At 64.7% G+C, this 54,757-nt stretch carries 59 protein-coding genes and 1 tRNA gene (1 of these 60 cut by a window edge); 10 read left to right on the top strand and 50 right to left on the bottom strand.

Features of this window, described 5'->3' with window-relative positions:
* The 49 genes from ACYQ6W_RS17975 to ACYQ6W_RS17735 all read right to left on the bottom strand — a co-directional run.
* On the bottom strand, positions 1-27 hold the start of the coding sequence (locus ACYQ6W_RS17975; RefSeq protein ID WP_459677217.1) for a hypothetical protein. The gene continues 222 nt to the left of window position 1, outside the view; only the first 27 of its 249 coding nucleotides appear in the window; its start codon is at positions 25-27; its stop codon lies beyond the left edge, outside the window.
* Positions 28-37: 10 nt separating this feature from the next.
* Positions 38-1,048 (bottom strand): hypothetical protein, encoded by a 1,011-nt coding sequence (locus tag ACYQ6W_RS17970; protein WP_459677216.1) that lies wholly within the window; start codon positions 1,046-1,048, stop codon positions 38-40.
* Positions 1,048-1,647, bottom strand: a complete 600-nt coding sequence (locus ACYQ6W_RS17965) for a YmfQ family protein (protein WP_459677214.1) — start codon at positions 1,645-1,647, stop codon at positions 1,048-1,050. The genes ACYQ6W_RS17970 and ACYQ6W_RS17965 overlap by 1 nt, the downstream gene beginning before the upstream one ends.
* Positions 1,644-2,729 (bottom strand): baseplate J/gp47 family protein, encoded by a 1,086-nt coding sequence (locus ACYQ6W_RS17960; RefSeq protein WP_459677212.1) that lies wholly within the window; start codon positions 2,727-2,729, stop codon positions 1,644-1,646. Before ACYQ6W_RS17960 ends, ACYQ6W_RS17965 begins: the two co-directional genes overlap by 4 nt.
* A complete protein-coding gene (locus tag ACYQ6W_RS17955; protein WP_459677210.1) occupies positions 2,726-3,199 on the bottom strand; it encodes a phage GP46 family protein in 474 nt (157 codons plus the stop codon). The genes ACYQ6W_RS17960 and ACYQ6W_RS17955 overlap by 4 nt, the downstream gene beginning before the upstream one ends.
* A gap of 46 nt (positions 3,200-3,245) precedes the next feature.
* Complete coding sequence (locus tag ACYQ6W_RS17950) at positions 3,246-3,908, bottom strand: phage baseplate assembly protein domain-containing protein (RefSeq protein ID WP_459677208.1); 663 nt, start codon at positions 3,906-3,908, stop codon at positions 3,246-3,248.
* Positions 3,908-5,302: a phage baseplate assembly protein gene (locus ACYQ6W_RS17945; RefSeq protein WP_459677206.1), complete on the bottom strand. Its 1,395-nt coding sequence runs from the start codon at positions 5,300-5,302 to the stop codon at positions 3,908-3,910. The genes ACYQ6W_RS17950 and ACYQ6W_RS17945 overlap by 1 nt, the downstream gene beginning before the upstream one ends.
* Positions 5,299-6,735, bottom strand: a complete 1,437-nt coding sequence (locus ACYQ6W_RS17940) for a DNA circularization N-terminal domain-containing protein (RefSeq protein ID WP_459677204.1) — start codon at positions 6,733-6,735, stop codon at positions 5,299-5,301. Before ACYQ6W_RS17940 ends, ACYQ6W_RS17945 begins: the two co-directional genes overlap by 4 nt.
* Positions 6,735-9,206, bottom strand: a complete 2,472-nt coding sequence (locus ACYQ6W_RS17935; protein WP_459677202.1) for a phage tail tape measure protein — start codon at positions 9,204-9,206, stop codon at positions 6,735-6,737. Before ACYQ6W_RS17935 ends, ACYQ6W_RS17940 begins: the two co-directional genes overlap by 1 nt.
* A gap of 131 nt (positions 9,207-9,337) precedes the next feature.
* Positions 9,338-9,781 carry a phage tail assembly protein gene (locus ACYQ6W_RS17930; RefSeq protein ID WP_459677200.1) on the bottom strand — a complete coding sequence of 148 codons (444 nt, stop codon included), beginning with the start codon at positions 9,779-9,781 and terminating at the stop codon, positions 9,338-9,340.
* A 4-nt stretch (positions 9,782-9,785) separates the two neighbouring features.
* Positions 9,786-10,142: a phage tail tube protein gene (locus ACYQ6W_RS17925; RefSeq protein ID WP_459677199.1), complete on the bottom strand. Its 357-nt coding sequence runs from the start codon at positions 10,140-10,142 to the stop codon at positions 9,786-9,788.
* Positions 10,143-10,145: 3 nt separating this feature from the next.
* Positions 10,146-11,651: a phage tail sheath subtilisin-like domain-containing protein gene (locus ACYQ6W_RS17920; protein WP_459677198.1), complete on the bottom strand. Its 1,506-nt coding sequence runs from the start codon at positions 11,649-11,651 to the stop codon at positions 10,146-10,148.
* Positions 11,648-11,890 (bottom strand): DUF2635 domain-containing protein, encoded by a 243-nt coding sequence (locus tag ACYQ6W_RS17915; protein WP_459677196.1) that lies wholly within the window; start codon positions 11,888-11,890, stop codon positions 11,648-11,650. The genes ACYQ6W_RS17920 and ACYQ6W_RS17915 overlap by 4 nt, the downstream gene beginning before the upstream one ends.
* A complete protein-coding gene (locus tag ACYQ6W_RS17910; RefSeq protein ID WP_459677195.1) occupies positions 11,890-12,468 on the bottom strand; it encodes a hypothetical protein in 579 nt (192 codons plus the stop codon). Before ACYQ6W_RS17910 ends, ACYQ6W_RS17915 begins: the two co-directional genes overlap by 1 nt.
* On the bottom strand, positions 12,465-12,917 hold the full coding sequence (locus tag ACYQ6W_RS17905) for a gp436 family protein (protein WP_459677194.1): 453 nt from the start codon (positions 12,915-12,917) through the stop codon (positions 12,465-12,467). The genes ACYQ6W_RS17910 and ACYQ6W_RS17905 overlap by 4 nt, the downstream gene beginning before the upstream one ends.
* Positions 12,917-13,237 carry an HI1506-related protein gene (locus ACYQ6W_RS17900; RefSeq protein WP_459677192.1) on the bottom strand — a complete coding sequence of 107 codons (321 nt, stop codon included), beginning with the start codon at positions 13,235-13,237 and terminating at the stop codon, positions 12,917-12,919. Before ACYQ6W_RS17900 ends, ACYQ6W_RS17905 begins: the two co-directional genes overlap by 1 nt.
* A 59-nt stretch (positions 13,238-13,296) precedes the next feature.
* Entirely contained in the window at positions 13,297-14,229 is a 933-nt protein-coding gene (locus ACYQ6W_RS17895; protein WP_459677191.1) for a Mu-like prophage major head subunit gpT family protein, read from the bottom strand.
* A gap of 9 nt (positions 14,230-14,238) precedes the next feature.
* Positions 14,239-14,673: a hypothetical protein gene (locus tag ACYQ6W_RS17890; RefSeq protein ID WP_459677190.1), complete on the bottom strand. Its 435-nt coding sequence runs from the start codon at positions 14,671-14,673 to the stop codon at positions 14,239-14,241.
* Positions 14,674-15,663, bottom strand: a complete 990-nt coding sequence (locus ACYQ6W_RS17885; RefSeq protein WP_459677188.1) for a phage protease — start codon at positions 15,661-15,663, stop codon at positions 14,674-14,676.
* 210 nt (positions 15,664-15,873) lie between these two features.
* The gene (locus ACYQ6W_RS17880; RefSeq protein ID WP_459677186.1) at positions 15,874-16,383 is read right to left on the bottom strand and encodes a phage virion morphogenesis protein; all 510 of its coding nucleotides are present in this window, start codon (positions 16,381-16,383) and stop codon (positions 15,874-15,876) included.
* A 147-nt stretch (positions 16,384-16,530) separates the two neighbouring features.
* Positions 16,531-17,904: a phage head morphogenesis protein gene (locus tag ACYQ6W_RS17875; protein ID WP_459677184.1), complete on the bottom strand. Its 1,374-nt coding sequence runs from the start codon at positions 17,902-17,904 to the stop codon at positions 16,531-16,533.
* A gap of 9 nt (positions 17,905-17,913) precedes the next feature.
* Positions 17,914-18,219 carry a hypothetical protein gene (locus ACYQ6W_RS17870; protein WP_459677183.1) on the bottom strand — a complete coding sequence of 102 codons (306 nt, stop codon included), beginning with the start codon at positions 18,217-18,219 and terminating at the stop codon, positions 17,914-17,916.
* A 10-nt stretch (positions 18,220-18,229) separates the two neighbouring features.
* Positions 18,230-18,469 (bottom strand): hypothetical protein, encoded by a 240-nt coding sequence (locus tag ACYQ6W_RS17865; RefSeq protein ID WP_459677181.1) that lies wholly within the window; start codon positions 18,467-18,469, stop codon positions 18,230-18,232.
* 249 nt (positions 18,470-18,718) lie between these two features.
* A complete protein-coding gene (locus ACYQ6W_RS17860; protein ID WP_459677180.1) occupies positions 18,719-19,207 on the bottom strand; it encodes a hypothetical protein in 489 nt (162 codons plus the stop codon).
* Positions 19,194-20,906: a DUF935 domain-containing protein gene (locus ACYQ6W_RS17855; RefSeq protein WP_459677179.1), complete on the bottom strand. Its 1,713-nt coding sequence runs from the start codon at positions 20,904-20,906 to the stop codon at positions 19,194-19,196. Before ACYQ6W_RS17855 ends, ACYQ6W_RS17860 begins: the two co-directional genes overlap by 14 nt.
* 10 nt (positions 20,907-20,916) lie before the next feature.
* Positions 20,917-21,093, bottom strand: a complete 177-nt coding sequence (locus ACYQ6W_RS17850) for a hypothetical protein (protein WP_459677177.1) — start codon at positions 21,091-21,093, stop codon at positions 20,917-20,919.
* 202 nt (positions 21,094-21,295) lie between these two features.
* Positions 21,296-22,798: a hypothetical protein gene (locus ACYQ6W_RS17845; protein WP_459677176.1), complete on the bottom strand. Its 1,503-nt coding sequence runs from the start codon at positions 22,796-22,798 to the stop codon at positions 21,296-21,298.
* 56 nt (positions 22,799-22,854) lie between these two features.
* Positions 22,855-23,436: a phage protein Gp27 family protein gene (locus tag ACYQ6W_RS17840; RefSeq protein WP_459677174.1), complete on the bottom strand. Its 582-nt coding sequence runs from the start codon at positions 23,434-23,436 to the stop codon at positions 22,855-22,857.
* 6 nt (positions 23,437-23,442) lie between these two features.
* Entirely contained in the window at positions 23,443-23,745 is a 303-nt protein-coding gene (locus ACYQ6W_RS17835; RefSeq protein WP_459677172.1) for a VpaChn25_0724 family phage protein, read from the bottom strand.
* On the bottom strand, positions 23,742-24,029 hold the full coding sequence (locus tag ACYQ6W_RS17830) for a hypothetical protein (protein WP_459677171.1): 288 nt from the start codon (positions 24,027-24,029) through the stop codon (positions 23,742-23,744). Before ACYQ6W_RS17830 ends, ACYQ6W_RS17835 begins: the two co-directional genes overlap by 4 nt.
* On the bottom strand, positions 24,026-24,232 hold the full coding sequence (locus ACYQ6W_RS17825) for a TraR/DksA C4-type zinc finger protein (protein WP_459677170.1): 207 nt from the start codon (positions 24,230-24,232) through the stop codon (positions 24,026-24,028). The genes ACYQ6W_RS17830 and ACYQ6W_RS17825 overlap by 4 nt, the downstream gene beginning before the upstream one ends.
* Positions 24,232-24,942 (bottom strand): hypothetical protein, encoded by a 711-nt coding sequence (locus tag ACYQ6W_RS17820; RefSeq protein WP_459677168.1) that lies wholly within the window; start codon positions 24,940-24,942, stop codon positions 24,232-24,234. The genes ACYQ6W_RS17825 and ACYQ6W_RS17820 overlap by 1 nt, the downstream gene beginning before the upstream one ends.
* Positions 24,943-24,992: 50 nt before the next feature.
* Entirely contained in the window at positions 24,993-25,586 is a 594-nt protein-coding gene (locus tag ACYQ6W_RS17815; protein ID WP_459677167.1) for a glycosyl hydrolase 108 family protein, read from the bottom strand.
* 71 nt (positions 25,587-25,657) lie between these two features.
* On the bottom strand, positions 25,658-26,065 hold the full coding sequence (locus ACYQ6W_RS17810) for a sigma factor-like helix-turn-helix DNA-binding protein (RefSeq protein ID WP_459677166.1): 408 nt from the start codon (positions 26,063-26,065) through the stop codon (positions 25,658-25,660).
* A complete protein-coding gene (locus ACYQ6W_RS17805; protein WP_459677165.1) occupies positions 26,058-26,369 on the bottom strand; it encodes a hypothetical protein in 312 nt (103 codons plus the stop codon). Before ACYQ6W_RS17805 ends, ACYQ6W_RS17810 begins: the two co-directional genes overlap by 8 nt.
* Positions 26,369-26,830, bottom strand: coding sequence for a hypothetical protein (locus tag ACYQ6W_RS17800; RefSeq protein ID WP_459677163.1), 462 nt, complete (start codon positions 26,828-26,830; stop codon positions 26,369-26,371). The genes ACYQ6W_RS17805 and ACYQ6W_RS17800 overlap by 1 nt, the downstream gene beginning before the upstream one ends.
* Positions 26,827-27,243: a phage protein GemA/Gp16 family protein gene (locus ACYQ6W_RS17795; RefSeq protein ID WP_459677162.1), complete on the bottom strand. Its 417-nt coding sequence runs from the start codon at positions 27,241-27,243 to the stop codon at positions 26,827-26,829. Before ACYQ6W_RS17795 ends, ACYQ6W_RS17800 begins: the two co-directional genes overlap by 4 nt.
* Positions 27,240-27,569 carry a hypothetical protein gene (locus tag ACYQ6W_RS17790; RefSeq protein ID WP_459677160.1) on the bottom strand — a complete coding sequence of 110 codons (330 nt, stop codon included), beginning with the start codon at positions 27,567-27,569 and terminating at the stop codon, positions 27,240-27,242. The genes ACYQ6W_RS17795 and ACYQ6W_RS17790 overlap by 4 nt, the downstream gene beginning before the upstream one ends.
* Complete coding sequence (locus ACYQ6W_RS17785) at positions 27,566-27,808, bottom strand: hypothetical protein (RefSeq protein WP_459677158.1); 243 nt, start codon at positions 27,806-27,808, stop codon at positions 27,566-27,568. The genes ACYQ6W_RS17790 and ACYQ6W_RS17785 overlap by 4 nt, the downstream gene beginning before the upstream one ends.
* Positions 27,808-28,326: a helix-turn-helix domain-containing protein gene (locus tag ACYQ6W_RS17780; RefSeq protein ID WP_459677156.1), complete on the bottom strand. Its 519-nt coding sequence runs from the start codon at positions 28,324-28,326 to the stop codon at positions 27,808-27,810. Before ACYQ6W_RS17780 ends, ACYQ6W_RS17785 begins: the two co-directional genes overlap by 1 nt.
* Positions 28,326-28,934 (bottom strand): DUF3164 family protein, encoded by a 609-nt coding sequence (locus ACYQ6W_RS17775; protein WP_459677155.1) that lies wholly within the window; start codon positions 28,932-28,934, stop codon positions 28,326-28,328. The genes ACYQ6W_RS17780 and ACYQ6W_RS17775 overlap by 1 nt, the downstream gene beginning before the upstream one ends.
* Complete coding sequence (locus ACYQ6W_RS17770) at positions 28,934-29,359, bottom strand: hypothetical protein (protein ID WP_459677154.1); 426 nt, start codon at positions 29,357-29,359, stop codon at positions 28,934-28,936. Before ACYQ6W_RS17770 ends, ACYQ6W_RS17775 begins: the two co-directional genes overlap by 1 nt.
* Positions 29,356-29,565 (bottom strand): hypothetical protein, encoded by a 210-nt coding sequence (locus tag ACYQ6W_RS17765; RefSeq protein ID WP_459677153.1) that lies wholly within the window; start codon positions 29,563-29,565, stop codon positions 29,356-29,358. The genes ACYQ6W_RS17770 and ACYQ6W_RS17765 overlap by 4 nt, the downstream gene beginning before the upstream one ends.
* On the bottom strand, positions 29,562-30,539 hold the full coding sequence (locus tag ACYQ6W_RS17760; protein WP_459677151.1) for an AAA family ATPase: 978 nt from the start codon (positions 30,537-30,539) through the stop codon (positions 29,562-29,564). Before ACYQ6W_RS17760 ends, ACYQ6W_RS17765 begins: the two co-directional genes overlap by 4 nt.
* Positions 30,540-30,601: 62 nt before the next feature.
* A complete protein-coding gene (locus tag ACYQ6W_RS17755) occupies positions 30,602-32,569 on the bottom strand; it encodes a transposase domain-containing protein (protein ID WP_459677150.1) in 1,968 nt (655 codons plus the stop codon).
* Positions 32,566-32,871: a helix-turn-helix domain-containing protein gene (locus ACYQ6W_RS17750; RefSeq protein ID WP_459677148.1), complete on the bottom strand. Its 306-nt coding sequence runs from the start codon at positions 32,869-32,871 to the stop codon at positions 32,566-32,568. Before ACYQ6W_RS17750 ends, ACYQ6W_RS17755 begins: the two co-directional genes overlap by 4 nt.
* A gap of 41 nt (positions 32,872-32,912) precedes the next feature.
* A complete protein-coding gene (locus ACYQ6W_RS17745) occupies positions 32,913-33,371 on the bottom strand; it encodes a phage regulatory CII family protein (protein ID WP_459677146.1) in 459 nt (152 codons plus the stop codon).
* Entirely contained in the window at positions 33,371-34,288 is a 918-nt protein-coding gene (locus tag ACYQ6W_RS17740) for a ParB N-terminal domain-containing protein (protein WP_459677145.1), read from the bottom strand. The genes ACYQ6W_RS17745 and ACYQ6W_RS17740 overlap by 1 nt, the downstream gene beginning before the upstream one ends.
* A 2-nt stretch (positions 34,289-34,290) precedes the next feature.
* Entirely contained in the window at positions 34,291-34,596 is a 306-nt protein-coding gene (locus tag ACYQ6W_RS17735) for a helix-turn-helix domain-containing protein (RefSeq protein WP_459677143.1), read from the bottom strand.
* A 177-nt stretch (positions 34,597-34,773) separates the two neighbouring features.
* On the opposite strand from ACYQ6W_RS17735, the gene ACYQ6W_RS17730 reads away from it, so the two are divergent.
* The 10 genes from ACYQ6W_RS17730 (at position 34,774) to pbpC (ending at position 54,605) form a co-directional block, all read left to right on the top strand.
* The gene (locus ACYQ6W_RS17730) at positions 34,774-35,550 is read left to right on the top strand and encodes a LexA family transcriptional regulator (protein WP_459677141.1); all 777 of its coding nucleotides are present in this window, start codon (positions 34,774-34,776) and stop codon (positions 35,548-35,550) included.
* A 280-nt stretch (positions 35,551-35,830) separates the two neighbouring features.
* On the top strand, positions 35,831-36,244 hold the full coding sequence (locus tag ACYQ6W_RS17725; RefSeq protein ID WP_459677140.1) for a glycosyltransferase family protein: 414 nt from the start codon (positions 35,831-35,833) through the stop codon (positions 36,242-36,244).
* A 126-nt stretch (positions 36,245-36,370) separates the two neighbouring features.
* Positions 36,371-37,948, top strand: coding sequence for a rhamnosyltransferase WsaF family glycosyltransferase (locus tag ACYQ6W_RS17720; protein WP_459677138.1), 1,578 nt, complete (start codon positions 36,371-36,373; stop codon positions 37,946-37,948).
* 59 nt (positions 37,949-38,007) lie between these two features.
* Positions 38,008-40,791 (top strand): methyltransferase domain-containing protein, encoded by a 2,784-nt coding sequence (locus tag ACYQ6W_RS17715; protein ID WP_459677136.1) that lies wholly within the window; start codon positions 38,008-38,010, stop codon positions 40,789-40,791.
* 11 nt (positions 40,792-40,802) lie between these two features.
* Positions 40,803-41,591, top strand: coding sequence for a glycosyltransferase family 2 protein (locus ACYQ6W_RS17710; protein WP_459677135.1), 789 nt, complete (start codon positions 40,803-40,805; stop codon positions 41,589-41,591).
* The gene (locus ACYQ6W_RS17705) at positions 41,588-43,792 is read left to right on the top strand and encodes a rhamnan synthesis F family protein (RefSeq protein ID WP_459677134.1); all 2,205 of its coding nucleotides are present in this window, start codon (positions 41,588-41,590) and stop codon (positions 43,790-43,792) included. The genes ACYQ6W_RS17710 and ACYQ6W_RS17705 overlap by 4 nt, the downstream gene beginning before the upstream one ends.
* An 85-nt stretch (positions 43,793-43,877) precedes the next feature.
* Positions 43,878-45,032, top strand: coding sequence for a glycosyltransferase family 2 protein (locus ACYQ6W_RS17700; protein WP_459677133.1), 1,155 nt, complete (start codon positions 43,878-43,880; stop codon positions 45,030-45,032).
* 48 nt (positions 45,033-45,080) lie between these two features.
* The gene (locus ACYQ6W_RS17695; RefSeq protein ID WP_459677132.1) at positions 45,081-47,195 is read left to right on the top strand and encodes a hypothetical protein; all 2,115 of its coding nucleotides are present in this window, start codon (positions 45,081-45,083) and stop codon (positions 47,193-47,195) included.
* 220 nt (positions 47,196-47,415) lie between these two features.
* Positions 47,416-52,617, top strand: a complete 5,202-nt coding sequence (locus ACYQ6W_RS17690) for an alpha-2-macroglobulin family protein (protein ID WP_459677131.1) — start codon at positions 47,416-47,418, stop codon at positions 52,615-52,617.
* On the top strand, positions 52,614-54,605 hold the full coding sequence (gene pbpC / locus ACYQ6W_RS17685) for a penicillin-binding protein 1C (protein WP_459677130.1): 1,992 nt from the start codon (positions 52,614-52,616) through the stop codon (positions 54,603-54,605). Before ACYQ6W_RS17690 ends, pbpC begins: the two co-directional genes overlap by 4 nt.
* A gap of 61 nt (positions 54,606-54,666) precedes the next feature.
* Here the strand turns inward: pbpC and ACYQ6W_RS17680 are convergent.
* A tRNA-Met gene (locus ACYQ6W_RS17680) sits at positions 54,667-54,743 on the bottom strand.
* Positions 54,744-54,757: the final 14 nt, after the last annotated feature.

Genomic DNA, 54,757 nt, shown 5'->3' with positions numbered 1-54,757 from the left:
CCATCTATCGATCCTGTAAGTGGGCATTTCGCGCGTCCTAACCGTAGAGACCGTTGTCGACCGATCCCGCGGCGTTGCCGGGGAGGTAATTTGCGCCGGCGCCATGAACGCCGATCGAGCCGAATGAGGCCGCGTAGTAGCGAATGCCAGTAGCGGCTCCGTTGAACGAGACGCTCCACGCGTTGACGATGCCGCTTCCGACTGCTTGAGCAAAAACCTGCGAGAAATTCGGATTGTTCAAGATCGTCATCGAGCAGTCTGCCCATGAGACCGCTCCGCCATTCGTGGCGGTCCAGTGATATTGCGCGCCTCCGGTGACCGTGTAGCCCTGACCCACGACGCTCGGACCAATATAGGCCGCCAGTGATGAAGAGATGTGCGCAACAGCGCATATGGCGAAGACCATGCTCGCACCAATGGCGATGCTAGATCCGATCGCGGCATAGAGGCCGAGGCCGCCAGTGACATAGTCACCGCCGGTGCCGGACGCGGTCACCGTGAAGCCGGAGACGGTCACGATCGCACCGTGCGTCGCGTAAACCGCCGCCGCGTTGACCCCGTTGACAGTTACTGTTCCGGGGGCAGAGAGATTTCCGACGATCGACACGGCGGATCGGACCTGCACCCCATCAACGGTGCATCCGGCATAGGTCCCTGCTGCGAGGTTTATGACGAGCTGGGTGCCAGTCAGATCGTAGTCGGACGCCACCGATCTCAGGGCACCATTGATCGTTTGGAACGGTGCATCTGCCGTGGTGCCTGCATTCGTGTCGTCACCTGCGGGCGACACGTAGACGTTCAGGGTGCCACCGATGATTCGGGTGCGCATCATACGCCTGATCGCGGCCAGCAGCTGAGCATTGTCGTTCGGATCAAGCACGGTGCCGTCAAATTCCACGACCGCAGCCAGCTCTTCCTGGTGCGTGTTCATGATAGCGGCGACGACATCCGTGCCGTCGATGCCGGCAGCCAGGTTCGCATCCTGGTAGCCAGGATGACCGTTGGGGAGCGTGATGACGCCCTGCGTCGTCAAGGGAACGCGTTGCATCAGGCGGCTCCGGAGTAGTTGAAGACGATCTCGGTGTAGGGCGGTTTCAGGGCCTGGAACGCCGTCTCGACCAGCGTGTTGCGGGCAATCCTTCCAAGCGCCTGACCCGCGCGTGAAATGCCGGTGCGGAACGTCGTCACCGAGCTCTCTGGCATGGTCACGCGCCAGATGAATTGGTTGGGATGTGGCCGCAGCGGGCTGCCGCACCGCATGCGACCGCAGACGTTCCGGGTGAATTCCTCGATCGACACGGTGACACCGAGCGCGGCCGCGAGCGCGATGAAATAGGGAACCGACAATCCACCGCGCGAGGTCCAACGCTGATAGGCGAGCAACGCCCGCTGCTCGACGGTCAAGGCGCCGGCATCGCGCCCGAACGGATCAGGCCCAAGGCAGCGCTCGAAGTCTTCGAGCAGGTGCACAGCGCTTCGCGGATCAATCTCCAGGGCCATGCTCTCGGCCGAGGCTTCTAGATCCGCATTACAGGCCGCGAGCCCCGCAAAGAGCTTCAGCAGCTGCGAGCCTCTTCCTGGCCAACCATCCCCCTCGGGAAGGGTGCCGTAGATCTCATCGAGAACCTGGTCCTGGGTGCGGCTCATGACGGCGCCGTCCAGGTGATGGCACTCGTGATGGGGAGCACCGTATTGCCAACCGTGACATCGGCCGCCGGCAGATAGATGCGATGGCTGATCTCGCCGGAGACTGCGCTGATTGCGTCGGAGAGGCGGCTCTTGAAGATCGTGCCGCCGATCTGCCCGGCATAGGCGTCCGACAGATAGAAGAGATCGACCGCGGCCTGGACGGCGATCCGCGCACCCGCAGTGTCCGGATTGAGCGTGATCTGCATCGGTGTCGTCGAGAGCGTGGCACCGATGACGTAGGTCGTGCCGGTTACCGGCCGCACGCCATCGATATAGGCCTGCACGGCCGCGAGCTCATCGGACGTCGGCGGACGCGGCCCCGCCATGGCGATGATCACGCCAACGGTGCCAGGACCCTGCCAGTTCGGGACGCATTTGGCGTATTTCGCGCCGGCCGCCCGCGCCCAAGTCTCGAAGTCATTGGCGTTGCCGCCGGCGGCCGGATTGCGGATGCGGTCGACGATCGCAGCGCGCCAATCGTCGAGCGACTGGATGTCGGCGCCCCCAGTGATGCCGCCGGCGGCGACGGACGCAGCCTGTACTGTCAGGCCTGCGACCGGTGACTGAAGCTGAAGGCTGGAACCGGCCGCAAGATTCCCCGCGGCACCTGACAGTTCCGCGACGACGATGCCCGTCGCGGTGCCGCCAGCAGCCACCGCGAGATCGGCGGTCAGATCCCAGTAGGTGCTGCCCAGATAGAGCCTGGCGCCAGCGTCAACGGTGCAGGCATTCGTCGCCGTGAAAATCACTTGGCCGGAGGCAAACTTCGCGGGAACGCGGGGCACACCCCACAACCGACCATGCCGCGCAAGCTCCTGCACGGCCGTATCAGGGAACTGCTCTTTGGCGACGTTCGCCTGAAACAGATACTCCTCGTATCCGACCTCGCCATGCGTGCGCGCCATGACGCCCAGCAGGGTATCGGAGCTCCGCGCGTCGACATCCTGCGGGTTGCCATCTGGGTCGGTCGAGAGCGCCGCCTCAAGGGCGGCGGAATAGCGATCCGAGATGTCGGACGGGGATGGGATCGGCCAGGTCATGTCGTGCGCACCGGCACGTTGAGCGTGATCTTACCGACCTTGAAGACGAGGCCTAAGACGCCCTTACGCACCCACCGTGCGCTGATGGTCAGATCGTCCGCACCGGCGGCCGCGACCTTCGCCTTGATCCATCCCGTGGCCTGGGTGGCATAGGAGAGCGCAAGCAGCCGCGTGTCCTCGGTCTGCTTCGCCCGAGAGAGAAGCCAGAGCCTGGAGCCGATGCGATCGCCCTTGCGATCGAGCGCATCGCCCACCCATCCGCGCCGTGCGTTGAAGATCGGGCCACCGGGCGGTGGCGAGACAGGCAGCACATCTCCCGGCTCGGCGCGGCGATCGGTCAGTAGGCTGATGAGAAGCGGCGTCGCGGGGGTGCGATCGAGCACGACATCGCCGTTCGCCAAAGCGACGTCGAATTTGCCCGTGATCGGATCAACCTTGAGACCGATGTCGCACCACATGGGCGCGAGCATCGCGCGCGCGCAAGGCGCGCATCATCCCCGCACCCGCGGGGATGGCCTACATCTGCTGCGGAGGGGTTTCCGTGCCGCCGGGTGGGTTGGTGTGATCGTTGTAGATCGCGCGCATGCCGTCCATGCTGGACTTGTGATCCGACACCTCACCCGAGGCCGCGACGTTCTTCGCGGTGACGTTGCCGCCTGACTCGCCATCGCTGACGACGCCGAGATCGCCGTTCACGGTGAGGTTGCCGTTCTGCACCAGGTCGCCGTTGATTACGCCCCCCTGTGGCAGGTTGATGATGGCTTCTTCTTCGGACGTGACCGTCGCCTGCTGTGTATGGATCAGGACCTTGACGGCGATGAGTTCGGCCAACTCACCATTGCGAAAATGTAGCCGATTGCCGGCGAGGTCATACATCACGGACTCGCCGTCGGCCAGGTTGCCGAAGCGCGCGGCGCCGGGGTTCTCGGGCGGAAGCGCTATAGGGTCGCTCTGATCCCCCCCGGCCGCGAGAACCGGCGCCACCGCGCCTGCAGCCGGCACGCGACTGCTGAAGCCGAATGGGAAATAGACCGGCACCGCGCTGAGCACGCGACCGTCGTGGGTCTCGACCTCGATCGTCTGCTTCCCACCGTTGTCGTTCACGGCATGCACCAGGCCACGGACGATTTGCCCGCGTTGCTGCATGGTCGGTTCGAAGGTAGGATCGGGGCCGGCCATTAGCGGTATCTCCCCGCCGTCGCGTCGATCGCGTGGGTGTGGTGCGCCCGGCGGCGGCCGGCACTCCGGTTGCTGGTGTCGATGTCGCCCTTGAGGTCGTAGAGATCCGGCAGCACGACGCGAAGCCGGGTGCGCGCGCCGTCTTCGCCATCGAGATAGGTCACAGCGGCGACCAGGCGATCCGCGTTGATGAGGGTGAAGGAATCATTGACCTGCACCAGCTCATTCGGCCGCCACAGCCGCATGTCGCTGCCCGCGCGCCAGCCGACGACTTCATAGGTCCGCTCCGATCCCAGGGCGATCTGCGTCCGGCGCCGCCACTCGGCCTGGTCCTGCACGGTCCAGGGCGTGGCATCCGTGCGGGGCCTCATCGGCTTGCGCCGCCGGCGGCCGCCGTGGCGGCGCCCGAGCGCGATTACCTCGGCGGCCGTCACGTTGTTGGGGTCGATCACCGGAGGCGTGTTCTGCGCGGCAACGGAGGCGCGCGATTGCGTCTTTCCGAGCCAGACCATCGGCCGGTAGCGGTTGATCTCGGGGTCGATCGCGTGCCCGACGAGCGTGATGGCGGTCGTGGCATTGCTCTGCAGCGTGTCCGCGTCTGGGACCGGCGGCGGCGGGGCGCTTGTGCCGAAGGGCACCACGGTCGCATCGAGGCGCGGCGCGGCCGGCGCCAGGTGGCTCTCGAACTGGGCCTTCACGTAATAGTCGGAGGCACGGCAGCGCCAGCTGTCGATCATCGCCACGTAGTGGACGTTTCCGCCTGGCCCTTGCACCAGCGGGGCCGGGCCGCGCGTGGTGCCTGGACCGGTCAGCACCAAGCCGCCCACGCCATCCGATGTCACGAGGACGGCGCGCTGCCGCGCCACTTTCTCGATGGCCGCCATGGCTGGCTCGCTCGCATCGAGCGCGATCGTATCAAAGGGATCACCGGTCGAAACCTGCGACGTCACCGTGATTCCGAAGGGCTTGGCGATCGCCTGGCAGAAGGACAGCAGATCGATGTTGCGATACTCGGCCGGCCCGGTTGGGTTCGCCGTGCAATCCACCAGGTCGCCGGTGGCGTCCCGTCCCGAGATGCTCGCGACAAGCCGATCCTCGCGTAGCTCCAGGCGGATGTCTTCGATCCAGCCGATGAGGACCGTCTCGCCATCGAGCGTGATCGTCACCGGCTGCCCGTTGCGAATTGCCTCTTGAGCCACCTGAACGCTGGCGACCACTTCGGCACGCACCGCCGGATCGGGTTGGGCGATCGCGCCCGTGCCGTCGAAGCGCTCCAGATCATCGTAGTCGAAGATGAAGGAGCCAGCGATGTCCTGCAGATCCCGCGTCACCTCGGATCGCGTCCACATGGTGAAGGCGTTTCCGTCGATCTCCAGCTTCATCCGCGACGTCATGATTGGAGCACCTGCAGGTTGCCCGCCGGCACGACACCCGGGTTGGTGATGCCATTGCGGCTGACGATGTCCTTAAGTGTCCCCTGCATGCTCGAAGGATCATCGCCCGAGAGGGCGAGCGCGATGAGCCAGGCCGACATCGGCTTGTTCGTGGTGATCGTCTTCACCGCTGGCAGGCGGCCGATGAGGGCATTGAAGTCGGCGGCAAGGGCCGACCGCAAGCCGGCGAGCGCCTGGTAGAGGGCATTCGCAGCAAGGGGCTGCGAGACGCCGATCGCCACCACCTGCGCGGCGAGTGCCGCGAGCGACGCATCGAGCGTGCCGCGCCAGGCCACCGCATCCTGCTGGCTCACGAAGGGGAGGCTGACGCCGAGAGAGACCGCCTGGGCGAGGATCGAGGCGGAGGAGGCGAGCGCCAGTACCGGTACACCCGTGCCCGCGGCCGATGCGGCATTCGTCGTGCCAAGGGCCGCGGTGAGCGTTGCGGTCGCCAGCAGGAAGTTCGTGGCCTGGGTCGGATCAAGCACGGGCGCGGTGTCGATCGTGGCACCAGCGGCCGAGCCGATGGCAGGCGCGCTCTGCTCTTGCGCGGCGACGGCGATCGCGAGCGGCGTCGCGAAGAGGAGCGCTGCCACCTGGTCCGCGAAGGTCGTATCCGCGTTGCTCGCCGGCGCCTCGATGCCTGCTGAGAGGGCGTTAAGAGACGGCTGGCAGACCGATGCGAAATCCCCGTCGATCGCCACGGGCGCGACGCCGGCCGACGTCATGGCGGCCGTGGGCGATGCAGAGCCGGTGCCGGCCGTGATCATGCTCGACCAAGTCAGGACGGTGGAGGAGAGGAAGGAGCTCACGCTGGCGACCAGCGTGAGAGGAAGAGCCACGGGCGCGAGCAGCTGTTCGATCGCAAGCTGGGCACTGTCGATCAGCGCGTCGGCTTTGGTGAGAAGCGCGCCGAGCGTATCCGTCGCGGCCGCGGCCGGTGGCGTGTAACGCTCGACCACGAACTGGACGCGCGCAAGACCTTGCTCGCCCATGTCGTAGCGGATCTCGCCAGGCCGCATGAGAATGACCTGGATCTCGCCGAGCCAGGGATGCAGCAGCGACGTCGGCCCCTTAGCGAGGAAGGCAGCCCGCATCCGCTCGGCGCGAATCACATAGTCCGCCCCGCCGATCAGCCCGGTGACCGTCATAGGTCCCTGCAGCGCACCGAGATCCTGATAGTCGGCCGCATCGGAATGCGGGAACAGGAACTTGACGACGCGACGCCCCATCTCCTCGCGGACGTCGAGCATGTCGAAGGTGACCCCAGCATAGGCCGCCGTCTGGAGGAGGCCGTCCAGCTGGCTCAGGAGTGTCGTGGCGGCCCCTGGCAGGACGCCGGCGACGTCCGGCACGCTCAGCAGGTCGGAGACGGCGCCAACGGTGCCGGACATCAGTTGCGGCCCATCATCGGCCCGCGCGCGGCAACGCCCTGCAGCGGCACATGCGGATTGGCGCTCTTCGTCTGCGTCACGCGGCCGGGACCCTCCACCTGAATCTGCACCGTGCCGCCGACATTGATGCCGCCGGGGACGGCCGCTTCCGCGAGCGGCGGCGCGCTCTGGCCGGTGCCACCGCCGAGATGGTCGGAGATGAACTGCTCGATCTGCTGCATCTTCTCGATCGGGCCACCGAGCGCCTTGTCGATGCGATCGCCAAGGTCCGAGAGCATCGAGGTGAGGCCGTTCACCAGGGCATTCCAGCCGGACTTGATGCCGGCGAGGATGCGGCTGCCGAGGCCACCGCTCCAGCTGTCGAGCCATTTCAGCCAGTCGCCGAAGACGCCTTCGACGATGGACCAGAGGGCGCGGAACTGGCCGGCCGTGCCTTTCCAGATCTCGCTCATACCCTTCACGATCCGCGTCTGGTCCAGCGTGAAGACGCCCGCGATGAAATCGGTGAAGCCCTGGAAACTCTGCTTAACCGCGTTCCAGAGGTCCACGAAGAAGGGTTTAAACTGGTCCCAATTGGTGATGATGGTGATGGCGGCCGCCGCCAGCGCAATCGCGACCGCACCCACCGCGGCCGTCGCGAGCGACATCGGCACGCCGAGCCCCACCAGTGCGTCCCGCACCAGGCCGATCGGCGACAGCAGCGCACTCAGCAGCGGGCCGAAGGGGCGCACGACGGCCATCAAGACACCCCAGCCCGTCTTCAGCCACGGGAAGACCGCGCCGATCGCGCCGAGGGCCGCCACGAAGGCGAGCACACTGCCGATCGAGGTCAGGAAGACGTCAGCGACCCCCGGCACATGCTGATCCATCCAGGCGAGCGCCGTGTTGACCCCATTCAGCACGCCGGTCACCAGGCGCAGCGGCCCGATGAAATCGAGGCCGGCGCGCGTCGCCAGTTGGCGGAGCGCCTCGCTGAACTGGTTGAGCTGCACGGTGAGGGATTTCAGGCCCTCACCGAAGTCGCGGTTGACCATGGAGGGGTTCGCACCCTGCAGCTTCTTGAGCAGGGACTCATACTCGTCCCAGTGCTGCAGCATCGCGAGCACGAAGCCGCGGCTCTGCTCATTGTGGAAGATGCTGCCGACGAGGAACGGATTGCCGTGCGTGATCTGCTGCACCTTGGCGAGCACGGTCTCGACCGGATCCGCGCCCTGTTTCTTCGCGTTCGCAAGCAGCTTCGGCAGATCCACGCCCAGTTCCGCGAAGCGCTTCACGGTGAAGGGGCTCGTCAATTGGTTGATGAAATCCGTGGTGTTGGTTGCCGCCTCACCGCCGGTCGCGGTGTTCTTGCGCGCGATCGCGAGGAAGGCGCCGAGATGATCGACGCCGGAGCGGCCTGTCTCGCCGACGTTCGCTGCAAAGGCCGCGACCTGCGGGAAGAGCTGCGCCATCTCCGGGAAGCTGAAATGGCTATCCTTGCCGGCGAGCGCCAGGCTCGCGAGTGCCCCCGCCATGTCGGCCGGCGCGATGTGCAGGTTCTCATTCGCGACGAAGGCGGTGCGCGCCACTTCGAGGGGATTGGCATTATAGGCGGTCGCGATCCGCGCCGAGGTCTTCGTCAGGCTGTCCACCACCGGCTTCGGCAGGCCGGACTGGATGAGGTAGAAGCCGGCCTCGGCAATATCGAGCGAGCTTTGCCCCGTCGCGCGCGCCAGCGCTTGGTAGGACCGCCGAAGGTCCGCCACCATCTTGTCCCCAGCTGCGCCCGTGGTCGCGGTCGTGATCGCGATATGGCGCAGGATGTTGTCGAGCTCGGCTGCTTCGCGGATCGGCTCGGTCAGCCCGAAGCCCGCGACCAGCGCTTCCATGCCGGCGCCCAGGCTTTCCTGCGTCGCACCGCGGAAGCTCTGGGCTGCTCCCCAGATCCCGGCGCCGTAACCCGAGATCCCCGCGCCCAGGCCGCGTAGCCGCGCGCCGAAACCGCGACCGCCTGCGCCACCCCCAAAGGGGTTGCCTGGATTGAGCGGGGGGAAGCCCGAGAAGCCACCGCCGCCGTAGCCACCACCGCCGCCACCAGGTCCAGCCAGCAGCGGCATGCCGCTGGCGACGGTGCTGCCGCCGATCCGCGTGCCGGAGCCGCCGGCCCATCGCGGCAACGCGGCGATCGCCCGGTTGATGCGGCCCACGGCCGCCTCGCCATTGCGACCGACATAGACGATGCGGTTGCCCAGGCTATCGACCGCCTGGGACGCTTGGCGTGCATTCGGGGAGATGGTCGCGAGCTGCTTGCTGAGTTGGCCGGCGCTGGCGGTCGCGCGATCGAGCGACTGCTGGGCCTTGTCCATGCCGCCCATGGTCAAGTTCTTGGCCAGGTCCTTCAACCGCTGGATCTGTTTCTCCAGCTTCGCGAGACCCGAGGAGAGCTGATCGCGGAGCTTGAGGACGAAGGAGGCAGTCAGTTCATTGGCCACTCAGGAGGCGTCCTTCAGGATCAGCTGGAGACGCCGGCCGGCCTGGCACCAGAAATCGGCGTCCTGAGCGGTCAGCGTCTCCAGCTCGCTCTTCGTCCAGCCGCGAAAGTGCCAGGCAACCTCAGCGAGGATTACTGGCCAGTCGGCTTTCCACTGTCCAAAAAATAGGAAATGACCTGGGCGCAGGCCGTGACGTCGGAACCGTCCATCATGTCGTGCAGACGGTCGAAGAGCAGCGGTCGCATGCCGATCGAGCGCGCGATCGCGATCGTCGACGAGTTCTTCGACGCGTTCATGATGATGCGCATGTCGGCGCCCGTGAGCCGGCGAAACGTCAGCTGCTCGTAATGCTCCTCGCGCACCGGCCCGGCGCCCTCGCGGAACTTCAGCGTGCGCGGATGGCGCAGGGTCAGCACCACGCTGCCATCCTCCAGCTCCTTCGCGTTCTTCGGCAGCGTCTCCGCGTCATCATCTGTCGCGGGGAGCACGACGACGCCCGGCTCCTCTTTCGGCTTCGCCTGGGAGTCAGCCTGGTCGTCTGTGAGAGGGATATCGATGACCTGCTCATCGTCCATCGGCTTAGACCTCCGTGTAGGTGCTGAAGTTCCAGGTCAGCTCTCGCTTGCCGCCCTCGCCACCCGTCGCAGTAGGCGGGTCCAGGATGAAGGCGTCCGGCGATGTAATGACCTGGCCGGTGTCGCACTTGACCTGCAGCTCGCCCTCCGCGCCGGGCATGAGATCGCTCAGCTTGTCGCCGGCTCGGAAAGGGATGGTCGCTTTCGCTTCGCCGCCCTGGAACTCTTGTGCGCGATGGAGCTTCCGGCCCACCGGCACGGCATTGTTCTTCATGCCGGCGAGACGGATGCTCGCGCCCTTCTCGATGTCGAGCTGGGCGCCATTCCAGTACATGTCGATGATGCCGAGTGTGATTGCCATCGCTTAGACCTCGAACTCCAGGCTGTTGGCCATGATCATGAGGGCGCCGATGACCCGCACCGGCAGCTTGGTGTTGAGGCGGTTGCGATCCGAGGCGTCCCGCACGAATGCGGCCTGAGTCGCATTGCCGGCCACATCCTCGATCCAGCCCTGCTGCTCGTAGAGCCGCGAGCGAGCTGCCCAGCTGCCCTTGGCGACACTCGGCGTCATCACCGAGCTGTCGTAGATCGCCGCGACCGATCCATCGTCGGCAAGCTTGGCTCGCGGATAGGTCGCGGTGATGTAGCTGTTCCAGTCGTAGCGGATCGCCGTCATGGTCTTCGGGACCATGATGTCGAGCCACGCGTCATCAACCACGCCCTCGGCGGTCTCTTGGTAGCTGGTGATGAGGCGCTCGATGACTTCGGTGCCATCCGGTAGCACGAGCGTCGTGGAGATGCCGCTGTGCAGCAGCTGGTTGCGCTCGTCGTCATCGAACTGATCCGCGTCGCGCGGCGGCAGAAGGCCGATCAACGGCAGGCCGCGCAACTGGCGAGATGGATCTTGCGCCATGTTGTAGGCCCCGACTGCACCGGCTATGGCCGCGAAGGTATAGGGCGGCGTCGGACGGCCGGTCGATCCCATCGGGGTTTGATGTTTGCAGTTCTGCGCCGGCCCCGTGGTGCAAAGCGCCCCATAGCCTTGGTTGAAGGCGAGGTAGGCATGGGCGTCGAGCTTGACCATCGCGTTGTAACGGCGGTTCAGCTCGGTTGCGAGCGCGGCGAGATTCTGGCTATCCGTCCAGGGCACGATCATGTCGCTGTAGAGCGAGCGCGCGATTGCCGCGAAGATCGTGGTGATGTTCGGGTTGCCGGAGCCGCCAGCCATTGCGGTGACAGTCGCCGTCAGGCCGGGCACCACCTGGTCGTCTCGGTAGCCGCCGCTGAGATAGATGTCATTGCCACAGAGGCCGGCGTGCTTCGCGGTGAAGGTCACCGTCGCGGCCGCGCCCGCTGTGCCCTGTGTCGCCACCACCTCGACATTGGGATCGGCGTTCACGGCCGCGACCAGGCTCGCCGCCCATGCGGAGGCAGCCGTCGCAGGATCGACCGGATAGGCGATCGTCTCCGTGCCGATCTGGAAGTAAGCCGTGGTCGCCTGCGCCGGCTGGCCGCCCAGCACAACCGTGCCCGACGCCTTGGTGCTGGTCTGAGCATCCGGTACCGCGAAGACGTCAATCGGCGTGTAGGGATTGGCGAGCAGCGCCGCCTTCACCATGCAGGAGACCATCGAACCAGCGCCCCAGTAGGCGTCCGCCTGGCTCGGTTGCGTCACGTTGACGATGCGGCCGGTGTAGCCCGTGGCCAGGGCCTGCCCCATGATCAGGATGCGCGACGGCCGCGAGAAGAGCGTCGTGTTCGTGTAGACCGGCTTGACCTCGGTGTAGGAGCCGGGGACGCGCCAGTCGTTCGGGATCTCGTCGAACTCGACGTTCGCCTGGTCCGTGGTCGTCGAAAGCGTGCCGCTCATCCGTTGCTCTCCTGGGAAGGCTCTACCTGGTCATCCACGGTCGCCGGCAGCGCGGCCGCGGCCGCCTCGGCATCCTGGGTCTCGGGGGTGGGAACCTCCTCGATCTCGCCGGCCGCCAGGCGGCGCTCGACGAAGCGCGTGCGATTCACCCAGGCGCCGCCCTTCGGCAGCACGCGGCCGTTCGGCCAAGGGATGCGCAGCTCGCCCACCGGGCGCACGTGGATGCGTTTCTCGGTCATCAAGACGTCCTGATGCTGATGGTGTCGCGCGACTGAGCGCCGTCGATGTCCCAGTCGTTCTGCATGCGCAGGAATTCATCGATCTCGGCGGCCGCAGGCGGATCGGTCAGCTCGACGTCGTCGATCTGGAAATCCACCCCGCCGATGGCCTGGTCTTTCTTGCCCCAGTCATCGGCGAAGATGTTGCCGATGCCAGTTACCTGCAGGCTGCCGTGCCGCGTGCGGTAACCTTGCAACACGGCTGCTGCCAGCTGCGCCATGCCATAGATGCCGATCGGTTTGGCCGCATCGCCGGTCATGATCGTGTCGGGTCGCGGGTTCTCCACGACGACATAGAGGGCGAATTTCACCGGCCCACGATAGAGCTTGCCGCCGCCCTTCGCGGCCCAACCAAGCCAGGCGAGACCGATGAAAGGCGTACGCCGGACAAGCTCGTTCCAGATCGTGTCCGTGATGCGCGCCGGCAGAATCGCGTGGCCGAATTTCGTCGTCGGGAAATACGTCTCCAGCCGCGCGCGGATGTCGGCCTGGATCTGGTGCAGCGGGCCATCGCCGAGGAGCGTGAGTTGCTGGGTCATGGCCAGAAGTCATCCGGATGCGGCCAGCTGTTCCCAAAGCCACCGGGGCCGAGCGGGCCGCGCCGGTCAGAGCTGCGGGCGAAGGAGACCTGGCCCTCCGGCTGGGAACCGTCGAGCGTCACCTGGCCCGTGGTGATCGCGGTGAGCCAAGCGATCGCGTCCTTGCGGCCGGCGCGCATGGCGTCCGTTGGCGTCGTGTTCGGGCCGCTCGCGAGGTCGTAGCGCGCGAGCTTGCAGCACGCCTCGATCACCGCCTTGTCCGGCGTCACCAGCGGCACGGCGTAGCGCCGGCGCAGGTAGCTGTCGATTTCGGAGGAGGCATTGTCCAGCGCCAGGCCGACGCGCACCTGGTCGATCTGGGTCAGATCCTGCCCAGACGGCGTGGTGAGGCTGATCAGCTCAGCCTCACCATAGCGCGCGATCAGATCCTGGACGGCGGCGTATGCCATCAGGCTTCCACTTGACCGCCGATGAAGGGGCGTCCCGGGCCGGCGTCGGCCGCGAGCGCATCATCCGTCTCGGGCGTGCCCCCAAAGACGATCACCTCAAGCTCGGGTTCCGCTTCGAAGGCGTCGAGCTGCTCCTGGGTGAAGGCGTCGAGCGGATATTCCTTGCGCGCCGGGTGCACGATGCCGGCCCGCCGGAAACCGGGCGTGCGGCAGGTGACGACGATGCGGCCGGCCGCCAGGGCCTCGGCGCCGGCACCTTCAACGCCGGCCTGCGCCTGAGCGGCCTTTTTAACCTGGTCCCGAAGGGGGCTGCGAGCCACGTTGATCACTCCAAAAAGCTGTGCGGTTCAGGCGGTAAGACGCGGAAGGCGCGCCTGGCTCATGAGAGCCAGGGCGACTTCTGGTAGGTCGCGGAGCCCTTCCAGGGATTGCTGACCGTCGTGAAGGTCGTGCCGTCCGAATTCAGCATGCTGATCAGCTCGGAATTGCAGAGCGCACGGCCCGCGCTTTCGAGGGACGGCCCGGTCACCAGCAGATCCGGCGTGATGCCGAGCGGCGCACCATCCTTGCGACGCAGGCTACCCATCGCGGCGCGCGCGGCCTGGTAGTTTTCGGGCGTCAGCGGCTTCGTGCTCATGAACGCGGTCTGCCAGAGCCCATAACCGGCGGCGCACCGACCGTCCACGCCCCACTCGAAGCGCTTCGCATGGAAGACGTTGTCGTCGTTCAGCGCGACCTTCGTGGTGACCACGAAGGGCCGGCGCGGCTGATAGATCATCGGCTTCAGCGGCTGCCGCGTATCGAAGAGGAACCAGGGGGCCACCGGATTGGAGCCGGGCGCGGCGATGTTGGCGTAAGCCACCGGATTTCCGCTCGCGTCATAGTTCACGTGATCGGTGTCGAAGAAGTACTGACCGTCGTAGCACTTCGTCGTCGCGCCGGCCGCGAGCGCCCGGTAGACGAGCAGGTCGGGCAGCTCTGCAGCGTTCTTCGCCAGCTGGTCGATCGCGATCTGGAAGATGCCGAACTGATCATCCTCGATGTCGTCGCGGTCGATGCCGAGCGTCTCCTCGAAGGTCTTGTTGACGATCGAGTAGGCGTTGTTGGACAGCTGATGCACGACACGGTCGCCGATCCACTCGCGGAGGCCCGGAATCTCATCCAGCTTCGGATAGACGTTCTCGCGCCCCGCGCTCGGGATCTCCATGGCGATCGTCTTGTACAGCGACGGTGCGGCCTGCAGGAACAGGTTGAACTTCAGGCTGACCATCGAGCTGAGGGACAGCATGTAGGGCGTGGAAATCTGCGGCATGATGCTCTCTCAGATCAGGACAATGGGGTTGCCGAGCTCGTCGAAGCCATCGAGGACCCCGACCTGGAGGCGCGTGTTCGAGCTGCTGCTCAGCGACACCGTCTGGTCATCGACGGCATAGACCGGAGCCCCGATGTTTGTGCCCGCTGGCGCAGCGTCGAATGGGAGCGCGATCCAGCCTCGATAGACCTCGACCAAGCCGGACCCACTCCAGGCGCCGGGTAGCGCGCCGGAGGTATTGTCCTGCTGGTGGGAGGCGACGCCCACCACCTTGACGGCCGCCGGGTTCGGGCTTGCAGCTCCGGCCGGCACGATCGTCTTGTCGCCACACAGGGCGACGATGCTGCCGCGGTAGACCTTGAAGCCGGCCTGCACGGCGTAGCCGTAGCGCCCGTGTGGCGCGACGGCCCGGAAATCCAGAACGCGATCTGCGGCGAGTGCCATTTACGCGCCCCCCTTCTTCGCCCGGCCGGCCTCGACCTGTTCCTTGGTGAGACCAAGGTTCGCGGCTGCCGTCGCATCCATGTCAGCCTGCCCGGCTTCGCCGGAGCGGCCACCCATGTGTTCAACCTTGATGCCGCCGGAGTGCAGCGACGGCATGTCGTTGATGATCCCCTGCGTGAACTCGGGATCTTTCACGAAGCGGGTGATCCACTCCTCGCGCTTCGCCGGCGGGATGGCCTTGCCGGCGGCGAGAGCCGCATTGATCGCGGCCTCGGCGGCGCCGCGGGCCAGCTTGGTCTGCAGCTCGGTCACCTGGCTCTGCAGCTGCACGACCTGGTCATTGCTGCCCGTTCGCTGCTGGAGCGCGGTGACGATGACGTCCGCCGTCGCGTCGGCCGCGGCGCCGGCGGCGGTCGCGATGCGGGAGATCTGCTGCGAATGCGTCTGCACGGTCGTGCGCGCGGCCTTCGCGGCGGCGAGGATCGCCGCCTCGTCGGCATCGGCCGGAAGACCCAAGGCCTCCCGGAGTGCGGCAAGGTTCATCGGGGCTTCCTGGCTATGAAGATGATGCGTGTTGAGGTTCGGGGCGTTCGTCAGGCTCGCCCGCACGATCTCGTTGATCGCGAGGGATTTCGGATCGACGGCGATCGCGGGCGAGATGCCGCGATAGGCCTTGTCGCCCATCAGCTTGCGGCCGGAGTTGGTCCACTCCACATGACCCCAGATGCCGTCCTGCCGGCTCTGCAGCTCGGTGATCCAGCCAACAGCCGGCGCCGGGCCGCCATTCTTCAGGGCGTGGTCGGTCGTGTGGTTCTCATCGAGGACGAGCTTGCCGCGCTTGGCGGCCGCGGCGACGATCGCCTCGGGGTTCTGCACCGAGTAAGGGCCGCGCCCGTCCACGCCGCGGAACTGGCCCGTGGGCAGAAGATGCACCCAATCCGGAGCACCTCCGGCCTCGGGCAATTCGCTGTGCGTGTGGACGATCAACATGCAGGCGAGAGTGCCCGCGCGAGAGCGGCGATATCATCCCCGTGGATACGGGGGTGCATCGACTTTTAGGGCTCTCGATTTTGGGAGGGCTGGAGCGTTTCCAGCGGGGCGGACGCTACGCTCGCCTAGGCGGGGCCGTCCACCCCGTTATTAGGTCTCTTAAACGCTCTTAAACGCGTGTTGGAAGCCTGGGGGTGGGTGAGAAATGCCTCAACGGAGCAATTCGGTGAAAAACAGGTCCACCGCGTGGAGGGTGGCGCGCCTGTCTGCCTCTCCGAAGCCCAGGAAGGGACGTGCGGGAACGGTCACCTTCCTGGCGAAGGTCACACCCTGCGCCATCCGGAAAACGAGCACCTTGCCGTTCTTGGGTTTGATGGTCGCGCCGAACTGGTGGACCGCCCCGTAAACCTTTGGCGTGCCCACCGTGACGTCACGCGAAGACGGCACGAAGGTAATGCTGCCCTGCAGGCCGCCTTCAAGGCCGAGCCCCACGAGGGTGCGCGGACCTTGCTTGACGCGCGCATAGCTCGGGTTCAGCGGCTTCCAGAAATTCCCTTGCGGATCGCGACCTTCGTTGAACCGCCGTTGCGTCGTCGAGACTAGGGACGTGCCGATCGCCGACATCAGGGGTGTCCAGTCCTGCGTCAGCTTCCGCAACTTGCCGATCGCGCGGTCGAAGTCGCGGCTGTCGAATTCGACGCGCATCTCCACGCTGGTCATCGATCGCTCCTGGATTCCGGGCTCATGCCCAGGCTATAGGTTGGTGGAATAGGCGCGGCGGAGACCACGGTGACATTCTCCCTGCCGAAGGACGTCCCTTGAGGGGACGGCCCACATGGGGTTGTGCGGGAGGCCCCGCCGCCGCGCCTACGAATTCTGATCATCCTGATGCAAGGCCCGCACCGTCCCCCAAAGGATGGTGAAGTGCATGAGCAACCGCTGCAGGGATGACGGCCGTACCCTGTGGAAATTGCCAATGGTAGCCACCGCGCCGTGCTGCCGGACGAGTGCCGAATAGGTCACGCCGGCGCGCTGGATGAGGAAGAGGCGACCCTTTCCCTGATCGAGCACCAGAGAAGGCTGCTCGATCAGCTGGGGCAGCAGCCGATATTCCGCCGAGGTGATCTCGGGATGGGTTTGAGCCTGCCGCGCCACGGTATCCGCTGAAAGCTGCACGATAGGCGCCGACATGCGTGCCGCTTGCTGAACGCCGAGCGGGACATAGCCGACGACGATTGCGCCGCTTGGCGCCTGGATGAACTGCTCCACCTCCTCGGGCGTCGCCGGCAGATTGTGGCTCGGCGCGACGGGCACCGACGGGATCGCCCGCGGCGGAATGCGGGGCGGCTTGCGCCGGCCAGTGGCCGGCGCCTGCTCGACCGGTACCGGCGATGTCACGGACGCCGGCGTCTCCGCCGACGGAAAGGTGGAGGCTTCCGGCGACGAGTTGGGCTTCTCCGGCGTGGGCTCGGGCTTAGCGCCAGGAGACCTGGGCGCCATGGGCGACGTTCCGCCGGACTCGCCGGCCCGCAGCGGAGGCCGGCCGGCACTGTCCATCCAGACCTTACCCGGGTTGTAGGCGAAGCCTGGGTCTATACCGCGCGGCACCTTGAAGACCTGGCCAGTCTTCTTGTTGGTCCAGTCGTGGAGATCGAGCGGCGGCGCCTGGTCTGGCCCATCCTTGCCCATCTCGGCCAGTTGGGGTCGGGAAATTACCTCGACATAGCAATGACACCGCCAGCCGTTCGGCGGGTAGTGCGTATTCCACCAGGGATCATCGCAGCTAAGGACGAGGCCGTTCCAAGCAACATGCTGCGGTCGAGGATTGGGGCAATTCGTGTGAACGTAGCGCCAAAAGGGAAACGCTCTCTTCGTGAAGGGTTGCGTCTGCTGCGCGTAGCGACCCGCACTGTAGGCCATGGAGAGGTTGGTCCCGTAGATGATCCGTGCGCGCCAGGCCGGGGTTCCGTTATGCACCCACCCGTGCTTTTTCACGATCTCCTCGAACGACTTCTGGAACTCCTGAAGCGTCGTGCCTTCGGCGATCGCGCGATCGACCTCCCGTCGGATGTCCTCGACAAGCGCCTCGCTTGCAGCGCCGGCGACCGTGAAGCCCCGCGCATGGGCCTCATCCATCAGGTCCGCCCAGTGCTCGCTGGTGACATTCGCCTTCTGCCGGAAGAAGGCGATGGCATCGTGAGGCTGGAGCTTGGCAGCCTGGATGATCGTGCGCGGGGCCATATTCGTCGCCTAGTAGTGGAGAGTGGTCTTCTCGATAGAGAGACCTCCGTAGGTCGCCAGAAGCCGCACATCTTCCAGCTCCAGAAAGATCTCGGCCACGCCGCTCGTGTCCTGTGCCGCCACCAATCCTGCTAGAATTATGTTTTCAAGCTGGTCCAAGTTTTTCCGGTAACGATCATATGTCGCGCGGCTATGCACCTCATGGGAGCCCCCGCGGGGATAGAGAGAAAGCCAGCTTTGATACTCTTCCGCGAGCTTTTTCACGGCCGCTTTGGCCAGAGACTGTGCTTTAAGAGGAGACATTTTGACTATCATCGGAATGTCCTCAGGCTAACGGAATATCGAGATATTGGATGAGGACTTGGCAGTCATCTTCCGAGAGAGAAACCTTCGGATCGCCTCCATTGTCTAGAAGGGCGATCAATGCACAACCTTCCATCAGCTTGAGAAGCCCATGATGGTCACGGCGCAATCCGCGTCCTTCACGCTCTTCGCGATCCGCATGATTTCTCAGTGCGAGTTTCACGAGATCCATCGCCTTTCCGGCGCCAATAATCGCATGCATCTGCTCGACTCCTTTCAGGAGAGACGATGATCTAGCGAAATCAACGCCCCGTCCAGCAATCAAGAAGGCGGCGATGCAGCGCGCCTTCTGCCGGCCTCGGTCACCCTGATGTGCCCCTTCACCACCTCGGCGAGACGACGCCGCACCAAGCGGCGCAGGGACGGATAAAGCGTTAAGAAGGGCTCGGCCTGGGGCACCGTTCCCGCCGCAAGCACCTGCAGTAAACGCCACTGCTCCGGGGTCAGAGGTTTACCCATGGCGAGGAAGCGTCGCCGCCTGCGCCTGGATCAGCGCGGCTTCCAGCTCGGCGGCCGCGATCGGCTCACCCGCCTCCCAGTCCTCGAAGAGGAAGCGGCCAAACGCTTCCGTCTCGCTGCTGCAGCTGAACTTCCGGGATCTCCACATGGTCAGCACAAACTCGGCCGCGATCGGCGGCTCCATCCAGTAGCCGTTCCAGCACCAATTCCCGATCCACTCGCGGGAACCCTTCACCGGAAAGACCTGGCGTCGGATGCGGATGGCATCCTTTAGCTCGGTCAGCTTGGGGCCATGCAGGAAGTTGCGAGCTTCGAATTCCCCTAGGCCATCCGGGAGTGCGAACATGTTCGCACGGCCGACAAACTGCCCGTTGTTGGGATCATTGCAGGCGATGTCGATCCGGACCCCCTGGCGCAAGACCTTCCGATGGGCGAGAGGCAGCAGCCGACGCGCGCCTTTGCGCCCCTCAAGGCTGCTCACCTGCCGCCTCCTGCACCAGTGCGGCCTGCCCGGCGAGGTTCGCCACCAGGATGCCGGCGGTCATCGCGTCCGCGAATTCCTGGCTGTTGAGCTTCAGCCCATGCAGCTTGGCCGCCATTTCGTGGAGATCGCTCGCGCCTTCCACCACGGTTCTGACCTGGTCCGTCAGCCCCTGCAGCGCGCCCTGGGCATCGCGCGCCAGGCTGTCTGTCAGCTGGGTGATGACGGTGGGGTCCAGATCCTGGGTCTGACGCTCGACGAGCGAACGGATTTGGGCATGGAGCTGCAAGGGGTCCTCCGTTGCTTTGGGCGGCTGGACATTGGGCGGCACTTCCTCGGGCGGCTCCTGCGCCGGAGCCGGCTGCTGAGGGGGCAGCAACGCGATGTCACCGCTTCCGGTGCGCACGCGGGCCTGGAGCGGGTTCGGCTGGGTCATGGGCGGATTGGGCGCCACGCGGCCGCCGACAACCTCGTCACCCTCGTCTGGCTCGCTAAGGTTCAGCCGCTCGCGGATCTCGCTGGCCTTGACCTTCAGCCCCTGCGGCCCGAGCCACTGGAGCGCGGTCGTCAGATCCTTGATCTCCGCTTCGTCCGGCCGGCCGATCTCGCAGGTCGGATAGACCGCTTGCTCGCCGAAGTTGAAGGCGATGATAGCCGCGAAAAGCTGGCGGGTGACGGTGCGGGACAAGCGCCGCGCATCGTAGCGCTCGATGTCCTCCTGGACGAGACGGTGGGTCTGGCCGGCCGCGTGGCTGCCGGGGTTCGCATCCGTCGTGGCAGTCTGGCCCAGGACGAGCTTCGAGACCTGTTTGTCCAGCCAGTCGGCGCGCTTCTCGTAGACCTCGGCCGCGGCCGTCAGATTGCCGTTCTCGACGAACTCAATCTCCATCGACTTCGGGATGATCGCTGCCGCGTCGCCGGCGATGCGGGAGACGGCCGACCACAGCACGTCACGATCGGACTCGCTGGAATCGGGGCCGTAGCGGCCAACGCGCATGGGCGCGCCGTAGTTCTGCACGAACACGGCCCAGTCGCGCAGCGTGAAGCTCTTATACATCCAAGCGAACATGGCGACCCGCGCCAGGCCCGAACGCATCAGAAGGCCAGATCTGTCCGGATGCCGATGCACCACGAACTTGTGGGGTTCCATCTCCACGTAGCCCGTGCTGTCGCGGATCAGGACGGTGTCGCCATCATAATAGTTGATCTCGAACCACCTCTGCGGGCGATACGTCAGGCACTTCGGCAGGATCGCCTTAGGCGTGATGTCCCAGTCGATCTCGAGTACCGAATAGCCCTTCGAGATCGCATCGAGCATGTCGAAGAGGGCGTCCTCGAGGACGCCATTTTTGATCCAGTCCCGTAGGAACTCGGCATGCTTCTCATGCTCGGGGTCTTCGGAGGCGGCGTTGATCGTCAAAGGCAGCTGGCAGACGGCCCGCCGGCGGGTTGCGAGGACCGCCGCATAGTGCGGGTCCCGCTCCTCGATGTCCTCGGCCAGTTCCTGAAACGCCAGGCTGTTGCCCTGGTCCGCGGCCGACAGGATTGCGGCCAGGCGCCCTGGCGTCAGTCCCCAGGCGGGATGCGCGCCAATGACCGGCCGGCCGCCCGCGATGGTCGGGGCGGCCTGGTCCTGCTTCAGCTTGGCGATGTCAGCCGAGCTGATCGGGTTGCCGTGCTGGTCAATAAGCTGCGCCATCGTCGCGCCTTCAGTCGTGGGTGATGGTTTCGAGGTCAGGGCCACCGCAGCGAGGGCATTCCACCGGCTCTTCATCCGGTGAACCGATCCAATCGCAGGCCGGGCAGACCCACTCCTTCAGATGGTTCTCACCGGCCTCTAATTCGGCTCTGAGATGGTGGGGCGTCGGCACTGGCGGCAGGCTCATGGAAGGGTTCCTTCTTGGAGAGCGTGAGACAGCGCTTCCTGCAGCGTGCGGGACAGCTTGGGGCCAAACTGCTGGCACATGCGACAGAGGCGCTGGTTTCCAAAATGCACGGCAGAATAGACCTGTGACGCGCAGCCCAAACATTCGAACCGGTGTCCCATGACGGGTGGCCGGCGGCCGTCCAGGTTGATGATCTCCGCGGTCATATGCTGCCTCGCAGCTCGCGGTGCCGGCGCGGCCGGCGATCGTCGTCATCGTCGGGCCGGTCGTAGCGGCGCTCTGCCGGTCCATCCAGCGCCGGCGCGCGGTTGCTGGCGCGGTAGTCGTATTCCTCGGGCTCTGCACGCGATGCCGCGAAGGCAAGTGCCGCCGCGATCGCCGCGTCGCCGTGGCGGGAAGCGCCCTCATCGGTGCGGGTCCGCTCCGGCACGCGCGCCACGCCGCGCACCAGGCGCAGGTTGCGCAGATCGTCGATGACATCCCGATCCTTGGGCAGGCTGAAGTTGTCATCCTCGATCGCCGCCTTCATCGGGGGCATATTCTCGCGATACCAGGGCTCGCTGAGGTTTATCAGCTGGATGCGCTCGCCGAAGCGCTGCTGCGCGACCTCGGCGAGGTAGGCGCCATTGCCGCCGGCATCCATAGCGCCGGCGCGGAGACGGGGGACGCGGTCCAGAAGCCAAAAAAGGATCTGCCTCTGCTGTTCGAAGGGGATATTGCGCAGCTCGACGATGATGCGCGTGCGGCGTGAGAGATCGCGGCAGATCGCGAGCAACCAGATCACCGTCAGATCGATGATGCGGCCGAAGTCCTCGCCGAAGGCATGCGGCTCATCCTGGAGCTGGGCCACCACCGGCCCGAGGTTGTCTTCGCACCAGGCGCGCGTAACCGCGAGGCGGATCTCCTCGGGCTGTAGTTTGAAGGAGGTCGGCTGCTCCCATCGTAGCACCGGCACATCAGGAACGGTGCGCGCTTCAAGCAACGTCCCCGGAAGATAGGCGCCGGTGGACGGGTTGGGGATGACGTTAAGCTCTTCGTCGGCGTTGTCTGCATAGATGGCGAGGATCTTGGCCCGCCATGCCTCCTCGCCCTCGGGCGTCCACTCAACACCCTGCGTCAGGCAGACACGGCGGTAGAGGCCTTGCTCTACCGCTTCATCGAAGGTCAGGCGCCCCACGAAATACGGCAGCTTGCCCGAGCGAATGTCGTTGATCAGGACGTTGAACTCGTTGGTGTCACCGTTATGGGTGCTGATGACGAGGACCTTGCCGCCCCAGATAAGGAAAGCCAAGGCGGCCTTCAAAGCCCCCTTCAGATCGTCCATGAAAGCGGCCTCGTCGAGAATGACGAGGCCTTGCTTGCCGCGCAAAGCACGAGGCACGGATGGAAGGGCGATTACCTCAAAACCTGATGCAAACCTGATCCGAAACGCGGCGATGTCTCGTTCCGGATGATCTGGGTCGCGCCAAACGAACTCTTCAACGGCCCCTGCCGCGAGCTGAAAGACTTTCGCCCACATCGCGACATAGTCGATGAACTCGCGCGTCATGTCGCGCTCGTAACCCATATACATCACGTCCATGCCGCCGGCGCTTTTAGCGGCCGCCGCGTAGGACGCCGCCGGCGCCGCTGCTGCCCAGCTGAAACCGGTGCGCCGGCTCTTTTCCCAGGCGCAGACGTCATTGATATCCAGCTGGTGCCACATCTCCTGCTGATAAGGCAGGAAGACACTCGGCAGATCGACGTCCGGCGGAACGGGTATCATGCCCGATCTCGCTTCACGCCAAATACCCCCGCCTTGATCTCCTCAATGATGTCGCGGCTCAGGCCGCGCTCGCGGGCAACTGCTTCCACCCGAGATGCAGCTTCCTTCTTCACCCGCGCCTCGGTGCGCAGCTCCAGCTCTCGGGTGAAGGCCTCATTGGTCCGGCTGGCCTTGGTCAGATGATCCATGGCCTTTGCCAGCAGCATCATCCCCATGGGATTGCCGTTGACGGCCGCCTTGCCGTCTTCGTCGATGTCTTCCCCACCTGACGCGCGCAGCTGCACGTCGAGCAGCATCGAATGGAGCAATTCGATGTTGGCGCGGGCCGCCATGCTCTCCGGCGCATCGCCCATCTCGCGCACGAGTGCCGAGGCCACGTCGCGGGAGCGCCGGGCCTTTTCCGCCATCGCGTCCAGCCCCTTGATGTGGCGCCCAAGGGCGGACCGGCTGGGGGCGCGGCCGTACAGGGCGCGCAGGTGCTCCAAGATGCGATCGATGGTGACGCCCTGAATCCGGAGGCGGCTGATCTCGCTCCGGATCTCATCAGGCATCTGGTCGATGGAGCTGGGCCGGCTCATGCTGCGTTACCGCGGCGCCGGGCGGGCCACGCCAGGGTGCGGCGTGCCGTTGGCGACATCCAGGCCCTTTTCCGTCAGGTGCAGCAACCACAGCTCGCCGATCGAGGTGGGCAGCTTCTCGACACGCGCCAAGAGATGCGTCTCCAGGTAGAGCGCTTCGTCCCGAAGCTGATCACTCGACAGGTTGTGACCGATATGCTCCAGCATCATCCGGAGCGACCGCTCATTCAGCGCGTAACCGGGGTCCTCCTTCAGGCACGCCAGCATCATGCGGCGGCGATCGCGCGCGAGGACTTCTCCGAGGCTCATAGCATGCCCTTTGCTTTCTCAATGGCCGCTTCGAAAATCAGCGCCAGATGGTGTTCGATCTTTTGAAGCGATCCTGCGACCGCTCGCGTCTCAACCCTGATCCCCGCCATCTCGGCGTTCATTGTGGCCATGCGCCCACTGATGAGCGCCATGTCGCTTTCAAGGCGCGTCACGCGAGGCTCAATTGCCCTGCGTGCCAGCAGCAGCCAGAGGAATCCCCCGTTGATGACCAGTAGCAAAAACAGCAGCGCCACGATCAACGCGCGGAATTCCTCATGGCTCATGGCCGTGCCTCCTCTGCAGCGGCCTGGCATTCAACGCAAAGACGCGCACCGGGAACCGCCTGGCGCCTCGCCTCAGGGATGTCTTCGCCGCAGTTGCGGCATGTAAGCGCGGCGGCCGCCGACTGCACCGGGCGCACCGCTCGGTGGAGAGCGGAAGCCCGATACAGTTCTTCGGCACGCTGCGCCTGGTCAGCCTCGTCCATCAGATGGCCGGCTGCTGCACCGCGGCCGGGGCGACCTGTTCCGAAGTCTGCGTCTCGACCGTAGCTTTGGCGGCGGCGCCGGCGGCCGCGCCACTGACGAGGTTGGCGACCGTGTCCACGCCGCTCTTCAGCTCGGAAATGGCCCCAGTGACAGCGGCGTCCCCGGCGACGGGCGCAGCGGCCGCCGCGGCAGCAGTCGCGGCCCCGGCGACCGAGGCGGCGGTCAGGCCACCGGTGGCCACCTTGCCGAGGGTGGTGATGGCATGCGTGAGCAGCGTCTCGGTGCTGACCGTTCCGCTGGACGTCGCGGTAGCCGGCGCGGCCGAAACCATGGCGGGCGCCAGCACCTTGCCGACTTCGCCTTTGAGCATCGAGCCCAGCAGATCCTCGCCCGCGCCCAGGAGGGCCACGTCGTTGGGGAAGCGCTCCTGCACCTTCTTCACGCCGTCCGCGACACCGGCCGCGAGCACCGTCTTGGCATCCGCGCCGGTGCCGAGCAGCGGAGCGACGTCCATGGCGATCTCGCCGGCGAGGCGCCCCATGCCGGCGGTGACGCGTGAGAGAGCAGCGAAGGCCACATCGTCCTTCGTCTTTGCCGACATCGCGGCAGCCCAGGAGGCTACGCTCTTACCCGCGACCGCGGCGCCGACGAGGGCGCCAACGCCGAGCCAGGGCGCGACCGCAACCGCAATCGAGTTCAAAACTGACATGCGTCAGGGTTCCTGTTTGGAGAGGGTGATGAGGGGGGATTGCATGGCGCCTACGCCGCCGCCTTGGCGGCGCCAGCGTTGTCGTTCGAAGGAGACCCAGCGGCGGACAGCACCAGGCGCACGGCGCTGATCGGGAGAGAGCAGAGACGCCGAGCCCAACCGCCGCCGTAGGTGGGCCAGGTCGGAAGAGCGGCCATCAGAAGCAGGCGCCGCGCCTGGAATTCGATGCTGATGGCATCAACGCCGGACTTGGCGAGCGCGGCCGAGATGGCTGCCGCCGTCTGCGTGCCGTAAAGACCATCCGCCGTGGCGCCCACAGAGGCCTGCAGCAACTTGATCGCGGCAGCCACGCCATTATTCACGGCCGCGTCGAAGACGAGCGCCGCAAGCTGGATCGGCAGCGCATCACCGTTGACCTTGTCGTAGTAGAGCGTGCGGTAGATCTGCTTTGCCTGATCCAGGGTCAGATTGGCGATATCGAGCGTCGGGAAGGCTCCGGCGGAAATGCCATATTTGGTGCCGACGAGCTTGCCGACGCCGATCTGGCCGCCCGTCCAGTTCATGCGATCATTGCGGTCGAGCGAGAGGCCGCCCTCAATGTTCAGCGTGATCGGAACGATCTGGTTGAATTGGTCCGACGCCATGGTGCCCTCGCGTGAGGACACATCATTCGCATCATCGTGAAATGAGATTCATCCCCGCGGATACGGGGGTGTCAGTCCAGCTTCAGAGACAGCTGCTTGATCGAGAGGGCCATGGCGCGATCGCCACGCGTGCGCGAAGCGTCCTCGCGCGCCCTCTGCAATATCCTCTCTACCGAGGAGACATCAATACCCAGCCGGCGGGCGATCTTAGAATGGGAAAGGCCCTGCTCACGCAGAACCTGGACGCGCCAGGGCTTGCACGAGGGTATGCGCATGTAAATGCCACCATACTCTCGTGAAAGCTCTGCCGCTGCCGACTGGTCGAATTTGGCGACGACCGCGCTCACGCCCTTCTCAGGGCTTTCCGTGATGTAGGTGCGGGTGCCCGCAAACTCCTCGATCACGGCGAGCGCGGCATTCTCGCCGGCAATCTCGACAAGCCACGCGATCTGCGCGGGAGGGATGGGACGATCAGGCATTCGCGGCGATCGTCCCAGGGATATTCGAGATCACGATCTTCGGGGTCTCGACGTGACCTTTCTTCATCTCCCGCTGCATGATCACCGAGCGGGAGATGACGATCGCGCACTCACCATCGCGCTTCTTCCAGACGAACCGGATGCGCCATGATCCATCCGTGCGCGGCCGCGCGATCGCTTTGGCTGCCAGCGTGAAACCCTCGCCCTTCAGATCGTCATGGTAGGCGAGCAGACCACCGCCGAGCAGGCCGAAGGCGTCGAGCGACGTCACTTTGGGCAGCAGCGACTTCTTCCGGCGGCGCATCAGAACGTCCCTCCGGTCGCCCCGCGCACGATGCCGGCGCCGTCGAGCAAGCTGTCGAGCTCGGCGCGGATCGCCTCTTCGGGAGTCTCGGCTTGGGCGAAGGACAGGTCCGCATTCCAGTCCACCTGAAGGCCGAGCATCTCGGCCAGAGCGGTCACTGTGGCGAGCGCGCCGCCCATCCAGACCCAGACGAGGGGATGGTCGATGGCCGGAGATGGAGCAGCGCTGCAATCCTGGGCACGGCTCCAGGGTGCGCAGGCATCGAACACGGCCTGCCGCGCAGCCTCAGCCGTCTGCCGCTCGATCGCCGGTAGAATGATCCCTTCGGCATAGGCCACGGCCTTGGCCTGCAGCTCGGCCATGTTGATCGGATGACCACCCTTCCCGGCGGTCTCGCGCTTCAACGAGAGAGCGTTGCGGATCGAAGCCGCGATCGCGTAGCGGAGCTGATCCTCGCTCATGCTGATTTCCTCGCGTTTTGACGCTCACGGCCGAGCCAGGACTTGAGGCCTTCGATCACGCGGTTTGCTTCCGCACCGGTCAGGAACTCGGGGGTCTCTTTCCCCGTCTGGCGCCGCACGAAGGCACGGAGCGCCTTGTCCTTATCCTCCACCGTGACGAAGGCCTTTAGGTCGTTCCAGACGGCGTAGATCATCCGAACATGCGGCTTGTGGCTGATGCGGGCAGCCTTCGGCTTCCAGCCCATCCTCCGGAACTCGGTCAGCACCTGGTCCAGTTGCGCGTCGCTGCACGCCGCGGCGCTGGTGACACCGGCGACCCTCTCCAGGACCGCACGATAATCGTCCTCGCTGCGGAACAGCTCCTTGCGGGCGATATGCGCCTTCGCAAGCATGGCGCGGCGTTTCGGGCTCATGACCGCGCTCCGGCGTTCAGCGGGTCGCCGGGCCGGCTCACGTCCATCGCCACGACGGCCAGGACGGCTAGCTCTTCGACCTGCGTCATGGGCGGGCAATGCGGGCACGGGCGACCCTCCTGGCAAAGCCCGGTGTCGCACCGCAACCAGCTGAGAGAGAGGACGCCTTTTTCCTCATCCGGGAGCAGCGTGTATTCGAGGGTTCGGTTCTGGCCACGGAACAGGAACGGTGTCGCATAGATGGGAACGAAGGTATCCGATCCGACTTCCTTGGCAATGACCTGGACCTGGCTCGAACCGTTTGTGGTGTCTTCGTTGTCGTTCACAGGTGCGCCTCCAGGTCGAAAGTTGATCCCGGTGGGGTCTTCGTCGGTCTCCGGAATTGATGATCCATCTGCATGGTCATCAGCGCCACCGACTGGGCATTCAAGCGGACATTCTTGGTTAGGTTGAGGTCGATCCGACCTTCGAGCAGCGCGACGCCCAGCAGGATCATCGCGTTGTCCATGTCCCGGCGCGCATCCAGGATCATCTTGCCGAGTTCGAAGAGGCTCTTCTGTTCCATCACGCGCCCTCCCCATCCTGATGCGGAGCCTTCTGACGGGTAACCGGGCCGCCCCACTGAAAGGCCGCTCGTAGACCCGTCAGCGGGCCACAGCAGTCGAGAATTGCGCAGGCTTCGAACTCGATCGACGCCACGGCAACCGAATGATCGAGCATGCGGACGCGGACGGTTTCGAGGTAGGGAGCCAAAGCGCCAAGGGCTTCGACATGCGCCTGCAGTTGCTCCAGCTCGATGGCCGGCACCACGGCCACCTCTGGGGAGATAGGATTGGTCTGTGACGCGGGGGCGTATTGCGCCTCCCCTGGCCCTTCTCCCCGGCCGGTCGCGAGCCAATCGACTGTAACACCACAGGCTTCGGCGAGTGCGACTAGGGCTGACGTGGGCATGTCACGACTGGATAAGTAGTCGCTTAACGTGCGACCCGGAATGCCTGAGCGATCCGCGATCGCCTTGTGCCCGCCAGCATTGGAAACTGCTTTCCTGAGGCGGTTTCTCCGCAACTTTATCTGATCGTTCATCACACCCTCGCCACGTCGAGGGGGATCTGGACGAAGTCCTTGTCGGGCGCGGATCGCTTGTAGAGGCGGACATATTCCTTGCTGCTTTGAACGCGCACGGCCTCGCTGATCGCGTCCATCGCTCGCTTCCATCGATCATCCGCGATGTCCAGCTTCCGCAGCCCCAGGATGCGATCGACATTCAGCTTTCCCGCCTTCCCGACCTGGAAGACGTCCTCGATCAGCGTGCGCACCTCCTTGCGGCTGCCCTCGGTCCAATCACGCAGGCACTCATCGATGAGGCCTTTCGCGATCTGCAGCTCGGGACCAAAGGTGAGGCTGTCGCCGATCGCGATCTGGAGGCGCATGAGGCCGTTATAGGAGCTGAGGGTGATATTGCCCTTCTGGCCACCCCGAGCCGCGCCATACTGCTGCGCGAGGATCTCCACGTAGGCTTTCACACGCTCCGCGGTCTCCTCGCGGAAGACATGCAGCGCCCTTGAGAGGCCTTCGGCGTGTTCGATCACCTCGCGGACCAATTCGTCTTCAAGCAAATGCTGCGGCTTGACCGCGTCGAGCGGCACGAGGCGCCCCTGACTGTCCTGCAGGTAGCCGGTGGGAGTGGTCATCATGCCCTCTCAGAATGACCGCGGCGGAAAAGCGCCCGGCGGGTGAAAGTCGCTTCGGAAGGGAACTGCGGTTTGGCTGTCATCGGATCAGGCCCATCCAGGCCGGCCTCAATGAGATCGGCGACGGAGACGCCGAGAGCCATGGCCCGCCGCTTCATGACGGCCGCGAACGATCCAACCACGATGACCGCGTCAGCCGGCACCGGCGGGATGTCGAGTTCGCCAGTGGCTGAAGAAGGCATCGGGTTCACCAGGTCGGGTGATAGGCGCACCAAGCGCCCCGTCAGCAGCTCCACGGTGAACATGATCGTGGTGCCACCCCAGACCGAGCGGCGGATCACCTTGCCCACCCTGCAGCTGCCGGAAATGGCGCCGGGCTTGATGACGCCGGTCCAGACCGGCTGCTCGTCGATTTCTCGAATCATGCGATCCTCCCGAGTTTCGGGACCCGCACCGTCCTGGCAGACGGAATGTGGTCGTAGATGTGCTTGAGATCGGCGCCATTGAGGCCGAGCAGGGCGGTTGCCTCAATGAAGCAGCCGGCACTGGCGTCATGATCGAAGAGAAGACAGTTAATGATGGTGACGACGGCGCGGCCGCGGCGCGTCTCCGGCTGGGCCACGCGGTTCATGCCTCGACCCCCAGCAAGTTCCGCCAAGCTTTGCTAAGCTGCTTCTCAGTCGGTTCTGAGGCCCCGCTCTCTTCGGCGGCCATCTTTGCGATGCGGAGGGCCTTCGTCATGCTGCGGAGCGCGCCCGGCTCGCGAGCGATTTCTTCAGCCCGCCGCCGCACTTCTGTATTGGTGAGATTCCAGGCATCGAGCAACTTGCCCACATCTCCCTTGGCAGGCACGGGACGGTTCACTCGGAAGCCAACGCGAGAGAAGAGCTGGGCGTATTTTTCGGAACGATCCTTGCTGTCCATGAGGTTCTTGACGGTGGCATTGCCGGCAAGCGCCACGCCGACATTCGCGAGATCGAAGATCGCTCGCAGTTGCTCTAGGGCATCGATTTGCAGGTGCTGCGCCTCGTCAACGATCACCAAACCGGACGTTCCGGTAAGCCGCTTGATGATATGTGCCGACAGACGAGAAGAGTGCGCTCGACCATAGGTCGGAAGAGCAAGCACATCGGCCAGTTCGGCGAGCAACGCCTTCGCGGTGCGCATGCTTGGATTGGCCGTCACCAGCCAAACGTTGGAGTTGTTCTGCGCATAGGCGGCGCAGGCTTCAGTTTTGCCCACACCAGGCGCGCCCGTGATGACAATGATATCGGGAATGTGCTGAGCAAACTCCAGCGCATCCATAATTGCTTCTGCAGTGGGTGTCATGATGAAACCCGGAGCGACAGCGATGCCCGTGCGTTTCCGAGTTTTTCCGTTCTGGGCACTCAGCCAAGGCCGTAGCCGATCTGCGATGTTCTCGTTCCGACCGTTGTAGGTGCCTTTGACGAAGGCGGCCAAGGTGCCATAGGGCACGCTGCTTTCCTCCGAGATCGTGCGGACCGAGATGCCGCCCGCGATCGCAGCGTTAATCGCCGTGCGAACATCATCGACATCCTCGGATGCCTTAGAATTTTGTCTTGCAGCTTCTGTTGAGGCGCTCATATGCTTGTGCTCTTCTTATGTTGGTAGGTCTCTTCGATCGCGGGCGGTGCGAACGTCCGCGATCAACTCTCTCCCCCGACAATTGCGTCTGATCCGACATTGCGTTTGCGCCAGGCGCGCATCACGCTCAGATTGCTATCTTCCTCGTCATCGTCGAGAAGTTCGGGCGCTGCTTGCTGCACGGGCAGAGGCAGCGCAAAAGCCGTGTTGCCAGACACCAGTCGCACCACTTTGGTTTCGATTGGCGCCGGTTCTTCCGGTTTGGGGAGCATCGCCGCGTAACCCTGCGGCGTAAGCTTGAGGGCAGCGGCCTTGGCCTGCTTGATGCCGTTCTTCCAATCGCGCAGCGCTCTCGCATGCGACCGCGCCGCATCGACATCGTTGAAGCCAGTGGCGTCGATGACCGGTGCAGCGCCCAGATAGACGCCGGTCGCGTCATAGACGTGTAGATCAGCGTTCAGCACCTGAGGATCGAAGCGCACGACAAGCTTGTCTCCCATGTGCCGGTGCAGGAATTCGCCCCAGTAGCGATTGCCCATGAAGGTGATCGAACCATCCCGGCGATTGCAGGTCACGGCTTCGGCCGTCATGAGCCACAACTGCCGCTGTTCAGCCGTTGCTTTTCGGATGGGCGAGACCGCGTAGGAGCGCTCAAAGACCTCGTCGAAGGAGAATCGACCTGCGCATACCTTCGTGTTGCGGAGCTGGCGCGCGTTGTGCTCGATGATTCCAGCCGTCAACACGTCGACGAATGCCTGAAGATCGACAGCATTCGCGCTGTTGTAGTTCTCGGGCTTGTTCGTCGGATTGTTACCCGTATATGACCCGGCGAATGCCGGGTGACGCGCCAGGTTCCTGGCAAACTCACCGAAGGCGCGTTCGATCGGCTTGGCCTGGCCGTGGAAGGGCCGTGCCCAATGCACCGTGACGCCTAGGATTTTCAGCAGGCCGTCGGGTTCTTCATCCCGAACTTTGAAGCGGTAGCGGTTCGGGATGCCGCCCGTCAGCCATTTAGACGCGAAGGCACGTCCGTTATCGAGGTAGCAGTGCGACGGGATTCCGTAGTGCTCGACGACGTCGCCAAAGGCGAGGCGGACGGCGTTCTTGTTCTCCGAACGGTCGAGCCGCCAGCTGAGAATTTTCCCGCTATAAAGGTCTTGGAAGGCAACCATCATCGGGCGACCGACATAGCCGTCCGGCCAGCGCACGAAGTTGTCCCACTCGTGGCCGTCAGCGCAGACCGCTTCTAGGGCATGGAACACGCCGCGGTCGCGCTCCTGTGCCGGATACATGCGGCTCAGAGCCTTGTCACCTTCGCGGCTTAGCACCACGAGCGGCCGGGGCAGAGCGTCAACCCGACGCTGCAGGGTCGCCTGGCTAGGTACTACCCATCCTTTGGTCTTTGCGATTTTGAAGAGGCGCCGGTAGCAGTCCGAGAGCTGCGGCTGTTCAAGACGCAGGTAATCGGCGCAGAAGGCATCCCATGCTTCTGGAGTGAATTCGGCCTTCACTTCACGGCCGCGCTGAGCCGGCAGAAGGAAGGGAGCCCACTCGCTTCGCGGAATGCCTCGAACTAGGGCGATCCAGTTGTTCAGCGTGCCCTTTCGGATGTCGAACTGCTTTCGCACTTCGAGCTTCGCATCCTCGCGCTTCTGACCGCCCCGAACGAGCGCATCGTAGGCATCGAGGCATTTCAGAATGAAGAGCGCGCGCTTACGCTTGCTCTCGGTCGCCTGGTTCCAACGTCTCCACGCAGCCTGATACAGCTCGCCGTCCTGATGGGCCGAACCTTCAATCCGGCTCTCCCATTTCGTCATAACGCACACCTGAGCTTCAGGTGGCAGGATGCTAAAATGGTACTCTTTTCCGCCGCCGGCCTTCTGCCGGTTGCGATGCTTCTTGTTGCGGTAGGCGACGCCATCATAGCCATTGTGCTTGATGACCTCATAGAGCGCGCGTTCGCTCAGCACACCAGGCAGATTGGCAGCCGCAAACTCGGGGATCGTTGCCCATTCCAGGTCTCTCTTCATCGAGCGACCTCGATGTCTTCAGCGGAACCGTCGCCTGGAGCGTCATCTCCATCTGGGTTCTGCCCTTGACCTTGTGGATTGGGGAATGGACCGCCAGACCAAAGCCAGTGAGCTGGAACATCCAGCGACTTGGCGATCCGCTCGAGCATCTTCCACGAAATGAAGTGATGCCCTTGCAGTCTGATGATTGTGTCTTCTGCGATCCCCGTGTCCTCAGCTATTTGCGAGATCAGATAGCCGGCCCCGTATTTTCCCCGGATGGCTTGGTTGAACCTCTGTATGAACCCATCGATAGAGTCCATCTTTGCGAAATTCCACTCGCGCCTATATAGCCACTTCACCATTAGCCACGCCTCCCGCGAGATTGCCGACGCAACCGATCTTCATGACGGCGCAGTTCTTTGAGGTGCTCGTGGATAGCCGCCAGTTCGATCAGCGGCAGATGCTTCCGCTCGATCGTGGCCCAACCGAGCGGCTCAGCCAGAAGCTCCACGAGACGCCGATCCTCGGTCGCGTGCAGGAGAGCGACGAAGCGAGGAACACTGATCTGGTGGGTTTCCCGTTGGGGCGACGCGTAAGCGTTCAGCACATTGATGCTGATGGAACGGCCAAGACGATCTGACATGCGACGCGCCACCTCTTCGCGCGGCCGCCCGCACGATTTCAGGGTGGTGGAAATGGCGCTGGAAAGCCGCTCGGAGAAGGTCAGCCCGCGCACCTCGAAATCATCGAAGCGCGCAACCGGGTTCGGCGGCTGCCACTCAAGAAGGTCGAGCTGCCCTTCGACTGCTCGGCCGCGCATCAGGCAGCATCCTTCCGAAGGATCGAGCCCTTCTTGATCCAGCCTTCCTGCACTAGGAAGTCGAGGAACGCGAGCCGGGCATCCTTCGAGACCTTCTCGAACTTCTTCGAGAGGGCGTGGCTCTCGCGTACCCAGGCCGCGTTTTGAACGGTCGTCTCGGCCTCGGCTTCCGCCCTCATCGCGGAGGGCAGTTTGCCAGCGTCAAATGCCTCCTGGATTACCTGCGCCTGCTGGTCGCGCGGGATCTGCGTTCCGATCCATTCAAGCTCCTTGCGGTTGTCGGCAATCGTGGTGCCTTCCAAGAGGCTGCGGGCATCTGGCGAGAGCGCGGCCGCAAGCTTCACCCAGGCACGAATAGCCCGGTCGGTGACGCCCATTTCCTCCGATATCTTTGTGGCAAAACTCTTGGGGCGAGCGCCGATAAGGGCAGCGCTCTCCTCCATCGAGGACCAAACGGCATCGCGTTCCGTTTGGTCGATGTCATCCTCATCCGACCCAGACGCAACGCTTGCGTCTTGGTCTAAGCCTCTGATTCCACCCCATTTTGTCTCGGGAAACGCTTTGAGATACAGAGCCTTCAGCTCTTCGAGGCAGATGGCCCGTCCAAGGATGGTCAGGGACAGGTGCCGGAAGTTCTCCTCGATCTCGACGATGCGAGCCTTGTCGTCGGAGAGCGTCACGATCTCCGCCGGAATGGTCTCCCAGCCGAGCAACTGGGCGGCATTCCAGCGATTGAAGCCCGCCACGCCCTGCAGGAGATTGCCTTTGAGCTTGCGCACGATGATCGGGGTCAGCAGCCCCTGATCGTCCATGGAAGTGGCGAGCGCCTCCACGTGCTGCCGATCGGCCCGGCGGATGCGCGCTTCAGACCAGGTGATATCGGCGACCTTGATCAACTCGACCTTGATAGCTCGCATGTTCAGGCAGCCACGCTTTTTCTACGGAGACGGTCGGGTACCGCCGCGATAGGAGAGCGGGGTGTAACGAAGGAGATCGGCGTGCCATCAGGCTGATAGCGATCAGGCCACACCTCGTAAGGCTTCATGCCGAGAAGCTCGGCGAGCTTTGCCTCTAGAGCGATGGAACTGCCTGGGCGGCTCAGGACGTTGCTCACCGAGCTGGGGTGGTAGCCAAGCTCTCTGGAGAGGTTGGCAAGAGGGCCGTACTTCTTTCGAAGCGCCGCTTTGATATCCTCGACGTGCATTCCGCACGGTCGGCGTGCCATATGGTTTCTCCTCACGTGATCCAGCGCCAACTGGATGATGTTTGGGCTGTAAAAATGATTTCGTTCGCACGAGGGCAACAACCAAATGTCATATTATGAACCGAACGGCAATAGTCATTTGGCGCTGCAATCTTACCGATCGGTAATCTTCTGCCAAACGGCGAAGATGTCGCTGATATGACTGACGATTTTCGCAGAGGCCGCAACCAAATGGCCGGTTCAGCCATTTGCGATCCTGAGGATGACGATCGGAGCATAAAAGAGAGGGCCGAACGGCTACGCTTGGCTGTTCGGCTCGCCGGCGGGAACACTCGCGTTGCTCAAAGAGCTGGGATGCCTGTGGGCACACTCACTCGCTACTTAGCTGGGCGCGATATGAAGGCATCCGCGATGATCGCCCTGGCACGCGCCTGCTCGGTCTCGCTGGATTGGCTCGCGGAAGGAGTCGGAGAGGCCGACATGGCGGCTGGTCATTCAGAAGATACTGCACCTGTGACACCGGCAGAGACCGTCGGCATCAAGTATTTGGACGTCCATTCCTCGCGAGGGCCAGGTAATTTTTCTGAGGATTTGACAGATGCACCAATATTAGACGTTCCAAAGCGGTTTGTTGATGTGGCTTTTCATCGCGGAATGAGCGATTTTTTCATGATGCGTCTTATGGGTAACTTTATGGAGCCCACTATAAGAAGCGGGGAGGTGATCTTTATCGATCGATCAAGGTCCGCTTCATTTGATGGCATCTTTGCGGTGATCTTCTCCGGCATCTTCATGATAAGACGCCTGACTGTCCGCAAGGAGGGGCTTCTGACGCTCTCCTCCGACAATGAGAGCCACGAGTCTGGGGATCACCCCATTGATCGCGTTCGGTGGGAACTTCCCCACCCCGATGCCGATATGAGCAACCTGTTCATCGTCGGCCGGGTCGCCTATCGCCTTCAGTTCATGCTTTAAGAGCCGTCTAAGAGGCTCTAAGGTCGGTCTCGATTAATCTAAGTGCGGGCGCTGGATTTCGCATTTCATCTGAATGCCGGCGCCCGACGCTGGATCATTTCGCAAATCCAAACCGGCTCCTTTCGGGACATCCCGGCGCCGAATTTTTGGCGGATTCCTTCAGGTCTCGTCCCTATAAATCCCGAAAATTCCCGGATGATCCCGGTTTCTCATTTCAAGTGACGAGGGACACCGTCTCAACTTCTATCGCAATTTCGAGCAGTGCCTGCACCGCGTGCCGGTGGACGCAGACTTCGTGGCCCTTTGCGACCAGGACGACGTGTGGCACGCGGACAAGCTGACGTCGCTTCTCGGCGCATTCGACGACCAGACGAAGCTCGTCTATAGCGATGCCCGCCTCGTCGATGCCGACGGCCACGTGCGCTCGGACACCTTCTGGGTGGGCCGACGCAACAACTACACCGACCTCGCCACGCTGATGGTCGCGAACACGGTGACCGGCGCAGCAAGCATGATCCGCACCGCTCTCTTGCCTGACATCCTGCCGTTTCCGGAACCCGTTGGGCCGATATTCCATGATCACTGGATCGGCCTGATGGCGCTTTACACAGGCCGCATTGGCTATGTTGAAAGGTCCCTTTACGACTACGTGCAGCATGCCGAAGGGGTGATCGGGCACAACTACAATGCCTGACCGGGCCTCACCGCTGCGGCGCGCGAAGTCCTGCGGCACGTCCCCCATCGCGGGCGGATGGCCCGGGCGGCGACGGGTCTCCTGAAGCAGGCCGTTTCAGACCACGTTTTCGTTCTTCAAAAGGCCATGCTCGGCCGGCTGCTGATGCTTCGGGCACCGGAGGCGGAGCCGGCGAAACAGGCAGTGGCGGCCCGCTTCGCGGTGTTTGACAGCTCCCCCCGCGCGGTGCTGCAGGAGAAACTCTCTGCGTCTCTGTCGCGCCGTCCGACCCTTAACCTGGAAGGCATGTTTCTGTGGTCAGTGCTCGGCACCAGGCTGCGCAATCTCGCCTTCCGGGCGAAGCAATCCCAGATCGTCCGACTGCAGAGAGAGAGACCGGGCGCCCGCCTCCTGGATGCGGTGATCCGCGATCCGAAGCCTGGCGCGAGCCTCCCAACCGCAATCGCGGAGCCTGTGGTTGCCGCGGCGCCCGAGGCGCCGCCGGTCGCGGTGCTGGAATACGGAAACACGCGCCCGATTCATCACAACATCTCCGGGCTGACCCTCGACGTCTCTTCCGCCCATCCGAAGCGGGTCAATCTGCTCTTGGCGATGATCGACTTCAAATACGTCTTCGGCGGCTATCTCGGCATGTTCAACCTGGCCCTTCGTCTTCGGCGCGAAGGCTATCAGGTGCGCATCATCTTGCACGAGCGTAGCGACTGGGACATGGACTCCTGGCGCCAGCAGATCAAGAAATATCCCGGCATCACAACGCTGTTCGACGAGATCGAGGTGATCAGCCGGTTCGATCGCGCGGTTCCCGTCCCGGCTCATCCCGAAGATCGCTTCGTCGCGACCAATTGCTGGGCCGCGCATATCGCGCATGAAACCGTGCAGGCTCTGCAAGAGAAGCGCTTTCTGTTCATGATTCAGGAATATGAGCCGTATTTCCTACCGATGAACTCGATCAGCGCCTTGTTCCAGCAGGCCTATGATTTTCCGCAAGTCGCTCTCTTCTCGACGGCGCTTCTCGCGGACTTCTTCCGTCGCGAAAAGATCGGCGTCTTCAAGCGCCCTGGCGGAGAGGCGGACGCCGCAATCTTCAGCAACGCCATCCAAAAATTTCATCCGAAGCGAGAGACGCTGCAGCGTAGCGAGCGCAGGCTGCTGGTCTATGCACGGCCGGAGGAGCATGCGGCGCGCAACCTCTTCGAGCTCGCGATGATCGCGCTTGCCAAGCTCGCGCGCGATCCGCGCATCTCCCTCGAAAACTGGTCCTTCCACGGCATCGGGTCCATCGATCGGCGGGTGAATTTGGAACTCGCGCCGGGCCTGCCGCTGCAACTTCTGCCGAAGACCAGTCTGCAGGAGTATATCGATATGATGCCGCGGTTCGACGTCGGGCTGTCGCTGATGCTGACTCCGCATCCGAGCCTCGTACCTCTCGAAATGGCCTCGGCCGGGATGTGGGCCGTGACGAATACCTTCGCCAACAAGACGTCGGAGGCGCTGGCCGCGATCTCTTCCAATCTCATCGGCGTCGCACCCACTGTCGATGCGATCGTCGATGGGCTGGTACAGGCCATGCAGCGCGTCGATGACCTCGATGCGCGGCTCGCCGGCGCGGAGATCGACTGGCCCGTCGACTGGGATGCGGCCTTCCCTCTGGAAAGCCTGGATCGCATGCGGCGGTTCCTCGGTCCGCGAGGCGCGGAAGCCTGACCGTTCCTTCGCTTGCAGGCGAGACGACGGCCACCAGTGACCAGCATCAGGATTTTCGGATGTCTCTAGCGGAGAATTACGACAAGGCATTTTTTGAGGCACAGGCGGCAGGCAGTCTGCAGTCTGCGCGCGTCGTGCTGGGGGAGATCCTTCCGCTCGTCCGGCCGCGCCGCATCGTCGACATCGGGTGCGGCGTCGGCTCCTGGCTGCGTGCTGCGCGCGAGCACGGTGTGCCGGAGGTCGTCGGCATCGATGGGGATTACGTTGACCGCGCGGCACTGCTCATCGAGGATCATTGCTTCATCCCCGCCGATCTGGAGACGGTGGATCTCGCCACGTTTTTTTCGTCCAGATCCTTCGGCCCCTTCGACATGGCCATTTGCCTCGAGGTGGCCGAGCACCTGTCCTTCGCGCGAGCGCCTTCACTCGTCGCCGGCCTTGCCGCGCTCAGCGATGTCGTCCTCTTCTCGGCCGCGGTCCCCTTCCAATACGGTGAGCATCACGTCAATGAGCAATGGCCCGAATTTTGGGCCATCCTCTTCCGGGACCAAGGCTTCATCTGCTTCGACCCGTTGCGAGACCGGTTGTGGGGCGATGGGACTGTCGACTGGTGGTATGCGCAGAACACCCTTCTTTTCGTTCGGGAGGGCTCGCCCCTTGCCCGCACACTGCCGCAAGAGCAGCGGGCATCGGCCAAGGGGCTCGCCCGGGTCCATCCGCAGAACCTCCTGACCAACGTCCTCGCCCTGCCGCGGCGCTATCGACTTGATGCGTCGGCCGAGGAATTCGCTGATTTTTCGACGGTCCAAACGGCCTACGCCACGGGAACGAGACATCTGCCGTCCCTCTCGGCCCCGGCGCGCGCAGCCGCGACTGAAGAGGGCTCGCGCGCCACCTTTCCCTGGACGCGATTGGAGACCTATCACCCCGAGCAGGAGATTGCGGATCTTCATGCCGAAGTCGCGCGCCTCAATCACCGGGTTTGGGAGGTCGGCGAATATCTTCGCAGTGCGGAGGCCTCCTATGCCGCTGCCCAGCGACAGATTGCGGATCACGGGCGCGCGCGTCTGGAGGCTCTGTCGCGCCTCAACGAAGCCAATGACCATATCCAGTATCAGCACGGCCTCGTTGATGAGCTGCGCCTACAGATTTACACCGTGGGCGAGGAGCTTCGGGCGCGCGAGGCCCGGGTCGCCGAATTGGAGGTCGCGGCAGCCGATAGGCAGCGTCTTGAGCAGGAGGTCGGTCGGCTCCTCGCAGAGATGGCGGCTCTCCAATCATCCGCCACCTGGCAGGACGGGCTGCGCGTTGCCGCATGGCGACGCCGGATTCCGCGCTCCTTGGTCCGCGGTCTGCGGGTGGCGCGACGGCTATTGCGGGGACCGAGGAGACAGACCCCCAGCATGGCGTCAGCCGCGTCATTGCCGGGGGATGCCGGGCTGCAACTCACCGCGTCTTCGCCGACCCAAGAACCCGCCGCTGTCTCTGACTCTGACGTCGATACGTCTTCCTGGGCGGAGGCCGGCAGCGCCCTTATTTGCAAGTTCAACAAGCCTTACGGCCGGGTGAGCCGAGCAACCCTGTCGAAGGGCATGTCGCGCCTGCGGCGGTTCGAGCTGTTTGACGAAACAGACTACCTCACGCGCAATGAGGATGTGAAAGAGTCGGGTCTCGATGCCTTCACCCACTTCCTTCAAGCTGGCGCGCTTGAAGAGCGCGGGCGGACCGAGCCAGAGGAACTGGCACGGGTCATGGGCAGCGTCCTGCTTCTGGAGCATGCCGCGCAGGCAGAACCCCAAGTCAGAGACGACTACGCCCATCTGCCGGATCTCGTGCGGGACGTCGGCCCGATCGGCATTTTCGTCAATTCCCGCGGGAATCTTTTCATGGCCGATATCGCCGAGGACCTTGCGCGCGATTTGCGCGCCGTCGGCGCCGATGTCCAGGTGCTGGACGAGAACAGCGGGGTCGACGATCGGCCTGGCGTCAGCCTCTTCGTCGCACCACACGAGTTCTTCACCTTGGGCGATGGACCCCGCTGGATTCGTGACGACGTGATTTGGCAAGGCTTCATGTTCGGCACCGAACAGGTGCAGACGAAATGGTTCCAGTTGTCCCTGCCCTTCATTCTGATGTCGGCCGGCGTGCTGGACATCTGCGCGCAGACCGCGCAGCTCTTCGGCAAGACCGGGCTTCCTGCCCTGCACTTGCTGCCCGGATGCAGCTTCGAGCCCTTCGGCCTCACGGAAGCCGATCGGCGGCACCCGCTGTTCCGTGTTCTGCCGCCGGCGGCGCAGCGCGATCCGAAAGCGCCCACGCCCTTCATGGAACGGCCGCTCGACATCGCCTTCTTCGGTAACTCGAGCGAAAAGCGTGACCGATTCTTTGGACGAAATGCCGCCTTCTTCGCCGAGTTCGACACGGTGCTCTATAACCGTCGCGCGGAGCGTGGCCCCTTGCTCGGCCGCGGAGAGGAAGAGGCGCTGTCGCGTCTGGCAGCGCATGTTTCGGGCCATGCCAAGATCACCCTCAACATTCACCGAGAAGATTTTGGTTATTTCGAGTGGCATCGCATGGTCCGCCTCGGCATGTGCGCGGGCAGCGTCGTCGTCTCCGATCCCTGCCTGCCGCATCCCGACTTCATCGCCGGCACACATTATTTCCAGGAGCAAACACGGCACATCCCCGATCTTCTGGAGTGGCTGCTGCGTAGCGAGGATGGACGACGTGCAGCAGAGCGTGTGCGCGCCAATGTCGATGATCTGCTGACCCACTATTTCGACACGCGCCATACTGCGGCCGCCATGCTGCGATTCCTGGGCCAGCACAAAGCCCGCGGCTGACGGAGAGTATGATGCTGCATCCAAGCCCCACCCAGACGATCTTCGATACCCAAGCGCAGGATCTGCCTCATCCTGGTCTGGTGACGATCGCCATCAGCCTCTTCAACTATGCGCGCTTTCTGCCTGACTGCCTCGGCTCTGTCGCGGCCCAACGGCATCAGCCGCTCGACATCATCATCGTCGATGACCTATCGCAGAAAGACGACTCGCTCGCCGTTGCACATGAGTGGCTTGCCGCGCACGCCAGCCGGTTCCGGCGCGCTCGGCTGCTGCAGCACCGCCGCAATCAGGGTCTGGCCCGCAGCCGGAACACCGCCTTCGCCCATGCCGAGAGCGACTACGTCTTCGTTCTCGACGCCGACAACATGATCTATCCTCGTGCCGTCGGCCGCCTGCTGGACGTAGTCTGCCAGAACGATGCCGCGGCGGCCTATAGCCAGATCGAGTTGTTTGGCGACAAGAGCAGCGTCGGCGTCGCGGACGTGTGGCAGCCTGCCTGGCTGAAGACCGGCAACTACATCGATGCGATGGCGCTCGTCTCCCGGCGGGCGTGGCAAGATATCGGCGGCTACTCCCACATCGAGGGCGGTTGGGAGGACTATGACTTCTGGTGCAAGCTCATCGAGCAAGGATACGAAGGTCTTTTCGTGCCGGAGATCCTGTGCCGCTACCGTGTGCACGGAACCTCCATGCTGCGCACCGAGTCCGCCCGCTCCTACGACAGCATGTTCGTCGAGATGACCATCCGCCATCCCTGGATGCGCCTCGCGCCCATTGCGCCCGAGTTCAAGCTTCCGTGAGGGCGTCAGCCGCGCTCAATGCGGAAATCGATCTTGCGACCGTCTACCCCCTCGAGCAGGAAGCCATGCTCGCGCTGCCGCTGGGCTACGAGCCGGAGGCTTGGCCGGTGCCGCCGCGCCTCGCGGTCATGTTCCACGCCTTCCATGTCGAACTCGCGCCGGAGTTTCTGAGCTACTTCGCCCACCTTCCTCAGGATACTGATCTTTTTCTGACAACCGACAGCGAGGACAAGCGACGCATCCTGGCCGACCTGGTCGCATCCTGGGGACCGGGTAGCGTCTCCATCCTGGTCACACCCAATCGTGGACGAGACATCGCCCCCAAATTGGTGGGGCTTGGCCCGGTCCATGGCGATTACGATCTCGTGCTGCATCTTCACACCAAACACTCCTCGCATGAGAGCGGGCTTGGTGGCTGGCGCGGCTATCTCCTGGAGACGCTGCTCGGCTCTCCGGCTGTCGTGCGTGGTGTGCTGGAGGCCTTCCGCCAGTGGCCAAGGCTCGGCATGCTCGCTCCGCAGCATATCGATCAACTCCGCCCCTGGATCCGCTGGGGCGAGAATTACGATCAGGCGTCAGATCTTGCGGAGCGCATGGGCGTTTCACTGCCGCGCCGGGCGCCGCTGGATTTCCCCTCCGGCTCCATGTTCTGGGCTCGTCCTCAGGCTTTGGCGCCACTGCTCACGCTCGGCCTCCAGTTCTCGGATTTTCCCGAGGAGGATGGACGAACCGACGGCACCCTGGCTCACGCCGTCGAGCGCCTCTATTTCTTCGCCTGCGAAGCCGCAGGCTATGACTGGATGAAGATTACGCGCCCAGGCATGTTGCATGAGCAATTCGGATTGCAGGAGGCACGCAGCCCCGCCGAGCTGCGCCGTGCTCTCGGCCGCTCCATCCTGCGCCTGCAGAACCTCAGCGAGAGCCGCCGACCCTTCACCGATCAGCCGGTCATTCCTTTCTTCCCGCCGCGCCCCAAACGCCTTCCCTACTTGCCTTGGCGCGGCGTGACGGGCGATCCGGCAGGCAGCGTAACCGGCCGAGCCAAGATTCTCTTCTCTCAGGATGATCCGGTCGAAGACGGCTGCCTCACTGCCGCTCATACCGCTCTACGTAGCGCCAGCGATACGGATGATCCATCATGGCAGGGTGCATGTGCCGTCATCCCACGCGAAAACGTGGGGGATGGGGTAGCCCGAAGCTTCGCCGCTGGCGCCGATCTTGTTCTGGTGATGAGCGAGCCTGCCGTGCTTCACCCGGGTGCTGTCACCGCCCTGCTGCGTATGGCCCAGGCCCATGGGGGCAAGGCCCTGCTGGAGCCTGCCTGCGTGCCGCCTCCTTCGATGCAGCTGGCCGATGGCGGGACCTTCCATCTCGCCCACCATGCAAGCGATACCATCGCCATCCCGCGCGCGGCATACGAGGCGATGGGTCCGCTTGGCTCGGCGACCGGGGCGGAGGCATTTACCCGAGCGATGCAAGAGCGTGCGGAAGCGGCAGATCTGCCACTGCTGCTGTGCCCTGATGCGCTCCTTTTTCCGCAAGTCGCGCCCGCGGCAGGAGATGAACCGGAGCGCGAAGACGCACTCGACATCCTCATCCGCCTTGAAGATGAAACGGACCTGGCCCTTGCAGAGCGCAGCCTTTTCACGATCCTGGGGCAGACGGTGTCGCTTGGCTTGACAGTGCATTTCATGCTGACGCGCTTTCCGCAAAGCGGCCTACGCGCCTTGCGCGAACGCACCGAGCGTCTTCGCCACCTCAATCCGGAGGCGCGCGTTCAATTCCACAACTGGGATGAACCGAGCCCGTTTGACGTACGGGCCGCCGTGCTCAACCAAGGTCTGTCCCTCACGGAGGGACGGTATCTCATGATCCTAGAGCCTACGGACATCCTCTTTCCGCAGGCACTCGCTCAGCTTTGGGCCCGGGTCTCGGCCGCGGAAGCACCCCTCGCGCTCGGCTACTTGCAGATCGCACCGGTATTCTGGTGGGGTGAGACGATCCTGCCGCGCGCGCCGGAGAGCCAATCCGCCGAAATCTTCATGCTCGACAGGTCGCGCCTCGCGCCTCGCGACACCGCGTTCCGGCGAACCGCCGAGAATGGTGAGATCGCGCAATTCATCGCCGATGTCCGCGCCACGCATCCTGTTGCGCCGACGATAGGTGATGGTTTGCTCGGCCTGCGGCAGCGGCCGCTCTAAGCGATATCCGGCGGCGATAGGGAACCTCCTCATGACAACTGACACAAGGCCAGCCGAGATCGCCCGCGGAACGGAAAGGCCGGACATGGACGTGGCGTCCGAGGTGGAATTGACCATTCTCATGCCTTGCCTCAACGAGGCCCTGACGGTCGGAACCTGCGTCAGCAAGGCGCTTCGCTATCTCTCGACGTCCGGCGTGGTCGGAGAAGTGCTCATTGCCGACAATGGATCGACGGACGGGTCACAAGTCATCGCGCGCGAACTGGGGGCCCGAGTGGTGGACATTCCGAAGCGGGGTTACGGCGCTGCCCTCATCGGTGGCATCGCCGCCGCGCGCGGACGGTTCATCATCATGGGAGATGCTGACGACAGCTATGACTTTGTCAATCTCCAACCCTTCGTGACTGCGCTGCGCGCGGGCGCGGACCTCGCGATGGGCAACCGGTTTCGCGGTGGTATCGAGCCTGGAGCGATGCCGCCGCTCCATCGCTATCTTGGCAATCCGGTGTTGAGCGGCATTGGCCGGCTCTTCTTCGATCGCCGCATCGGAGACTTCCATTGCGGGTTGCGGGGCTTCCGCAGAGAAGCCATGCTGGCGATCGGCCTATCATCCCCGGGCATGGAGTTCGCGAGTGAAATGGTGGCAAAGGCCGCGCTGAACGGCCTCCGCATCACCGAGGTTCCGACGCGCCTGAAGAAGGACGGGCGGGATCGTCCGCCGCATCTCAGGAGCTGGCGGGATGGCTGGCGCCACCTGCGGTTCATGCTCATGTTCAGCCCGAACTGGCTCTTCGTCTACCCGGGCGCGCTCTTGTTGCTGCTCGGCGTCGCCTGTCTCGCCCTGCTCGCAGGTGGCCCGCTACGGGCGTGGGGTGTCACCTTCGACATCAATACGATGGTCTATGCGGGAGATGCCGCGGGCGTCGGCTCGCAGCTGTTGACTTTCGGGCTCTTCGCAAAGCTCTATTCGGCGCAGCAAGGCTTCTGGCCGCCAGACCGCCTGGTGCGGTGGTGGCTCGGCGTGCCCTTCGAACTGCTCCTCATCGCGGGCACCATCCTTGCGGTGATCGGCTTCGGCTGGTCCATCGCCGCCGTCATGCAGTGGGGCGCCGGCCATTTCGGCGATTTGCGGCAGCCGGCAACGCTGCGCGCAGTCATTCCATCGGCCACGTTGATGGTGGTCGGCGTGCAGTGGATGTTCTTCTCTTTCCTCAAAGGTCTCCTGCGGCTTGAAGCTTAGGATGCTCTGGAGCGCCCGTCAGGCAGGACATGAAGACGCATGGATTCGATGACTCTCCCTGATCGTGCGCCTGCCCGAGCGCCGGCGGAGCTGCTGCGCTCTTCCCGCCCTTATCCTCGCATCGTGCTGGCGGCGATGGTGGTGTCGAGCCTCGCCTACGTCATCCTCTGCATGCATGTGCCGGTGGTGCTCCTGGCCGATGCCGGCTTCGATGATTATCTTTTTATCCAGCACGGGCTGAGCATCATCTCGGGCCAATGGCTTGGCCCCTATTCGCAGATGACCCTCGCGAAGGGCCCGGGCTACCCTTTGTTTCTCGCGCTCAATGCCGCGCTCGGGGTGCCCGTCACCTTGAGCCACGCCCTCCTCTACGTCGTCGCCTGCTCGGTCGCGGCACGTGCCATTTTCCGGCTCTCGGGCTCTGCCTCGCTCGCGTTGATCTGCTTCCTCGCTATCGAGTGGCACCCGGCGGTCATTCCGATGCGCATCGTACGCGATGATCTGTCGGCGGCGCAGGTCCTCCTGATTTTGGGCGCCGTGTGCCTCTTTACTTTTTCCACCCAGTCATTGGGACGGCGCCTCTTGTGGACGCTCTTCGGCGGCCTCGCCCTTGCGTGGTTCTGGCTCACGCGAGAGGACGCGGTGTGGGTTCTGCCTGGGTTGTGCGTCGTCATTCTGTTGCAGAGTTTGCGCCTCTCGCGCGATCGGAGGGGCCTCCTCCGGCTTGGCCTTTGCGGCATGGCTTGGGTTGCGTCGACAGGGGTGACGCTCGCCGCCGTCGCCGCCGTCAACCTCTGGGTGTACGGCACCTTCGTGACGGTCGACTTCAAGTCGGCGGACTTCGAGAAGGCCCTCAACATCCTGCAGACAGTGCGCGTGGGGTCACCCGTGCCCTTCGTGCCGGTACCCGCAAAGGTACGCCAGACGATCGACGAGGTCAGCCCGGCTTTCGCGAGCCTAGAGCCCTATTTCAAAGGAGTGGGGCAAAGCTGGACCGCACCAGGTTGCGCGATGCAGCGGTCCACCTGCGGAGACTTCGCGGGGGGGTGGTTCATGTGGGCCTTGCGCGATGCCGTGGCCGCCGAGGGGCATTATCGATCGCCTCAGGATGCCGCGCGCTTCTACCGTTCGCTTTGGCGACAGGTCAAAAGCGCCTGCGAGAGTGGTCGCCTCGTCTGCAAACCCACGCCGCTGCCCTTCATGCCGGCGACGACGGCGGCGCAGTGGCGCCTGCTGCCGCACGAACTGCTCCAGATGTACCGCCTGGCCACATGGCAGACCTCTGTCGCGGTTTGGGACTTCCAGCATCGCTTCCCCAAAAGCAGCGGCGATTTCACCCGCCTGCATACGATGGAGGATTTTCTTCGCCATCCGCGGCGCACGCGGACGGCTTCCGAACGCGGCTCCGTCACCATCAACGGGTGGTATCACGGGACAGATGATGCCTGGATCAGGCTGCGCTGCCGCGATGCGGACGGCGAACTCATCCTGCCCATCACCCGGCTCCATAGCCCGGATCTGGCAGTGTATTTTCACACGCCGAAGGCGGCGAACAATCGCTTTTCCATCACCGTCCCGAATTTGCAGGGCTGTACGCTACAGGCGATGAACACGGCGACCTCTGTGCCGCCGCTCGCGCTCACTGCCCTCGAACCGGGCATCACCCCCTTCGCCGGCGGGCAGTTGAGCGTCGACGACATCCGCGAATCAGGGCCGGCCGGGCAGTTCGGCATCCGCATTCTCCATGCCGTCAACCTCGCCTATGCCTATGCCCTGGATCCGCTGACGATCCTCGCGTTCCTCGTCTTCTGCGTAGCCTTCCTATGGCGCGTCATTCGCCGGCCGCCGGGCTGGTTCGACGCGCCGCTCATCCTCATCATCGGACTGTGGGGGTTGCTCCTGGCCCGGGCGGCGGTACTCGTCCTCGTCGACCTTTCCTCCTTCCCCGCCATCACGCCGCTCTATTGGGCGGCCGGCTACCCTCTGCTTTGCCTCGTGGATCTTCTGTCCCTGGCTCTACCCTTCCTGAGCCCAGCGGTGACACAGCCAGCGGTACACGCACGCGGCTACCGGGCAGCCTGGCCGTGGCATCGGAAAGCCCCGCCTGATCCCTCCTCGCAAAATGTTGATCAGTCCGCAGACGCATCCCGCGGGATTGTCTGACGCGCGGCGCAGGACGGAGAAGGCTCCTGCCGCCCGCCTCATTGCCTGTCGCCAACTTCATGGAACGATAGGTTCGGCCCCTTGGCACTTGTGGAAACACGAGGGGCCGAGGCGTCGGGGAGGCTCGACCGCGCGGTGATCGTCATGGAGGTCCCAATATTCACGCACCCGGTGAGCCGTTAAAAAAGAGCAGAAATGCGCCGATAATCGGGAGGAATAGATGCCGCTGCTTCGCCATCTGAAGGCCGCCGTTCTTCTGGTGGGCATCGGTGTCTGTCTCCTGCCGCCGGTGGCCGCCCGCGCTCAGGACGCGGCGGAGGAGTTGGACCTGCCCGGCCTGCAGAATGATGCGGCAAATTTCCGGACCGATCTCCAAAAGCCCTTTCCCGCAGGCGTCCCCTTGGCGCGCCTGAAACAGGCCAAGGCCGATGCCCTCGCCGCGCTCAAGGCAAAAGATTATGCCCGCGCCCTGCCATCCCTGAAGATCATCGCCGCCGCGCAGGCCGCCCAGAACGTCGCGACCGATTGGGAGATCTGGCTCGCCATGGCGCGGGGCGAGATGGCCGTCACGCCGCAGCAGCCGAAGCTCGCCCTTGAGGCGGGGTGGCTCGCCTTCACCAGCGTCGATACGTCAAGCAATACGGCCGCCGAAGATCAGGCCATTGCCCTCGACAGCATGCGCGAGGCACTGGCTGCCCTCAAGGCACCAGTGCCGCAAATCCACGTCCTAGCCGCGATGGCCCGCCGGCTGCCCAAGGACGCCCCCGTGCAGCAGGACCTGATGCGGGAACGCCAAGCGATCGGCCTCGTCTTCGATGGTGTGGACACGGATGCGGAGTCCTTCCCGACCCGCGCCTGCCTGCGCTTCCTGGGCGACCCATCCTCCTCGCCCGACTTCCATCCGGGTGATTGGGTGCAGCTCGACCCCGCGGTGAAGGATGCCGCCGTCACCCTGGAAAGCCGCCAGATCTGCATCACCGGCCTGCCCGCCGGCGCCACCAGCCGCGTCACCCTGCGTCACGGCATGCCCGGGGACGGTGGCCTCTCGCTGGCACAGGACGTGACCGTGCCCGTCGCCATGCCAGACCGGACGCCGCGCCTCGTCTTCGACGGCGCGCGTTATTTGCAGCCGCGTAGTGACCAGGCAACCGTCGCGCTCGATAGCGTCGGGCTTTCGGCCGTCAAACTGCAACTGGTGAAAATCAGCGAACGCAATCTTCTGCACGTGATGCAGAGCTATCCGCCCGGCAGCGGTGGGATCGACCGTTACGGCGCCCAGGACCTGGCCCAAAACCAGGGCCGCACGGTGTGGTCGGGCTCGGCCGAAGTGCCGCATTTCTCGCGCAACGCTCTGCTCCATACGGTGCTGCCGCTGCCCGCGGCGCTGAAGGACTCCGGCCTCTACGCCCTGATCGCGACGCCTGGGGACGGCACGCCCTTTGCCGAGGGAGATGCGCCGGGTGCCGTCCAGCTCATCCTGCGGACCGATCTCGCGCCGACCCTGTGGCACGGTACCGATGGGGACACGGTGCAGTTGCGCAGCTATCAGACGGGTCTGCCGGTGACGGATGTCACGGTCGACCTCATCGCGACCGACAATTCCATCCTCGCCAGCGCCAGGACGGATCACGACGGCCTCGTGCATTTTGCCGCCCCTCTGCTGGCCGGCCAGGGCGGGGAGGCGCCAGCGGCGCTCCACATCCGCGGCCAGGATGGAGACTTCACCCGTCTCGACCTCGGTGCACCCGATTTTGATCTGTCCGATCGCGGGGCCTCCGGCCAGCCTCAGCCGGGCCCGGTGGATCCCTTTATCTGGACGGATCGCGGCATCTACCGGCCCGGCGAGACGGTGCAGGTGATGGCGCTGCTGCGGGACGAAAGCGGAGCGCCCACCGACCTGCCGCTGCATCTGATCGTCACCCGGCCCGATGGGCGCGTCTTTCAGGATACCGTGCCGGCCCGGACCGCCGATGCGGCGATCCATCAAGCCGTGATCCTCTCCAAGGGCGCACCCTTCGGCACGTGGAACATCGCCCTCAAAACCGATCCGCAAGGCTCCTCCATTGCGGAGGAGAGCTTCCAGGTCGATGCCTTCGTCCCCCCGCGCCTAGCTGTGGAGTTCGCCGCCGGCGGCCCGCAGGTGCTGGCACCGGGCACGACGACGTCTCTGCCGATCAACGTGCGTTTCCTCTATGGCGCTCCAGGCAACGATCTCTCCGGCTCCGCCGTCGTCAACGTCACACCCAATCCTACGCCCTTCCCTGATTTCAAGGACTATAGCTTCGGTCTGGCGGATGACAGCTTCTCCGGCAGCACGTCCCAGAGCGACATGGAGGCGACGGACGATCAGGGCCATACGGCCGCGGTGGTCGACCTGTCGCATTTGCCGGATACGAGTGTCGCGTTGCAGGCGGATGTCACCGCCACGGTGAACGATCCGGCCGGCCGCAGTGTCAGTGCCACCACAACCCTGCCGATTCGCCCGCAAGCGCCGATGATCGGCATTGCAGAGGATTTTGCGGGGGGCTCGGTCAATGCCGATAGTCGCGCGGGCTTCCGCATCGCCGCGGTCGCGCCAGACGGCAAGCGCATCGCCATGCCGGTACAGCTCCGTCTCGTCCGGCAGACACCGGATTGGCGCCTCTCCGTCAGCAACGGCCAGGCGCGTTATGAAACCGTCTGGCGTAACGAGCCGGTCGATAGCCAGAACGTCACGCTCGCCTCCGATGGCAGCCCCTTCTCCTACGGCAAGTCCCTGCCCTTCGGCCGCTATCGGTTGGAGGTTCTGCAGGCGAATGGCGGCATGGCGGTCAGCTCCGTCGTCTTCTATTCCGGCTGGGCCTTCGGCGATAACCCGGACGTGCCCGCGCGGGTCTCCGTGCGCGCAGACAAGGATCGCTACACCCCAGGCGAAACCGCGCTGATCCATGTCGAGGCACCCTATGCCGGGCCGGCCACAGTTCTGGTGATGACGGACCGGGTGAAGCGACTGATCAACCTTCCGGCCAGTGGCGCGAGCTTTGACCTGCGCATCCCGGTCACCGCCGATTGGGGACCGGGCGCCTATGTCGGCGTGCATGTCTTCCGGCCCGGTGCGCCGGCAAGCGGAACCGCCCCGGCCGCAGGGCCGGGGCGCGCCATCGGCCTCACCTGGCTGGCACTCGACCCGAAGCCGCGCACCCTGCCGCTCTCGATCGCAACGCAGCCGGTCTATCGCCCCCGCACGACGGCAACCTTCGCGATCAAGACGACACCCGGTGCCTGGGTCACGCTTGCAGCGGTCGACGAAGGAATCCTGGCGCTCACGCAATTCCAGACACCCGATCCCCTTCAGCATTTCTTCGGCAAGCGCACGCTCGGCGTCGGCATTCATGACGACTTCGCCCGCCTGCTCGCCCCTGCCGGGGATGCGACGGCGATCCTGCGCCAGGGCGCGGGCGGTGATCTGGACGCCGCCTCCACGCCGATCCCGCAGAAGATCGTCTCGCTCTTCGCCGGGCCCGTACAGGCGGGGCCGGACGGTGTCGCCGCCGTGCCGCTGGATCTGCCGGATTTCGACGGCACGCTCCGGCTCATGGCGGTCGGCTGGGACGGCACCAAGACCGGCAGCCTGGGCCAGGACATCGTGATGCGGGACCAGGCAATCGTCGAACCGCTGCTGCCGCGCTTCCTTGCCCCCGGCGACCAGGCGCAGATCGGCATCATGCTGCAGAATTTGGAGCTGCCCGCCGGAACCTTCACGCTGCATGTCGCAGCCGGCCACGGCCTGCATCTGGCAGGAGGCGACCCGACACCGATCACCCTCGCGCAGCAACAACGCCTGGTGGTGCCGCTCACCCTCACCGCCGATACCGTCGGCATGGGCGAACTCACCGTCACGGCCGATGGTCCGGGCGGCTTTCACGTGGCGCATGACACGCGCATCGGCATCCATTCGGCGCGACCGCCGGTGACGCAGGTCAGCCCGCTGTCTCTGCCCCCGGGCGCGAGCCAGACGGTTACGCCGGATGCGAGCGCCTTCATTCCTGGCACCTGGACCGCCTCGGCCACCTTCGGTCTCGGCGTGCGCTACTCCGCCACCGCCATGGTGCAGGCGCTGGAAGCCTATCCCCTGGACTGCCTGGAGCAGTTGACCAGTCGCGGACTGCCGCTCGCCATGCTCACCGGCCCGGATGCGGGCGCAAACCGGGCGGCCGTTCTGCAACAGGTGGTCTCAAGCCTGGCCGATCGGCAACGCTATGACGGCGCTTTCGGCCTCTGGTCCGCAACCGGTGATGCGGAGCCTTGGCTCACGGCCTATGCCACCGACATGCTGCTGCGGGCCAGGCAGGCGGGCGCCGCCGTGCCGCAGCCGATGATCGACCAAGCACTCGGCTGGCTCACCAACGAGGTCGCGCAGCCTCCCGGCGGCCCGACCGATTCTGCCGCACAAGCCTATGCGCTCTATGTGCTCTCCCTCGCGGGCCGGGCTCCGGCGGGCGCCATCCGCGTGGCCGCCGCCAGCATCGACGATGAGCCCACACCCCTCGCCCGTGCGCAAATCGCCGCCGCCCTCGCGCGGCTGGGTCAGGCCGATCGTGCCCGCGCAATCTTCACCGAGGTGCTGGCCGAGCCGGCGCGGAAGGACTGGTATGGAGATTACGGCTCCTCGCTGCGCGACCAGCTGGCAACCGCCGTTCTGGTGGCGGAGAGCGGGCTGATGCCGGATCGTCTCCCGGCGATCCGGGCAGCCCTGCCAGGCGCGGATCTCGATCCGGCCAATCTCAATACGCAGGAAGAGGCCTGGGCCGGTGCCGCCGCCGGTGCCCTCCAGGCGCAGGCCGGCGCCGTCACGCTCACCAGCGGCGGCAAGACGCTGGGGCCTGCGCCGAGCGTCACCCTCGACGTCACGCAGCCGGTGACCGTCGGCAATCCGGGGAAGACCGCGGTTTCCGGCACCTTGGCGATCCAGGGCGTGCCGGCGACGGCACCCCCGGCCGCGCGGGCGAATATGGAAGTGCACCGGCATTTCTTCGCCATGGACGGCAGCACCGTCGACCCCGACAAGCTCCCACAGAACAGCACCTTCGTGATGGAGATCGACGGCAAAGCGACGGACGGGCAGGACCATCATGCCATGGTGCTGGCGGGCCTCCCGGCGGGCTGGGAGATCGCGGGACACTTCTCGAGCGGTGACGTGCCGGGCATGGGATGGCTCGGCACGCTGTCGGAGACGGATGCGGAAGCCGCCGCGGATGATCGCTATGCCGTTGCCCTCACCTTGCCGCACGACCAGCCGAGCTTCCGTCTGGCGGTGATCCTCCGCGCCGTAACCCCGGGCACCTACGACTATCCCGGCATCCTGCTGCAGGACATGTACCGGCCGACGATCTTCGCGCGGCAGGGATCGGTGCATATCTCGGTCACGCCGCCGACCCCGTGACCAGACGTCGGCGACGCTTGCTGGCGGCGGCCGGGCTCGCGGCGGGGCTCGGCCTCGTACCGTTGATCGGTGGCGGCCTGTGGCTGGCGGGCAGCCTCGATCCGGCGCCGCAGCCGGCGGCGGGAAGCTGGGGCACGCGCGTGCTGGCGGCCGATGGCAGCCTTCTCGCGCTCACCCCTGCGCCCGGCGGCGTCTGGCGGTTCCAGACTGATCCGCGCGCCGTGTCTCCCTTCCTGCGGCAGTTGCTGGTGGCGGTGGAGGATCGGCATTTCGGTGAGGAACCAGGGGTAGACCCCGGCGCCGTGCTACGCGCCGCCTGGCAGTGGCTGCGCGCCGGGCATGTCGTCTCGGGCGGCTCGACCCTCACCATGCAGGTGGCGAAGCTGCTCGACCCGCATCCGCGCACCCTATCGGCCAAGCTTCTGGAAACGGCCCGCGCGATGCAGCTCTGGCAGACGCGAACGCCGGACCAGATCATGGGCCTTTGGCTGTCGCTGGCGCCGTTCGGCGGCAATCTGGTGGGGGTCGAAGCCGCGTCCTGGGCCTGGTTCGGCAAGCCGCCCGGCGCGCTCGACGCAGCGGAGGCGGCACTGCTGGTGGCGCTGCCCCGCCGGCCGGAGGCGCTCAGGCCCGATCGGCACCCGGAGGCCGCGCGCCGCTTGCGCAACCGCATTCTGGCGCTTGCGGAAGAGCGAGGCCTGATGTCACCCGAAGAGGCGCGGGCGGCCGAGGCCGAGCCCGTGCCCCGTGCCCGCCATCCCATGCCGCGCAACCTGCCGCAGCTTTTCGCACAGATGCACCGCGCGCCCGTCGTCGCTACGACCATCGATCCTACGACCGAGGCGGCTTTGGCGCAGGCGGCCCAGGCGGCAAGCGCCGCCTTGCCGCCCTCCGTCGCGCTCACCGTGATGGTGGCCGACCTGCCCTCGCGACAGATCACCGCCCTCTGGCTCGGTGACTGGAACGACCGCGCGCGGGCAGGCCGCAGCGATCTCACGCGGTCCCTGCGCAGCCCGGGCTCGACGCTCAAACCCTTCCTCTATGCGCTCGCCTTCGGCGAAGGCCTCGCCAATGCCGATACGCTTCTTGCCGATACCCCGACGCGCTTCGGCACCTATGCACCTGAGGATTTTTCCGGCCGGTTCGATGGACGGGTAACCGCGGCCGCGGCGCTGCGACGCTCCCTCAATCTCCCTGCGGTAGGGTTACTCTCGCGCTACGGCCCGCAGCGCTTTGCGGACCGTCTCTCCGCCGCCGGCACGCCGCTGCATCTGCCGCGAAACGCATCGGCGAGCCTGCCGATCATCCTCGGCGGTGCCGGCCTGTCCATGCGCAGTCTGATGGCGCTCTATGCGGGGCTCGCGACCGACGGGCGCGTGCGGCCGCTGACGCTGCTGCCGGACAGCGCCGAACACCCGGGGGTGCCCCTTCTCCCCACGGCGACGGCCGCGAGCGTCGCCGACATTCTGACACGGCCGTTTCCGACCGAAACGACGAGCCGCGGCATCGCCTGGAAGACCGGAACGAGTTGGGGAGATCGCGACAATTGGGCTTTCGGATTTGATCGCCGGCATCTCGTGGGGGTTTGGGTGGGGCGGCCGGATGGCAGCGCGATGGATGGCGGGGCGGCGGCCGACCATGCGCTGCCCATCCTCGCGCGGATCTTCAGCCTGCTGCCGGCGGAGCCCCGCCGGGTTGTTCAAACGGCGCCCATGCTGTCGCTGGCGGCGCGCCCCGAGGCCGACCCTCTGCGCCTGCTCTTCCCACCGCCCGGGGCGGTGATCGCGGGGCTCGGGCCGCTCGATCTCAAGGCGATGGGAGGTACCCGCCCGCTACGGTTTTTGGTGGACGGTGCACCGCTCCCCTCGATCGCCGCCCTGCGCCAGGCCGAATGGCAGCCGCCGGGCCCGGGCTTCTACCGCATCACCATTCTCGATGCGGAGGGCACCGCCGTTCACGCCGCCATCCGGGTAACGGATACGGAGTAACGCCGAGATACCACTTCCGCGCTATCGGGAAGCAGATTGATGATATGTCATTTTAAGAATTTGGTTGCGGGGACAGGATTTGAACCTGTGACCTTCAGGTTATGAGCCTGACGAGCTACCGGGCTGCTCCACCCCGCGGGGGTGATGGTGTG

Source organism: Acidisoma sp. 7E03, from assembly GCF_054665075.1.
Note: the sequence above shows the minus strand (reverse complement) of the source record. Positions and strands in the feature narration are given on the sequence as shown.

Bases quoted from the DNA above. Each gene is read 5' to 3' on its own strand.
- ACYQ6W_RS17970 (WP_459677216.1), bottom strand. From the start codon at position 1,048: ATGCAACGCGTTCCCTTGACGACGCAGGGCGTCATCACGCTCCCCAAC.
- ACYQ6W_RS17965 (WP_459677214.1), bottom strand. From the start codon at position 1,647: ATGAGCCGCACCCAGGACCAGGTTCTCGATGAGATCTACGGCACCCTT.
- ACYQ6W_RS17960 (WP_459677212.1), bottom strand. From the start codon at position 2,729: ATGACCTGGCCGATCCCATCCCCGTCCGACATCTCGGATCGCTATTCC.
- ACYQ6W_RS17955 (WP_459677210.1), bottom strand. From the start codon at position 3,199: ATGCTCGCGCCCATGTGGTGCGACATCGGTCTCAAGGTTGATCCGATC.
- ACYQ6W_RS17950 (WP_459677208.1), bottom strand. From the start codon at position 3,908: ATGGCCGGCCCCGATCCTACCTTCGAACCGACCATGCAGCAACGCGGG.
- ACYQ6W_RS17945 (WP_459677206.1), bottom strand. From the start codon at position 5,302: ATGACGTCGCGGATGAAGCTGGAGATCGACGGAAACGCCTTCACCATG.
- ACYQ6W_RS17940 (WP_459677204.1), bottom strand. From the start codon at position 6,735: ATGTCCGGCACCGTTGGCGCCGTCTCCGACCTGCTGAGCGTGCCGGAC.
- ACYQ6W_RS17930 (WP_459677200.1), bottom strand. From the start codon at position 9,781: ATGGACGATGAGCAGGTCATCGATATCCCTCTCACAGACGACCAGGCT.
- ACYQ6W_RS17925 (WP_459677199.1), bottom strand. From the start codon at position 10,142: ATGGCAATCACACTCGGCATCATCGACATGTACTGGAATGGCGCCCAG.
- ACYQ6W_RS17920 (WP_459677198.1), bottom strand. From the start codon at position 11,651: ATGAGCGGCACGCTTTCGACGACCACGGACCAGGCGAACGTCGAGTTC.
- ACYQ6W_RS17915 (WP_459677196.1), bottom strand. From the start codon at position 11,890: ATGACCGAGAAACGCATCCACGTGCGCCCGGTGGGCGAGCTGCGCATC.
- ACYQ6W_RS17910 (WP_459677195.1), bottom strand. From the start codon at position 12,468: ATGACCCAGCAACTCACGCTCCTCGGCGATGGCCCGCTGCACCAGATC.
- ACYQ6W_RS17905 (WP_459677194.1), bottom strand. From the start codon at position 12,917: ATGGCATACGCCGCCGTCCAGGATCTGATCGCGCGCTATGGTGAGGCT.
- ACYQ6W_RS17895 (WP_459677191.1), bottom strand. From the start codon at position 14,229: ATGCCGCAGATTTCCACGCCCTACATGCTGTCCCTCAGCTCGATGGTC.
- ACYQ6W_RS17890 (WP_459677190.1), bottom strand. From the start codon at position 14,673: ATGGCACTCGCCGCAGATCGCGTTCTGGATTTCCGGGCCGTCGCGCCA.
- ACYQ6W_RS17885 (WP_459677188.1), bottom strand. From the start codon at position 15,663: ATGTTGATCGTCCACACGCACAGCGAATTGCCCGAGGCCGGAGGTGCT.
- ACYQ6W_RS17880 (WP_459677186.1), bottom strand. From the start codon at position 16,383: ATGACCAGCGTGGAGATGCGCGTCGAATTCGACAGCCGCGACTTCGAC.
- ACYQ6W_RS17875 (WP_459677184.1), bottom strand. From the start codon at position 17,904: ATGGCCCCGCGCACGATCATCCAGGCTGCCAAGCTCCAGCCTCACGAT.
- ACYQ6W_RS17870 (WP_459677183.1), bottom strand. From the start codon at position 18,219: ATGATAGTCAAAATGTCTCCTCTTAAAGCACAGTCTCTGGCCAAAGCG.
- ACYQ6W_RS17865 (WP_459677181.1), bottom strand. From the start codon at position 18,469: ATGCATGCGATTATTGGCGCCGGAAAGGCGATGGATCTCGTGAAACTC.
- ACYQ6W_RS17855 (WP_459677179.1), bottom strand. From the start codon at position 20,906: ATGGCGCAGCTTATTGACCAGCACGGCAACCCGATCAGCTCGGCTGAC.
- ACYQ6W_RS17850 (WP_459677177.1), bottom strand. From the start codon at position 21,093: ATGAGCCTGCCGCCAGTGCCGACGCCCCACCATCTCAGAGCCGAATTA.
- ACYQ6W_RS17845 (WP_459677176.1), bottom strand. From the start codon at position 22,798: ATGTGGCACCAGCTGGATATCAATGACGTCTGCGCCTGGGAAAAGAGC.
- ACYQ6W_RS17840 (WP_459677174.1), bottom strand. From the start codon at position 23,436: ATGAGCCGGCCCAGCTCCATCGACCAGATGCCTGATGAGATCCGGAGC.
- ACYQ6W_RS17835 (WP_459677172.1), bottom strand. From the start codon at position 23,745: ATGAGCCTCGGAGAAGTCCTCGCGCGCGATCGCCGCCGCATGATGCTG.
- ACYQ6W_RS17830 (WP_459677171.1), bottom strand. From the start codon at position 24,029: ATGAGCCATGAGGAATTCCGCGCGTTGATCGTGGCGCTGCTGTTTTTG.
- ACYQ6W_RS17825 (WP_459677170.1), bottom strand. From the start codon at position 24,232: ATGGACGAGGCTGACCAGGCGCAGCGTGCCGAAGAACTGTATCGGGCT.
- ACYQ6W_RS17820 (WP_459677168.1), bottom strand. From the start codon at position 24,942: ATGTCAGTTTTGAACTCGATTGCGGTTGCGGTCGCGCCCTGGCTCGGC.
- ACYQ6W_RS17815 (WP_459677167.1), bottom strand. From the start codon at position 25,586: ATGGCGTCGGACCAATTCAACCAGATCGTTCCGATCACGCTGAACATT.
- ACYQ6W_RS17810 (WP_459677166.1), bottom strand. From the start codon at position 26,065: ATGCCTGATCGTCCCATCCCTCCCGCGCAGATCGCGTGGCTTGTCGAG.
- ACYQ6W_RS17805 (WP_459677165.1), bottom strand. From the start codon at position 26,369: ATGCGCCGCCGGAAGAAGTCGCTGCTGCCCAAAGTGACGTCGCTCGAC.
- ACYQ6W_RS17800 (WP_459677163.1), bottom strand. From the start codon at position 26,830: ATGAGCGAGGATCAGCTCCGCTACGCGATCGCGGCTTCGATCCGCAAC.
- ACYQ6W_RS17795 (WP_459677162.1), bottom strand. From the start codon at position 27,243: ATGAGCCCGAAACGCCGCGCCATGCTTGCGAAGGCGCATATCGCCCGC.
- ACYQ6W_RS17785 (WP_459677158.1), bottom strand. From the start codon at position 27,808: ATGGAACAGAAGAGCCTCTTCGAACTCGGCAAGATGATCCTGGATGCG.
- ACYQ6W_RS17780 (WP_459677156.1), bottom strand. From the start codon at position 28,326: ATGAACGATCAGATAAAGTTGCGGAGAAACCGCCTCAGGAAAGCAGTT.
- ACYQ6W_RS17775 (WP_459677155.1), bottom strand. From the start codon at position 28,934: ATGACCACTCCCACCGGCTACCTGCAGGACAGTCAGGGGCGCCTCGTG.
- ACYQ6W_RS17770 (WP_459677154.1), bottom strand. From the start codon at position 29,359: ATGATTCGAGAAATCGACGAGCAGCCGGTCTGGACCGGCGTCATCAAG.
- ACYQ6W_RS17765 (WP_459677153.1), bottom strand. From the start codon at position 29,565: ATGAACCGCGTGGCCCAGCCGGAGACGCGCCGCGGCCGCGCCGTCGTC.
- ACYQ6W_RS17760 (WP_459677151.1), bottom strand. From the start codon at position 30,539: ATGAGCGCCTCAACAGAAGCTGCAAGACAAAATTCTAAGGCATCCGAG.
- ACYQ6W_RS17755 (WP_459677150.1), bottom strand. From the start codon at position 32,569: ATGAAGAGAGACCTGGAATGGGCAACGATCCCCGAGTTTGCGGCTGCC.
- ACYQ6W_RS17750 (WP_459677148.1), bottom strand. From the start codon at position 32,871: ATGGACTCTATCGATGGGTTCATACAGAGGTTCAACCAAGCCATCCGG.
- ACYQ6W_RS17745 (WP_459677146.1), bottom strand. From the start codon at position 33,371: ATGCGCGGCCGAGCAGTCGAAGGGCAGCTCGACCTTCTTGAGTGGCAG.
- ACYQ6W_RS17740 (WP_459677145.1), bottom strand. From the start codon at position 34,288: ATGCGAGCTATCAAGGTCGAGTTGATCAAGGTCGCCGATATCACCTGG.
- ACYQ6W_RS17735 (WP_459677143.1), bottom strand. From the start codon at position 34,596: ATGGCACGCCGACCGTGCGGAATGCACGTCGAGGATATCAAAGCGGCG.
- ACYQ6W_RS17730 (WP_459677141.1), top strand. From the start codon at position 34,774: ATGACTGACGATTTTCGCAGAGGCCGCAACCAAATGGCCGGTTCAGCC.
- ACYQ6W_RS17720 (WP_459677138.1), top strand. From the start codon at position 36,371: ATGCTCGGCCGGCTGCTGATGCTTCGGGCACCGGAGGCGGAGCCGGCG.
- ACYQ6W_RS17715 (WP_459677136.1), top strand. From the start codon at position 38,008: ATGTCTCTAGCGGAGAATTACGACAAGGCATTTTTTGAGGCACAGGCG.
- ACYQ6W_RS17710 (WP_459677135.1), top strand. From the start codon at position 40,803: ATGCTGCATCCAAGCCCCACCCAGACGATCTTCGATACCCAAGCGCAG.
- ACYQ6W_RS17700 (WP_459677133.1), top strand. From the start codon at position 43,878: ATGGACGTGGCGTCCGAGGTGGAATTGACCATTCTCATGCCTTGCCTC.
- ACYQ6W_RS17695 (WP_459677132.1), top strand. From the start codon at position 45,081: ATGACTCTCCCTGATCGTGCGCCTGCCCGAGCGCCGGCGGAGCTGCTG.
- ACYQ6W_RS17690 (WP_459677131.1), top strand. From the start codon at position 47,416: ATGCCGCTGCTTCGCCATCTGAAGGCCGCCGTTCTTCTGGTGGGCATC.